A 57,671-nucleotide genomic window follows, 5' to 3' on the forward strand; every position below is an offset into this window, starting at 1 on the left:
GTCGTTTCCCACGCCCGACACCATTTTGTCGGTGTTTGTGGTGCTGAAATTCCCTTCGCTGGAGCTGGTGGAAAAAGTGTACAACTACGGCCCCGTGGATATGCCCTACATGCCCGGTTTCCTCTCTTTCCGCGAGGCGCCCAACGTCATTCACACCTTCGCCAAGCTCCAGAACAAGCCCGATATCATCATGGTCGACGGCCACGGCATCGCGCACCCGCGCCGCATGGGCATTGCCGCCCACCTGGGCGTATTGCTCGACATGCCCACCTTCGGCGTGGCCAAGCAGAAGCTCACCGGCGCTTTTGAGGAACCCGGCATCACGCGCGGCAGCATTACGGAACTGCTCGACACGAAATCGGGCGAGGTCATTGGCGAAGTCATCCGTAGCAAGGACAAGGTGTTGCCGCTGTTCGTCAGCCCCGGCCACCGCTGCGACCAGGCCACTGCCACACGCCTCACGCTGGCCTGCCTGCGCGGCTACAAGCTGCCCGAGCCCACCCGCCTGGCCGACCATTGGGCGGAGGAGTTCAAGAAGGAAGTGCGGTAGCTCTTCGCAACAGGCCCTTAAGCAAGCAAAAAGTGATTCCCTTGATTGAAGGCCTGCTGCAACGAAGCCAACGTTTCTTGCGCATCAACCGGTAGCTTTAGCAACTTAGCTGCCGCCTGGAAAACGGCCCGTTTGCCTTCGTGCTGCGCTAGAATGCCCGCATCAACCGGTAGTTGCTGCGACTTCGACAGCTTCTGCCCTGCTTCGTTTGTGAGCAACGGATGATGGTAGAACTGGATTCGCGCGGCTTTAAAAGCGGAAGTTTCCGAGAGCTGGCTGGCCAGCCACAGCTGCGCGGCGGTACTGGGCTGCAAATCGAGCCCGCGCACGATGAGCGTGGTGCCGAGGCGCAAGTCATCCACCACCGACGCCACTTGATAAGCGGCCACGCCATCCTTTTTGCGAATCACAAAGTCCGGCATCAGTGCGCCGAGCGGCACGGCGGTTTCACCCTGCCAGGCATCCTCAAACCGGATTTCCGTGCCAGCCGGCACGTGCGCCCGCCATGCTGCGCCGGGCGTTTCGAGCGGCACGGCCGCCTCGGGGCCGCCGGTGCGGGTGCGCTGGCTGGCGTGCACCAAGCTGGGCTGCTGCGCCAGCCGACGCAGCACGCGGTTGTATTCGGGCAGACGCAGCAGCTGCGAATGACGACGCAGGAAGTCGTCGGGACCGGTGGGGCCGTGGTCGTAGTCGAGGCCCAGCCAGTCGATGACGCGAAAGATATTATCGAGGTAAGCGGGGCGGAGGCGGGCGCGGTCCAGGTCGTCGATGCGCAGGTGCAACGTGCCGCCGGCCTGGCGCGTGAGCAGCCAGGTGAGCACAAAGTTTACGGCGTTGCCGAGGTGCAGAAAGCCGCTGGGGGTGGGTGCCAGACGCGAAATGACGGGGGACGGAGCAGGCATCGTTGTTCGGTTTAGCTCAGCAGCAGCTCCATTTGCACGTCGGCCCGGGCGTAGGGCGACGGATTGGGCTCAGCCAAGTCCTGAAATCCCAGCTTGCGGTACAGCGCCAGCGCCGGTTTCAAGATGGCGTTGCTTTCCAGGTACACGCGGGTACCGCTGAGGTCGCGCACCCGCTGCACGGCCGCCTGGCCCAGCAGGAAGCCAATCTGCTGGCCCTGCGCGGCGGGCGACACGGCCATTTTGGCCAGTTCGTAGCTGTGGCCGTCCTCCATCTTAATCAAGGCACAGGTGCCCACTACCTGGCCGTTTAACTCGGCCAGCAAAATGCAGCCACCCGGCTCCAGGATGTATTCTTCGGGATGGTCGAGCGCCTTCAGGTCGGCGGGCTCCAGCTTGAAGTAGCGCGAAATCCACTCCTCGTTGAGCTGTCGGAAAACGGGCTGGTCGCCGGGCCGGAAGTCGCGCAGTTGCACCGGCGCGGCCGTGCGCTGGTGGCGGGCGTCGGCTACGCGCTGGCGCAGGCTCTGCTGCTGCAGCTGCAGTTCGAAGCGGTCCAGCGCCTGCCAAAGGTTTACTTCGGCCGCGTCCAGCAAAGCCTGCATGCTACGGCGCACATCGTCGGTTTGGGCGCGCAGCTGCGGCAGCACTTCATGGCCCAGGGGCGTCAGGGCCAGCAGGCGGCGGCGTTGGTCCTGGCGGTCGGGCGTCATGGCCAGCAAGCCATTGCCTACCAGCTCCTTCACAATCTGGCTCACTGAGGCATGCGTGTGCCCAATCTGCTCCGCAATTTCATTACTGGAAATGCCGGGCCGATGCGCAATCAAATAGAACACGGGGTACCAGCGCGGCTGAAAGCTCAAGCCGTAATCGGCGTAGATACTGGTGGCTTCACCCGTAAGGTATTCGCTCAACCGCCGCAAGCGGCTGCCTAACGCCACCGGCCCGAGCTGCTGTAAAAAATCCATAGTAATTTTATGTAAGTACTTACACAAAATTACTACCTGTTTCCATATCCGCAACTACAGCCCTCGAATTACCAGATTACAAGGCCCAGGCGGCTTGCTGCAGCACCACGCGGTAGCCGTCGGGGTCTTCAAACGTGCGACCCTGCTGGTCCCAGTAGGGGTTGTAGGATGGTACCGGCATGAACCCGGTGGCCTCCATGCGCTGCACAGCGGCCTGCCACTCCACTGCATCGGGCAGATAGAAAACCAGCAGATTATCAGCTGTTGGCGCGCGGCCCACTACGTGGCCGGGCTGGTGCGTGAACTCCAAATGATATGGCGCCTGCGGGTGGCCCAGCATGGCGCCATCGAAGCCGTTGTGCGCGGCGAAAGATGTGAGTTTCTGCAGGCCCAGGCCGTCGCAATAGAAGCGCAGCAGAGCGGGTAAATTATCGGTGGGCCGGGCCACGCGCAGGACGGGATGGTTCATATTCTTAAAAGTCGCCGCTGATTGAATCATTCTATACATTTAAACTGGCAGCTGGTCAGCAAGTCTAGGTAAATATTCGATGGTAAAGACCTTTGCACCGATGAAAAAACTAATACTCGCTGGTTGCTGCCTGTTCGGTTTGCTTGCAATTGATAATCCGGTTCAGGCCCAAACTCCAGTACTGTACTTTCCGCCCCTCAGCGGCAGCACCTGGGCCAGCACCACGCCCGCCAGCCTGGGCTGGTGTCAGCCGCAACTCGATTCGCTGCTGGCGTTTGCCGGGCGCAAGGGCAGCAAGTCGCTGCTCATCCTGAAGGACGGCCGCCTGGTGGTGGAGCAGTACTACGGCACCTACACCGCCGATTCGGCCTGGTACTGGGCCTCAGCGGGCAAGTCGCTCACGGCCACATTGGTGGGCCTGGCCCAGCAAGACGGGGTTCTCAGCCTCGGCGACAGCACCTCGCGCTACCTGGGACGCTGGACCAGCGCCACCCGCGCCCAGCAGCGCCTGATTACCATCCGGCACCAGCTCACGATGACCAGTGGGCTCGACGACACCCCGCCCGCGCCCTGCGACAACGAAAGCACCACGCCCGGCTGCCTGCTCTACCTGGCCCCGCCGGCCACGCGCTGGGCCTACCACACCGGCGCCTACCGCACCCTGCAGGACGTGCTGACGCAGGCCAACGGCGCCACCAGCATGACACAATACACCAACCAGCGCCTTGGCAACCGCATTGGCATGACGGGCGTGTGGGTGAACGACGTTTTTTACAGCAAAGCGCGCAGCATGGCCCGCTTTGGCCTATTCATCCTGGCCCGCGGCGCCTGGAACGGCACCCAGATAATGACCGATGCCGCCTACTTCCAGGCCATGACCACGCCCAGCCAGGCGCTGAACCGTAGCTACGGCTACCTCTGGTGGCTCAATGGCCAGGCCAGCTACAAGCTACCCGGTTCGCAGCTGACTTTTTCCGGCCCTTTCACGCCGGCTGCGCCTGCCGACATGATTGCCGCCCTCGGCAAAAACGACCAGAAGATTTTCGTGGTGCCCAGCCTGGGCCTGGTAGTGGTGCGCCAGGGCCAGTCGGCGGGGCCGCGCACGCTGGCCGTTTCGTCGTTCGACAACGAGCTCTGGAAAAAAATAATGGCCGTATTCTGCCGTCCCACGGCTGCGGCGCCGGCTTCCGAAGCCGCTGGCTACGGCGCCTTCCCCAACCCCGCCGCCGAAACGCTCACCCTGCGCCAGCCCGCCTTAGCCGCTGCCAGCGTGCGCCTGCTCGATGCGTTGGGCCGCGTGGTGCGTCAGCAGCCGGCAGCCGGGATGGAGACTTCTGTTTCGGTAGTGACCTTGGCGCCGGGGCTTTACACGGCGCAGTGGCTTGATGCCGGCGGGCGCGTGCTGGCCAGCCGCCGGGTGGCCCGCTAGATGTCGAGCCAGAGGCGCCGGTTTGCGCCTGCAAAACTGGTGTGCGCCACTTTCGCAAGGGCCGCCCCGTTTAGCACGGCAATAGACGAATCGGCCCGTTGCAACTTTAACTCAGGGCGCAACCCGACGCTGCCGGCATTGCCCAATCCGACCCTGGCTTGACGGCGGTTGTTGAGTTCCGGCCGAAAGGCTTGTTTGCCCCACCGGTTGTAAACGCCCAGCCAAACGGTGGCGTGCGCGGGCACCGTGAATTTTATAGTAGCGCCACCGCCACTGCTCACCGCCAACGAATCATGCATTCGGTCAACATTTTTCAACGTGGGCCGCACCAACGTAGGCGCGTATAGCAAGGTGTTGCGGTACCCCCGGCGATACTGCCCCGGTGCGCGAAACACCCCGCCTACGGTTTCCCCGGGCCCGGTTAGCCACACCACGACCGGTCTGGCTTCGGTGTTGCGCAGAAATACGCACGTGTAGGGAGCCGGCTGGCAACTGCCCAACGGCAGCAGCAAGCAGCTGCCGCCCCACCGCAGCAATCGGCACTGGATTTTGCTCATGTGACCCAATTACGCGACATTTCCGCATCGCCCAAACGGTAATGGCCACGCGCCTGCCCCCCTGCCCGTGGGCAGAAGTTCCAAAAATACAGTGCAGCCTTGCGGGTCAATGCGTAAGTTTGCGCTCAATTTGCGGGCCGGTTTCCCGGTGCCGCTGCTGCCCTTCTGCTATTGCCGATGCTGACTGCTGTTCTGCTTTTCCTCCCGTTGGCCGCCGCGCTGCTGCTGCTGCTCACCAAGGGAGCCACCGCCCGAGCCCTCGCGCTGGGTGCCTCACTCATCGAATTTGGCCTCGCGGTGTACACCGCTTTCGCCTTCAAAAGCAGCGGTGCCGCCGCCTTCGACCTCAACTATAGCTGGATTCCTTCGGCCGGCATCAACTTCCACCTCGGCCTCGACGGCCTGAGCCTGCTGCTGGTGCTGCTCACCACCTTCCTGGTCCCGCTCATCCTGCTGAGCGCCTTCAAGCGCAACTTCGACAACCCGACGGCCTTCTACGCCCTCGTGCTGTTCATGCAAACCGGCCTGCTGGGCGTGTTCACCTCGCTCGATGCCTTCCTGTTCTACTTCTTCTGGGAAGTGGCCCTGATTCCGATTTACTTCCTGGCCGGTGCCTGGGGCGGCGAGCGCCGTGTGGCCATCACCCTCAAGTTTTTCCTCTATACCGTAGTGGGTTCGCTGCTGATGCTGGCCGGCTTCGTGTACCTCTACCTGCAAACCGGCCCCGCCGCCGGCTCGCTGGCCGCGCACTCCTCGGAGCTGTCAGCCTTCTACAATCTGAAGCTGAGTGCCGCCGAGCAGTCGTGGCTGTTCTGGCTGATTTTCGCAGCCTTCGCCGTGAAGATGCCCATCTTCCCCTTCCACACCTGGCAGCCCGACACCTACACCGACGCCCCCGCCCCCGCCACTATGCTGCTCTCGGGCATCATGCTGAAAATGGGCATCTACGGCACCATGCGCTGGCTGCTGCCGGTGGTGCCGCTGGGCGTGAGCCAGTGGCAGAAGCCGGTTATCATCCTCTCCGTCATTGGCATCATCTACGGCGCCATCATCGCCATTCGCCAGCGCGACGTGAAGCGCCTCATCGCCTACTCCTCGCTGAGCCACGTGGGCCTGATGGCCGCCGGCGTGTTTTCGCTCACCGCCACCGGCCTGCAGGGCACCGTGGTGCAGATGCTGGCCCACGGCGTGAACGTGGTGGGCATGTTCTTCATTGCTGACGCCATTGAGCGCCGCACCGGCACCCGCTACATCCCCGACCTGGGCGGCCTCACCCGCCGCACGCCGGTGCTGTCGGTGTGCTTCCTGGTGATGCTGCTGAGCACAGTGGCTCTGCCGCTCACCGGCGGTTTCGTGGGCGAGTTCCTGCTGCTGGCCGGCGTGTACCAGTACAACGCCTGGGTGGGCGCCGTGGCCGGCCTCACCATCATTTTCTCGGCCGTGTACCTGCTGCGCATGTTCCAGCGCGTGATGCTCGGTCCCGATTCCGCCTACTCCGAAACCATCACCGACCTCACCGGCGGCGAGCTGCTGGTGCTGGTACCCCTCATCGCGCTGGTGTTCTGGATTGGTTTGTTTCCCAATTCCTTCCTGCACCTGTCGGACCCGGCCGTGACGAACATCCTCACGCTGGCCGGGCGGTAATTTTTACCAGAAGGCGGCCGCCAACGGCTGTCATCCTGAGCGCAGCGAAGGACCCCATCAAGCTCGCGCAAATTTGAAGTAGTTATCCAACGAAGCGGCCGTGCTAAGGTCCTTCGCTCCGCTCAGGATGACAGTTACCAAGCCTGTCCTTCTGCCTTAAGCAAGCCCATGACCTCCATCATTCTCCTCTCCGTCTTCGGCATCGTCAACCTGTTCCTGGGCTTTCTGCGCTCGAACAAGGTGCTGCTGCCCGGCGCCATGCTGCTGCTGCTGGCCGTGTTCGGGGCCAACTACGCCGACTGGAACAGCGAGCCCGCGTCGTATTTCAACCACATGCTGGTGGTCGACCACTACACGGTGGCCTTCACCGGCATCGTGCTGCTCACGGCCATTGTGCTGCTGCCCTTCTCGCGCAGCTACGTGACCTCGGGCGAGCCCAACTTGGCCGAATACTACGCGCTGCTGCTCTTCTCGCTGGTAGGCGCCATTATGATGGTGGGCTACGACCACCTGCTGATGCTGTTTGTGGGCATTGAGATTCTGAGCATCAGCATGTATGTGCTGGCCGGCAGCAGCAAGCGCGACTCGCGCTCCAACGAAGCCGCCCTCAAATACTTCCTGATGGGCGCCTTTGCCACGGGCATCCTGCTCTTCGGCGTGGCACTGCTCTACGGCGCTACGGGCACCTTTGCCCTCTCGCAACTGGCCGCTGCCGTGGCCGCCCCGACCAATGCCTCCCTGCAGCCCATGCTCTACATCGGCATCCTGCTGATGATTATCGGCATCGGCTTCAAGGTGTCGGCCGCGCCGTTCCACTTCTGGACGCCCGACGTGTACGAAGGCACGCCTACTTTCTTCACCGCCTTCATGAGCACGGTGGTGAAGACGGCTGGTTTTGCCGCCTTCCTCAAGCTGCTGGCCGTGGCCCTGCCGGCCGCCCAGGGCTTCTGGATGCCCACCATCCAAGCCATGTGCGCCCTCACGCTGCTGCTCGGCAACGTGGGCGCGGCCGTTCAAACCAGCCCCAAGCGCATGTTGGCATATTCCAGCGTGAGCCACGCCGGATACCTGCTCATTGGCCTCGTGGCCAGCAAAGGCATCATCCTGGGCACCAACGGCACCACGAGCGAAGCGGCCAGCGCCATTTTCTTCTACTCCCTGGCTTACTCCATCGCCACGGTGGCAGCCTTCGGCGTGTTGAAACTGGTTAACGACCACCGCCAGAACGACTCCTACGCCGGCCTCAACGGCTTGGGCCGTACCAACCCGCTGCTGGCTTTTGTGATGACGGTGGCTATGCTCTCGCTGGCGGGCATTCCGCTCACGGGCGGCTTCTTTGGTAAGTTTTTCCTGCTGGCAGCGGCCGTGGGCCAGGGCTACATCGGCCTCGTAGTGTTTGCCGTTATTATGAGCATGGTAGGCTTGTACTACTACCTGCGCCCGCTCATTGCCATGTACCTGCGCCCGGCTGATGACAACGCCACGCCCGTACCGGTAGACGGCATCCAGTCGGCCACGCTGGTGGTGCTGGCGCTTCTCACCATTGTGCTGGGCATTGCGCCTAGCTTCATGAGTGGGCTTTTGTAATTGGTTTTGAAGTATCGAATAATGAGAAGGCAGCCCAGTGGGTTGCCTTCTTTGTTTATTTGGCCATGATAAACCGCTTTCATCGGCGCCTCTGGCTGCTCTGCGTCCTTGGTTTCTTCAGTAGCTGCGCCGCGCAGCCGCCGCGCGAAACCGGCAGCTTCCGCCCTACCGACCTGGTGGAGCTGACCCAGCTCGACCCCACCATCCGATTAGACATCCGCTACGCTACGGCGCAGAATTTCATGGGCCGGGTGCTGTATCCGCAGGCGCGGGCGTTTCTGCAGCGGCCGGCGGCCGAGGCGCTGGCGCAGGTGAATGCGGAACTGAAGCCGCAGGGGTACTGCCTATTAGTGTTCGACGGCTACCGGCCCTGGCGCATCACCAAGCAGATGTGGGACCACACCCCGGCCGATAAAAAGGAATTCGTAGCCGACCCACGCAAGGGCTCGCGCCATAACCGCGGCTGCGCCGTGGACCTGAGCCTTTGGGACATTGCTGCCAACCATGAAGTGCCCATGCCCGGTGAATACGACGAGATGAGCCCCCGCTCCTACGCCGCCTACGCGGGCGGGACCCCGGCCCAACGCGCCGCCCGCGACCTGCTACGCGCCCGCATGGAAGCCCACGGCTTCACAGTGCTGCCGGCCGAGTGGTGGCATTTCGATTTCAAAGACTGGAAGGCGTACCCGATTCAGGACGTACCGTTTGAGAAGCTGTAGAACTAACTGGGCTTGGCTAATATGCACGATATGAGAAGCGTCACAGTAGTTGGGAAAGCCTCTGCATCAGTACTAAGGCACTTGCCACATTTCGTGTCCGCAATAAAAGGCGAGCAAGACATTAGCATTGTCTTCGTCATGCGTCCAGAGCATGATTTTCCAATTGGTACAACTTTCTGCATTTGTCAAGGAACGACGACAAACATTGTTGAACTAACCGCAGCAACCCAGCAATTTGATAAACCAATGGATGCGATTCCTCATGGCTGGAAAACTATTTGTGCTTTTAGGCTACTAGGAAGCGGTGTTTCTATTCTGGCGGGTTTGCCGTTTGCGAATGATTGGTATGGTAATGAAACCGCTCTGGTATTAGAAGAAATCACTGCTCCGGGAGCATCTGCTTAGAAAGCAAAGCGCCCCCGCAACACAGGTTGCGGGGGCGCTTTGCTTTCTAAGCAGCTCTACTAATCACGGATTCGTCGACCACATACCGGCTTCTTTGATGAAGATGCGGCGATTCAGTTTGAGCTGCGACACGATAAACTCGGCCAGGTCTTCGGGCTGCATCACCTTATCGGGGTTGCCATCGGTCAGGTTATTGTTCAAGGCCAAGGGCGTGGCCACGGTGCTCGGCGTGAGGGCCGACACGCGGATGTTGTGCTTACGCACCTCCTGCATAAGGGCTTCGGTGAGGCCCATCACGGCGAATTTGGAGGCGCTGTAGGCGCTGCTGCCGGCGGCGGCACGCAAGCCCGAGGTGGAGGAAATGTTGATAATGTCGCCGGTCTGGCGCTGTATCATGTCGGGCAGCACCGCGCGCGTCACGTAGTAAGTGCCGAACACGTTGACCTGCACGATGTGCTCCCACTGATCGGGCTCCATCTCCAGAAACTTGGCGAAGCTGCCGATGCCGGCGTTGTTAATGAGGATGTCGATGGGGCCCAGTTCCTGGTGAATTTTGGCCACGGCCACGTTCACAGCGGTACGGTCGGCCACGTCGGCCACGGCGGTGGCCACGCTGCCACCGGCAGCAATGATTTCGGCGGCTACTTCTTGCAGGTCGCTATCGGTGCGGGCCAGCAGGCCCACTTGCACGCCTTCGGCAGCCAGGGCGAGGGCCACGGCGCGGCCAATGCCTTTGCCGGCGCCCGTGACGAGGGCAATTTTTCCTTGCAGGGATTCCATAATTTGATTGCTCGGTTTCGGATGTTGAGGAAATAAAACTGAGCTAGCTTAGAAAGGTTGCCTAATACTCGTCATCCTGAACGCAGCGAAGGACCTTCTCACGTTAGAACGAGTTGTTCCGACGTGAGAAGGTCCTTCGCTGCGTTCAGGATGACAGACGATTATTCTGACCTACAGCTAGTGCAGTTTCTTGGTGAAGTCGCCGTACATCACCCAGTCTTCCCAGCGGTGGCGGTAGCCGGCCACTTTGCCGCGCAGGTATTTCTCAATCATCAGGCCGGCGGCGGGGGCGGCGCTGGTGCCCCCGAAACCGCTGTTTTCGATGAACACGGCGATGGCAATTTTCGGGTCGTTTACCGGGGCGAAGGCGGCGAAGGTGGCGTGGTCGAAACCGTGGGGGTTTTGCACGGTGCCGGTTTTGCCGGCCACCGAAATACCCAGCTCGGCCAGCGAAGCCAGGTTGCCGGTGCCGCCGTTGCCGTCCACTACCATCTGCATGCCGGGGATGATGTACTTGAACAGCGCAGTATCGACGGCCGTGTAATGCTTCTGGCGGAACTGCGGCAGCGGGCCGCTGTTGCCCACGCTGCGCACGAAGTGGGGCGTGTAGTACCAGCCGCGGTTGGCAATGGTAGCCAGTACGTTGGCCATCTGCACGCCGGTGATGCCGATTTCGCCCTGCCCGATGCTGAGCGAGTACACGTTGCGGTAGCTCCAGCGGTGCTGCTTGTTGCGCTTTTTATCGAAGAACTTCTTGTCGTAGAACTCCGGCGAGGGAATCAGGCCGCGTTTTTCTTGCAGCATGTCCACGCCCAGCTTTTCGCCCAGGCCAAAGGTTTTCACCATCTTCTGCCACTGGCCCAGGCCGATGTGCGTGTCGTCGTACTTGTTGTTGGCCTGCCCGCGCAGCACCGCCGCCTGCATCACCTGATAGAAATAGGGGTTGCAGCTGTTTTTGATAGCAATGCTCACGTTGGACGGCCGCTCGTGGCGGTGGGTGCAGCGCACCAGCTTCTGGTTGCACTCGAAGCCGGTGCCGGGCTGCACCACGCCCAACTGCAAGGCCACCAACTCGTTCACGAGCTTAAACACCGAGCCGGGCGGGTAGGTGGCCATCAGCGGGCGGTCGAACAGCGGGCGGTCGGGGTTGTTGAGCAGGGCCATGTAGCGGTTGCCCGAGCCCTTGCCCGTCAGCAGCTTGGGGTCGTAGTGCGGGGCCGACACGAAGGCCAGAATCTCGCCCGTCTTGGGCTCGATGGCCACGATGGAGCCGCGCCGGCCCGCCAGCAGCTGCTCACCGTAGGCCTGTAGCTCGGCGTCGATGCTCAAATGCAAATCGCGCCCGGCCACCGAAAGAGTGTCGAACTCGCCGTCGCGGAACTTGCCTTTCTCGACGCCGCGCACGTTTACCATCTTGTACTGCACCCCGCGCCGGCCCATCAGGATGGGCTCGTAGTACGACTCCAGGCCCGAAATACCAATATTCTCACCCGGCTGGTACTTGGCGTATTTCGGTTTTTCGAGCAGCGCTGGCGTAATGGAGCCCACGTAACCCAAGGCGTGGGCCAGGTTGGAGGTGCGGTAGGCCCGCGCCATGCGTGCCTGAATGCGGAAGCCCGGAAAATCCATCAAATTATCCTGAATGACAGCCAGGTCGGGCGTCGACAGGTTCTGCACAATGGGCGAGGGCTTGTTGCGCGAATATTTCTTAGCCGCCAGCAAGCTGCTGCGCAGGTCCTCTATCGGAATCTGCAGCAGCTGGCAGAAGCGGGCCGAATCGAGCTGCTTCACTTCGCGGGGCACCACCATGAGGTCGTACACCGGCTCGTTTTGCACCAGCAGGTGGTCTTTGCGGTCGTAAATCAGGCCACGGTAGGGTATCTGCACCAGCCGTTGCAGCGTGTTTTTGTCGGCCGCCAGCTTGTAGGTACCGTCCATCACCTGCATGAAAAACAAGCGGGTGAGGAAGACGAGTACCACCACCAGGAAGATGCCCTGCACGACGTATTTACGGCCTTCTAAGTATTGCATAATTCACTCTTCTCTGTCATGCTGAGCGCAGCGAAGGACCTTATCACCGAAGAACATTATTCGTTCGCACGTGATAAGGTCCTTCGCTGCGCTCAGCATGACAGGATTTAAATAACCCTAACTCCGCCCCCTTCGCACCGGGAAAAACAAGAGCTGCACAATCAACAACGCCAACCCGGTAAAGAGTGCGCTCACCAGTATTTTTCCCAGCGTGAGGCCGATGTGGCGGAAGCTGCCCAGCTCCAGAATGAAGAAAGCGGCGTGGTGCAGCAGCACCAGCAGCGTGAGGTACACGCTAAACCACTGCCAGCCCATCTGGTGCACGTTCACGGTGTCGGCCGAGTCGTAGCCGTCGCGCGGGGTGAGCAGGCGCAGCACCCACGGCCGCAGGAAGCCCAGCAGCACGGCCGCCGCCGCGTGCAGCCCGCCCGTGTCGTAGAAAATGTCCATCGTCAGCCCCATGGCAAAGCTCAGCAGCAGCTGCACCACGATGGGCGTGCGCAAAGGCAAAAACAGCAAGAAGCCTAGGTAGAAAAAGCACCAGCCCAACTCGAACAGCACCAACCGGCTGATGAGCATCACGTGCAGGCCTGCGTACACGGCAAACCGCAGAATTTGAACCAATATGAACCGCAGGCCACTCATTTGCGCTTCCCTCCTTCCGGCAGCATGCCCGCGCGCGCTTCCACGGTGTCGCGCTCGGCCTTGGGCCGGCTCGTCACCACGTACACGTAGGTCAGGTTGGAGAAATTGACGCCCAGCCGCACCCGAATGGTCCAGAAGTTCTTGTCCGGCTCCTTCACGAACGACTCGATAGTGCCGATGAAAATGCCTTCCGGGAACACCGCGTTGTAGCCCGACGTCACCACCGTGTCGCCCTTCACCAGTTTAGTTTCGCGCAGCACGTTGTCGAGCACGGCGTGGGTGGGGTCGTCGCCCAGCCACTTGATGGTGCCGAAGGTGCCGTCGCGCTTGATTTTGGAGGCAATGGTGGTTTTGGAGTGCAGCAGACTGGCCACGGTGGCATAATGCTCCGTCACGGCCTGCACGCGGCCGGCCACGCCGCCCGCCGCCACCACGCCCAGGCCGCGCTGCACGCCGTTGGCAGTGCCCACGTTCAGGGTGAAAAAGTTATCCACGTTGCTGAGGCGGTTGTTAATAACCCGCGCCGGAATCAGGGGATAACTCGGGTCGCGGGCGGCCAGGCGCTGCAGGCCCAGCAGCAAGGTATCGGGCCGGGTCGCGGGGCGCTGGTAGCGCACGCGCTGCAGCGAATCGGTACGGGCCGGGGGCACAGCCACCGAGTCGGCCTCGCGCCGCACCGTGTCGGGTGGGTAGAGCTGCTGGCGCAGGACGGCATTTTCAGCCACCAGCTGCTTGTTCAATTCGGCCAAGTGGAAATAGTCGGTTATCTGGGTGCGGCGCTCCAGCACCACGCCCGCATAGGCATTGGCCGAATTGAAAAATGCCGCCCGCTGGTACGAATTATTGGTAACGAATAAATAAATGCTAATTATTTCCAGCAAGCCAAATACCAACGCCCCGCGAAAGCGAAATAGGAAAAGAAATAAATTCCGCACGGGTGGTAATTAATTATTTAGAAAAGCAACTGCTAAAAGAACGTCATGCTGAGCGCAGCCGAAGCATCTCGCGGGCACCGATTGTCATGCTGACGAAGGAAACATCTTATCAACGTCGAATTAGTAGTTCTAACTCGATAAGATGTTTCGCTGCGCTCAACATGACAAGCGGCGCGGTAGAGATGCATCGGCTGCGCTCAGCATGACGGGCTGGCATTTTTGGGCTAAGACTACGTCAGCAGCACGCCGCGGAAGGCCTGAATGTCCTTGATGGCCTTGCCGGTGCCGCGCACCACGGCGCGGAGCGGGTCTTCGGCAATGTGGATGGGCAGCTTGGTTTTGGCCGCGAGGCGCTTATCGAGTCCGCGCAGCAAGGCGCCGCCGCCAGTGAGGTGAATGCCGTTTTCGTAAATATCGGCCGACAGTTCGGGCGGCGAAATTTCGAGGGCTTTCAATACAGCTTCCTCGATTTTAGCCACCGATTTATCGAGGGCAATGGCAATTTCCGAGAACGTGACCTTGATAACTTTCGGAATACCAGTCATCAGGTCGCGGCCGCGTACTTCGTGGTCGGCAGGCGGCGAGTCGAGTTCGGTGAGGGCGGCGCCCACTTCAATCTTGATGCGCTCGGCCGAGCGCTCGCCGATGAGCAGGTTGTGCTGCCGGCGCATGTAGTCGAGAATGTCCTGGTTGAAGACGTCGCCAGCGGTTTTTATCGACTGGTCGCACACGATGCCCGACAGCGCGATAACCGCAATTTCGGTGGTGCCGCCGCCAATGTCGATAATCATCGAGCCCACGGGCTGCTCCACGTCGATGCCGATGCCGATGGCGGCAGCCATGGGCTCCTGAATCATCCACACTTCCTTGGCCCCGGCGTGCTCGGCCGAGTCGCGTACGGCGCGCTTCTCCACTTCCGTGATGCCTGAGGGGATGCAGATGACCATGCGGTGCGAGGGCTGAAACAGCCGCGTGCGCGTGTCAATCATCTTAATCATGCCCTTAATCATTTCCTCGGCGGCGTGGAAATCGGCAATCACGCCATCCTTCAGCGGGCGGATGGTGCGGATGTTGTCGTGCGTTTTTTCGTGCATCTGCTGGGCCTGGCGGCCCACGGCGATGACTTTATTAGTGGTGCGGTCTTTGGCGATGATGCTCGGCTCGTCCACCACGATTTTGTCGTTGTGAATGATGAGCGTATTGGCCGTGCCCAGGTCAATGGCGATGTCGCTGGTCAGGAAATTGAAGAAACCCATTGATTAATATGCAATAAGGCGAAGCACCGGCGGGGGCCGAAGCAAAATAATGGGCAAAGGTACGGAAGGTTTGGGCCGGGTTGGTGAACGGGATTATGGGATTCTGCTAAGGAATGTATCGGGGTCGCTGAACGGTTTCCGTCTGTCATTGCGAGTGGAACGCAGCGGAACGCGGCAATCCGTCCTCTATTGCGGCCAGCCCTAAATTGTGATAAAGTCTCCTTCTTTTGTTTTAAAGCAAAAGCCCCGGCGCTCTCGCAGAGCCGGGGCTTTGTCACATTATTAAGTTGGTCGCTGAGAGCAGGACGGATTGCCACGGCCTACGGCCTCGCAATGACAGACGGCTACTCTTAGTGCTTGAAGTGGCGCACGCCCGTGAGGACCATGGCCATGCCCAGGTCGTCGGCGGCTTTAATGCTGTCGGCGTCTTTAATGGAGCCACCGGGCTGCACCACGGCGCGGATGCCAGCCGCGCCGGCAATTTCCACGCAATCGGGGAAGGGGAAGAAGGCATCGGAGGCCATCACGGCCCCTTTCAAGTCAAAACCGAAGCTGCCGGCCTTCTCAATGGCCTGGCGCAGGGCGTCCACGCGCGAGGTCTGGCCTACGCCCGAGGCCAGCAACTGGCCGGCGCGGGCCAGCACAATGGTGTTGCTCTTGGTGTGCTTACAAATTTTGGCGGCGAACACCAGCGCTTCCGTTTCCTCGGCCGTAGGGGCCGACTGCGTGACGGTGCGGAAATCGGCGGCCGTCTCGGTCTGCCGGTCGGCGTCCTGCTCAATGATGCCGTTGAGCAGGGTTTTGATTTGCTTCTTCGGGAATTCCACCGGCTTCTGGCGCAGCAGGATGCGGTTTTTCTTGCTTTGCAGCACGGGCAGCGCCTCAGCGGCAAAGCCAGGTGCAATCAGCACCTCGAAGAACAGTTTGTTCAGCTCCTCGGCGGTGGCCGCGTCCACTTCCTTGTTCACGATGATGACGCCCCCGAAAGCCGAAGTCGGGTCGCAGCTCAGCGCATTCACGTAAGCCTCGCGCAAGCTGGCGGCCTGAGCCACGCCGCAAGCGTTGGTGTGCTTGAGGATGGCGCAGGCCGGTGCGCCGTCGCTGAATTCGGCCATGAGTGCCACAGCAGCGTCTACATCTACTAGGTTGTTGTAGCTAAGCTGCTTGCCGTGCAGCTGGTCGAATAGCGCCGACAAGTCGCCGTAGAAGGTGCCGGCTTGATGGGGGTTCTCGCCGTAGCGCAGGGGCGTGGCGGGCTGGGCGCTCAGGCGCAGGGCGGCACCGGCCACGGCGGTGTCCTGGCTCACGTACTTGAAAATCTCGGTATCGTAGTGCGAGGTGGTGGCGAAGGCGGCGGCGGCGTAGTGGCGGCGGTCTTCGAGGTCGGTGGCGCCGTTTTTCTGCGTCAGCAGCTCGGTCACGGCCTCGTACTGCTCGCGGCTGCTGATTACCAGCACATCGCGGAAGTTTTTGGCGGCGGCGCGCAGCAGCGAGATGCCGCCGATGTCAATTTTTTCAATAACCTCCTGCTCGGCGGCGCCGCTGGCCACGGTTTCCTCGAAGGGATATAGGTCGACCACCACCAGGTCGATGGGCGGAATGCCGTGCTGCTCGGCTTGGGCCAGGTCGCCATCTTCGTGGCGGCGGTACAGGATGCCCCCGAACACCTTGGGGTGTAGTGTTTTCACCCGCCCGCCGAATACCTCCGGGAAACCCGTCAGGTCTTCAACGGCGGTTACTTCGGCGCCTTCTTCCTCCAGAAATTTCTGGGTGCCGCCCGTTGAATACAGCTGCACGCCGTGCTGCCGCAGCACCTGCACCAAAGGCGCCAGCCGGTCTTTGTGGTACACAGAAAGCAGAGCGGCGCGAATGGGGCGAGACGACATAAACGAATTGTTTTTGCAGGGAAAGAGCGTAGCACTATTGCCAGCGCAAAGGTACTGCGGGCGTACGCCGCGCTCCCGGTCCCAATGTTACCGAATTGTTATCCACTCGCAGCCCGGCCGTAACTCAGGGGCAGGCTGAACAATAGGAGGTTTTTTACGGTATAGCTTATTCCTTCCTCTCCCTATCCGTAAGTGTATGTCAGCCGTTTTTATACCTGGGCCTAGCGCCGAGCCGGACACCGCCGCTATCGAAACGGGTTCCTCGGCTCCCACGGCAGCCTTTTCCTCCCGACTGGCGACACCCGCACAGGCCGAAACTGCCGCGGCTCAAATAGCGCCCCGGCTATTTGCGCAAGCTGGCGCCACCGACGAGGTAGGCGCATTTCCGGTTCAGGAATTTGCCTGGCTGCAGGCGGCGGGACTGCTCACGGCTGCGCTTCCCGCCACCCTGGGCGGCGCCGGGCTGCACGCCCCGGCGGCTACGCTGCCGCTGCTGCACACGTTGCAGCACATTGGGCGCGGCAATCTGGCCGTGGGCCGCATCTACGAAGGCCACCTCAATGCACTACTGCTCATTCAGCAGCTGGGCACGGCCGCGCAGGTGGCGCGCTACGCCGCTGATGCCCGCGCCGGAAAGCTGTTCGGGGTGTGGAATACCGAAATTCCGGCCGATGGGGTGCGGCTGGAGGCCCTGCCCAACGGCCGCTACCGCCTGCGCGGGGCCAAGACATTTGCTTCGGGCGCGGGGCACCTGGCGCGGCCGCTCATCACCGGCGCGCTGCCTGGCGGGCAGGGTTGGCAGCTGTTTGTGCTGCCGGCCGACAGCCAGCCGCCGACGCTGGACCGCTCCTTCTGGCGGCCGCTGGGAATGCGGGCCACGGCCAGCTTCCGGGCCGATTTGACTGGGCTGGAAATCGGGCCCGAAGACCTTACCGGGCCGCCCGATGCCTACTACCGGCAGCCGGGCTTTAGTGGCGGGGCCATTCGGTTTGCGGCGGTGCAACTGGGCGGGGCCGAAGCGGTATTTGAGGAAACCCGTCGCTTCCTGCAGGGCCTGGGCCGCATCGACGACCCCTACCAGCGGCAGCGTTTGGGCGAAATGAGCATTGCCCTGGAAAGCGGCCGCCACTGGCTGCGCGGCGCCGCCGAACACGCCGCCCGCCCCGGCGCCCCCGCCGACGCCGAAGCCACCGTGGCCTACGCCAACATGGTGCGCACCGCCATTGAAACTATTTGCCTCGACATGCTGCAGCTGGCCGAGCGCTGCGTGGGCGCCCGCGGCCTGCTCGAGCCCCTTCCTTTCGAACGGCTGCACCGCGACCTCACCCACTACCTGCGCCAGCCCGCCCCCGACGGAGCCCTGGCCGATGTGGGCCGCTTCGTACTTGAAGGCAAAAGCTTCGTAAGCTAGCTTTTCCGCCTCTGCAACATTCCCTTGCCCGACAACACCCTTCCCTTCGAGAATTATCCCTTGCGGCCGGCCGCTTTTGCTGCCTCGCTGGGCACCACTGTAGTGGTAGTGCCGCATCCCGACGACGAAGCCCTGGGTTGCGGCGGCCTGCTGGCGCTTCTGCGGCAGGCGGGCCTGCCCGTGGCGGCGGTGCTGGTGAGCGACGGGACGATGTCGCACCCCAATTCCCGGCTGTTCTCACCCGAAGCCCGGCGGGCGGTGCGCGAGACCGAGTTCCGGCACGCCCTCACCCTCTTGGGAATTGACGAAGCCGAGCCGCTGCTGCTGCACCTGCCCGACAGCCGCGTGCCCGGCTCCCCCGCCGAACCAGGCTTTACCGCTGCAGCCTCGCAACTGCGGGAGTTTCTGCAGCAGCACGCCGCAGCCACGGTGCTGGTGCCCTGGCGGCGCGACCCTCACCCCGACCACCGCGCCACCAGCCAGCTGGTGGCGGCCGCTTTGGCCGAAATGCCGTACCCGCCGCGCCGACTCGAATACGTGGTGTGGGCCTGGGAGCGCGCCGCTTCCGACGACGTTCCCACCGGGGCCGACCAAGTGCAGGGCTTCCGCGTGAACATTGAAGCGGCCGTGGCGCAGAAGCAGCGGGCCATTGCGGCGCACCGCTCGCAGGTGGCGCCGGGCGTATTTACCGACGATGCCGCGGGTTTTTTATTGTCCGAGGAAATGCTGGCGCACTTCGCGGTGCCGTATGAAGTCTTTTTTGAAGCTGTAGCACCATGAACGAGAACCAGCCCAACACCCTGCCGCCGGAATATTTCGACCACGTGTACCAGGCCAACCGCGACCCGTGGAATTTTGAAACCAGCCCCTACGAGCGCGAGAAGTACGCCGCCACGCTGGCCGCGCTGCCGCGCACGCACTACGCCGAAGTTTTTGAAGTGGGCTGTTCGCTGGGCGTGCTCACGGCGCAGCTGGCCCCGCGCTGCGGCCACCTGCTGGCCGTGGATGTGAGCGAGGCCGCGCTGGCCCAGGCCCGCGCCCGCTGCGCGGCACTGCCGCAGGTCGAAATCCGCCAGATGCAGGTGCCGGACGAATTTCCCAGCCAGAGCTTCGACCTGATTTTATTGTCAGAAGTCGGTTACTACTGGTCGCCGGCCGACCTGGCCCGGGCGGCCGAAAAATTCATTGCCGCCCTGCAGCCCGGCGGCCAGCTACTGCTGGTGCACTGGACGCCGCCGGTGCACGATTACCCGCTGACGGGCGACGACGTGCACGCGTTTTTTCTAGCAAAAACCGTGGAGGGTGGCCCCTTGCGGCACCTCACCGGCCAACGGCACGAGCAGTACCGGCTCGACCTGCTGGAGAAACGCTAGCCGGCCGCCACGCCAACTCCTGCGGCCACCAAATGGCTTTGAATGAGGCGCGGCAGCAGCAGCAAAGCCTGCGACAGCGGCACCGATGCCACGGCCAAGGCCGGGCTATTTGCCAGTGCCCATTCCCAAAGCACGCCGAAGGTGGCAGCCTGTCGCAGTTGTTTCAGCACCAGCATTTTAGGCAAACCCAGACGGGTAACCAGCGCGGCGGTTTCGGCGCCGGGGCAGTTGCGCCAGCAGGCGTGCAGCTGGCGGCGCAGCTGCCAGCGCCGGGCCAGCTGCACGGGGTTTTCTACCTGCGGCTCGCGCTGCTGCCGGCTCAGGTGCAGCCATTCGCGCAGCTGCCACGAGAGCCCTACTTCCACCCGGCCCTGCCGGCGGGCCGACGTTAGCACCTGCACGGCGGGGCTGTGGCGCAGCTTCAAATCGTGCCGCCGCAGGGCCTGGCACAGGGCTTCATCTTCCAGGTAGCGTACTTCGGGCAAGCCACCCACTAGCCGGTAGGCGTGGGCGGTGAGGGCCAGGCTGGCGCCAAAATGCTGGTGATGGCGCGGCCAGGGGTCGGCCGGGGCGGGGTCGAGCAGGCCTTCGAGCCGGGCGCAGAGCAAGCGGTAGGCCGCGTCGGCCGTTTGGATGCGGCGGAGCGGGCGCAGCGCCGGACCGCGCATCTCGGTGAGGATGCGGCCGCCCACGGCATCGGCCCCGGCGGCTATTTCGGCCTCGATGGCGGCCAGCCAGGTGGGGGCCACGCGCGTATCGGCGTCGGTGCTGGCAATGATGCCGTGGCGGCGGCCCAGCAGCTCTAGCCGGGCGCAGGCCTCGTCCATGAGCAGGCGACGGGCCCGGCCCACGTGGGCTTTGGCGGTGGGCAGGCACAGCTCGGCCACGTGCAGCACCAGCGTGGGAAAGCGCCGGGCCTGCTCCCGCACCAGGTCGGCGGTATGGTCGGTACAGTTGTTGGCCAGTACAATCACCTCGAAGCTGCCCGCTGGCCAGGGCCGGCCGTGCAAATCAGTCTGCGCCGCCAGCGCCGCCAGGGTGGCCGGTAGGTTGGCCACTTCGTCTTTGGCTGGGATGATGACGCTCATGCGCAGCGCAGGGTGCGGCGGCGGCAACTGCTGATGCAGCAAGCGCGCGCTGCGCCCCCGGCGCAGCAGCGGCATTAGCCGGTCGGCTGCTTGGGGGGCGGGGGCAGTAGCGGTAGCCTCATTAGCAGCCAGAAAACGAGCGGGCGTAGCGTGGTTCATCGAGCCGGTGTACGCCAGCCTTCAGCATAAGGATAGGGCTCAGCTTAACAGCCTTTATCAACGGTTCAGCTATTCTCCCGATTGCGGCGTTCGCTATGATAGGTTTAACTAATTAAAGATGTAGCATTTACATGCGTGTTTTTTTCCTTCGGTAAAACGCAAGCCTACTCCGCCGTAAAGCAGCCTGTTGTTTTTAAGTATAAATGCATGAAAAAAGTACGTATAAATGGCTAGAAAAAAGGCCTTGCTCCGGTTGAAGCAAGGCCTTGGCAATGGTTGGCTCGACGCGCTAGAATGCTTCGCCAATGGCGAAAAGAATACCCGGCGAGCTGCCGGTACCACCGGCATAGTCGAGGCGCAGGTTCACCCGGTCGCGCCGGATGAAGTTGAAGCGGATACCGGCGCCGCCGGCATACTTGGTGTCTTTCAGGGCAAACTTGTCGATGTAGTTGTTTACGTTGCCGACGCCGCCAAAAACGGCCGCATCAAAACGGCTTAGCACTTTGCCGCCATTGGGAAATAGCTTCTGCCGGATTTCGGCCTGGAACATAATCATCTGCCGGTCGCGGAAGCGCTGCTCGTAGATGCCGCGCAGCAGGTTGGCGTTGTTGTAGAGCGTACCGCCCAGGTTGGCGCCGATGCCGGCCAGCTCGCGGAAGGGCACGTCGCCGGTGTGGAACTGCCCGAGGAACTGCGCGGCTAGAATGGTCCGGTTGGAGCCCAAGGGCTGGAAGTGGCGGGCGTCGAGCTGGTAACGCACAAAGCGGTAGTCAGACCCCAGGCCCGTGCCGTTGAAAGTGACGCCAAAGTCCAGCAAATTGCCCTTGAAGGCGGCCAGGGGCACGTCGCGCGTGTCATAGGAAATGACCGGGCCGAGGCCCGAAACGCGGGTATTCTGGCGCTCGCGCTCGGTCATGCGCGGCTCGGTGTAGAAGATATTGGGCCGGTTATTGTCCAGGTTATTGCCCGGCACGTCGAGCTTCGAGATGGAGGTGAAGCGGTACTGAGCGCCGAAAAACAACTTGGGCGCAATCTGCTTCTGCAGGCGCTGGTTGATGATGAACAGGTTGTAGTTGGTTTCCGACTCATCGGCGCTGAGCGAGTTCGGCCCCTTGCCGTAGTAGTACAGCAAAATGTCGTAGGCGCTGATTTCGCCGTTGAGGTAAAACTTCTCGCCGGGCGTGTACACGGAGTGCACCAGCTGCAGCAGCGACTGGCCCTTCTGAGTGGTCCAGTACTGCAGGCGGGCGTTGGACGGGCGCGTGAGGGTGTCGTCGGAGAAGCGGCCGCTGAGCAGGGCGCCCAAACCGTAGCCGAAGCCCGTTTCGGCCTGATAGAACAGCACCGGAATGGGCAGCAAGCTCAGGCGGCCGCTTTTGCCCAGCTGGCCAAACGACTTGCTGCCCTGCGCTTGCGCCGCGGCGCGGGTGGCCAGCGGCACCAGCCCGGTGCGGGGGGCGGTATTAACAGAATCGGTATCGGAAGGGGCCGCCGGCTGGGCGGCAGCGGAGAAAGCCAGCCCGGTCAGAAGCAGGGCTGCGAGGGGAAAGCGCATGGGAGCGACGAATGAGTAACGGATGAATTGTGCTATCAACGGATTACAGCGCGCTACGGTTGGAGGTGGCCCCAATGATGAGCTTATCCTTCTACGCGCAGCCGCTTCAGCACCTTGCCCCGGCCCACATGCTCGGTCACCAGCTCGGCGGCATCGGCGGGGCGCACGTTGCCATACACGGTGCCTTCGGGGTAGGCGATAAGGGCGGCGCCGGGGCCCTTTTTGCAGTTGCGGCACAGGTCGAGGCAGTCGCAGGTTTGCACCTGGGTGCGGAGCTTTTGGCCGTCAACGACCTGCTTTTTCAGCCCCTGGTGCTTGAGTTCTTTTTTCAGGGCTTTGGCCACGTCCTCCCCCACTCCGGACTTTTGGTGAGTGCACACAAAGAGGCGGCGGGAGGTGCTCATGGGAAGGGGTATGAGGGCGGGCGGGTATGGGGGTAACAGTTGACAGAACGCGGACTGACAGCATAAGAGCCAAGAAATGCAGCGCTTTCCTTCCTGCCTCTTTACCCTCCTACCCTAATTCGGCCCGTGCCAATGCCGGTTCTGCAGCTTATACGCGGCCAACTCGCGGTTCGACCACAGGGTTTGGTATATCTGCTGGTCGCGCAGCAGCTGCGGGTCTTTTTCCATGAAGCCAAGCAACTCTTGCAGCAGCTCGGCCGCCTCTTCCTTCAAGAAGTAGTACATCCAGTTGTCGAGCCGGCGCACGTTCACCAAACCTGCATTCTTCAAGTACGATAATTGCCGGCTGGTTTTGGTCTGGGTGAAGTCGAGCACCTGTTCCAAATCGGCCACCACCATTTCCTTGTTGCGCCACAGCAAATGCAGGATGCGCACGCGGCTTTCGTCGCCCAACGATTTAAAAAGTTGCTGCCCAAAAGCAACCGTGAAATGTTTCAAGCGCATCTGCTGTCTGGTGGTGAGGAACGGCTGCCTCAACGGCTACCGGCCAAAGTTACCATCGGCCCTGGCCCCCAAGCCGTATATTTGTTTACTTGACTTTTGAACATGCCTGATTTCTTGCGCTTTCGTCGCTTCTCCTTCTTTTTTGCCGTAGCCCTGCTGGGCACGCTGCTGCTGGCGGCCCCCTCGGCGCACGCGCAAGGCAAGCGCAAAATCGTGCAGTTCACGGGCATTGTGGCCAGCGGCGACAGTCTGCTGGGCGTGCCCGGCGCCAGCATCTACGTGCCCCGGGCCGGGCGCGGCACTTCCTCCAACGCCTACGGCTACTTCTCCATGGCTGTGCTGGCCGGCGACAGCATCGTCATCCGCTCGCTGGGCTACGCCAACCAAACCATCATCATTCCGGCCGACTACCAGCGCCTGAGCTACTCCGTGGTGGTGCAGCTGGTGGAGGACGCCACCGTGCTACCCGAGGTGCGCGTGTTCCCCTACACCACCGAGCGCGACTTCAAGAAGGCCTTTCTGGCCCTGCGCCTGCCCACCGAGAAAGGCAGCGCCGCCGCCGACAACCTCAACGAGGAGCTGATGAACCGCATTTTCCGCACCCAGCCCATGGGCGCGGTGGCCAACTTCCGGCAGACGATGCAGAACCAGCAGTACAACCAGGACGTGCGCGCTGGCTTCGGGCCCAGCGTGTATGCCAACAACCCGCTCATCAACCCCTTCAGCTGGCTGAAGCTGGTGCAGCAGGTGAAAAACGGCGAGTTCAAGAAGAAATACAACGACGATTAATACCTCGTCGGTAGCCCATTGCGGGCATTTTGGGGCAACTTCTGCTCCGGTTTTGGGGTAAAGCTAGGGTTTGCACGCTGCTTTACTCCTAGCTTATGGATACGAATCTTCCCGCTTCGGCGCACCCCCGCGTGGTCATTATCGGCTGCGGCTTTGGGGGCCTGCGCCTAGCCAAGGCGCTGCGCAAGGCGCCGGTTCAGGTCGTGGTTATCGACCGCAACAACTACCACAACTTTCAGCCGCTGCTCTACCAGGTAGCCACCGGCGCCCTGGAGGCCGACAGCATCGCCTACCCCATCCGGAAGATTTTCGCGGGCCAGAAAAACTTCTTCTACCGCATGGCCGACGTGCACAGCGTTGAGCCAGCCAGCAATACCGTGGTGACCAGCGTGGGCGATATTCGCTACGACTACCTGGTGCTGGCCACGGGCTCGCTCACCAACTTCTTCGGGCTGGAAAGCATTGAGCGCAATGCCATGCAAATCAAGAGCATCCCGAATGCCCTGAACCTGCGCAGCTTCATTTTCCAGAACTTTGAGAAAGCCCTGCTCACTGAAAACCCGGAGGAGCGGCAGGCCCTGCTCAATATCGTGGTGGTGGGCGGCGGACCCACGGGCGTGGAAATCAGCGGCTCGCTGGCCGAGATGCGCAAGCACGTGCTGCCCAAAGACTACCCGGAGCTGGACCTGCAGCACATGCAGATTTTCCTGGTGGAAGCCGGGCCGGCGCTGCTCGGCCCTATGTCGCCGGCCTCGCAGGCCGATGCCAAGCGCTACCTCGACGAGCTAGGCGTGAAGGTGCTGTTGAACACGTCTATCAAGAAATTTGAGAACTGCCGGGCCTACCACACCGATACTGACTTCATCCCGACCGAAAACCTGGTGTGGGCCGCCGGCGTGAACGGCGCCGAAGTGCCCGGCCTGCCCGCCGAAGTGGTGACCCGCAACAAGCGCATCAACGTGAACCTGTGGAACCAGGTGCCGGGCCTGACCAACGTCTTCGCCATCGGCGACGTGGCCAACATGGTGACCGAGGACATGCCCCGCGGCCTGCCCATGCTGGCGCCCGTGGCCCAACAGCACGCCGACCACTTGGCCAAGAACCTGCAGCGCATCTTGCGCGGCGAAACGCCCACGGATTTTGTGTATAACAACAAGGGCTCAATGGCCATTGTGAGCCGCAACAAGGCCGTGGTCGACTTGCCCAAAAACGTGCACTTCAACGGCTTTTTCGGCTGGTTTACCTGGCTGTTTGTGCACTTGATGACGCTGGTGGGCTTCCGCAACAAGGTGGTGGCCTTCATCGACTGGGCCTTCAGCTACTTCAGCACCGACCAGGCCCTGCGCCTCATCATCCGTCCCTTCAGCCGGCGCGACGTGAAAGATGACAAGGGCAAGAAAAGCGCCGAGCACCGCACTGCTACCCCTGATTACAATCCGACGCCACCGGCGATTCAGACACCTGTGTCGGGCTAATAAAGCCCATCAGCTCTTACCCCGAAGAGCCTCAAGTGCCCCTTAGCTCCGGCTAAAAGGACACTTGAGGCTCTTTCCATTTCAGATAAGTTGGACCATTATGAATAAAGAAATAAAAGAATAAATAAAAAAAGGGCTGGATAGGCAAAGTGTAATTTTTTATCAGGAATATTTCATCTATTTTTGCAATACTTTAATTTATTAGGGATTTTGTTGTCCATTAGTAAGCTTGCTCATCTCAAGCAGGATTGCTCATTCCATTTCTGATTTCGCCACTTTTTGCCCGTTTAAACCTTTTTCAAACCCACCGTATGCAACAAATTTTACTTTTTGCAACGCGAGCTAAGCATTATAGGGCCTTCGGGGTCTTATTGGTGTTGCTCATGAGCCTAATCGGTTCCATAGGAACGCTGCATGCTCAAGTAAATAGCGGTACTGCAACCGTTAGTACCGATATGGCAGACTATCTGCCAGGAGATATAGTCGTGATAGAAGGGGATGGGTGGCAACCTGGCGAACAGGTTCGCCTTGAAATTGACCACTCCAAGGTGACACACGGTAACACTGTGCTATATGCAACTGCTGATGGGACAGGACACATCTATAACAATCAGTTTGTGATTCAACCCATCCACTTGGGAGAGTCATTTACGCTAACGGCTACGGGAGCTAGTTCAGGGCAGACAGCTAACACAACATTTACGGATGGTAATGTTGTTGGTAGCATCTCTATTAGTACTCAATCAAATAATGTCAACACCCCATCCACCTTTACATACACTGTAAGTATAACAGGAAAACAAAGCACGCCGGCAAATTCTACTGTTGCTCTGTCCGCTACTGGACTTCCAACCGGTGTAACGGCATCTTTCAGCCCATCAAGTGTTGGAGTACCGCAAAATTCAACAACACCTGTAACCTCAACACTTACATTAAACACTACTAATTCAACTTTTCAGGGTACAAGTAATTTCACTGTATCCGCCGATGGAAGCAATGCTACCGGCACATTAACAGTTTCATCAATTAAGATTGCAACCGCACTTGTAGTAGATGCGGCGTCTGGCACTTATGGAGGAACAACAAATCTCAGGGCTGCTCTGACTCCAGCATTAAGTGGTAAAACCATTAGCTTCACCCTTAATGGGACTGCGGCTGGAACGGCTACAACGGATGCTTCGGGTGTTGCGACTATATCCAATGTTATTTTGAGCGGTATCACGGCAGGAACTTATGCTTCTGGAGTGGCTGCCAGCTTTGCTGGTGATGCTTCGTACACCTTGAGCAATGCCACCAACAGCCTCAACATAAGCCCAAAGCCGGTGACGGTAACCTCCACCGCCGGCCAGAGCAAAGTCTACGGGCAGAACGACCCGACTGCCTTCGCTTACACCACCACCGCTTTGGTGGGCACAGAAACGCTCTCTGGCAGCCTTACCCGCGTGGCCGGTTCGAACGTAGGCACCTACGCCATCAACCAAGGTACGGTGACCAACGCTAACAACACCAACTATGACATTACGTTTGTACCGGCTTCCTTTGCCATAACGGCTAAGACCCTGACGCCCGCTATTGTGGCCGCCAGCAAAGCCTACGACGGCACCGCCACGGCCACGCTAAATAGCCAGACAGTGACGGGCATGGTCAACAACGAGCAAGTGGGCCTGGCCGTGACGGCCGCCACCTTCGACACCAAAAATGTGGGCACAGGGAAGACCGTAACGGCCACCGGCCTGTCCCTGACGGGAGCAGCCGCCAGCAACTACGTACTGGCGGCCAACGCCACGGCCACCTCACTGGCCGACATCACGGCCAAGTCGGTAACGGTAACCGCGGATGCCAATCAGAGCAAGGTCTACGGTCAAACCGACCCGACCTACACCTACTCGGGCACGCTGCTCGGCACCGACACCTTCACCGGCGCCCTGAGCCGCGTGGCCGGCTCCAACGTGGGCTCGTACGCTTACACCCTGGGCACGCTCTCGGCCGGTAGCAATTACTCGCTGAGCTTGGCCTCCGGCAGCACCTTCGCCATCACCAAGGCCACGCCGACGGTGTTAGCTACGGGAGGCAGCTTCACCTACGACGCCAACGCGCACGCCGGCAGCTACATGGCCACGGGCGTGGGTACGCCGGCCGAGAACCTGACGGCGAGCCTCAGCTACGCCGGCGTGAGTCCGACGGTATACCCTGCTAGCGCTACAGCTCCGACCAACGCCGGGACCTATACAGTTACGGCCACCTACACGGCCTCGGCCAACTACAACGGTGCCTCAGACAGTAAGGCCCTAACCATCAACAGAGCTAATCCGAGCCTGACAGCCACGGCCGCCACCAACCTTACCTATAACGCCACGGCCAAGGACGGCTCATACACGCTCATCGGCGTGGGAACCGACTTATCTTCGGCCACGGCCACGCTCAGCTACAGCGGTACGGGCTCAACCACCTACGGTCCTTCAGCCACGGCCCCTGCTAACGCAGGTACCTACTCGGTGACCGCCTCGTTTGCCGGCAATACTAACTACAATGCCGCTACCACCGCCGCCACAGCCTTTGCTATCGGCAAAGCTACCCCAACGGTAATTGTTGTGGTAGGCGGCCCTTACACTTACTCCAATACAGCCAAGGCCGTGAGCAACGCCACGGTGACGGGCGTGGATGGTGCTTCGCTGGGCAATGCCACCGTGGTTTACCAGCAAAACGGCTCGGCCGTGAGCCCGGTGAATGCCGGTGCTTACGACGTGTATGCTTCCTACGCCGGTAATGCCAACTACAATTCGGCTTCGGATAACAGCAAGCAACTCGTCATTGGCAAGGCCGCCCTGTCGGTGACGGCCGACGACAAGAGCAGGACCTACGGCGATGCCAATCCGGCTTTCACCGCTTCCTACTCGGGCTTCGTGAATGGCGAAACGCTTGCCACCAGCGGCGTGAGCGGCGCTCCTGCGGTGAGCACCACCGCGACCACCGCCAGTTCGGTGGGCGCTTATCCCATCACCGCCAGTGCGGGCACGTTGGCAGCCGCCAACTATAGCTTCACATACACCAATGGCACCTTGACTATTAACAAGGCTACGCCCGTTGTGACGTGGAACAATCCGGCCAACATTACCTACGGCACGGCCCTCTCGGCCACCCAGCTCAATGCCACTGCTACTGTTGCTGGCACGTTTACCTATACACCAGCAGCTGACACCAAGCTCCCGGCCGGGGCCGGGCAAAACCTTTCGGCAAGCTTTGTACCGATGGACCGGACCAACTACACTTCGCCTATCGGAACTTCCACCGTTATCAACGTGGACAAAGCGGTGCTGACCATCACGGCCGACAACAAGATCAAGAACTACGATGGTCTAGTATACTCGGGCTTCACCTACACGCCCTCAGGCTTCGTGAATGGTGATAACAGCAACGTGATTGGCGGCTCGATTTCCTACGCCGGCGCGGCCACTACGGCTACCAACGCCAGCACCACTCCCTATCTGCTCTCGCCAGTGGTAACGGCCCTGACGGCCGCTAACTACAGCTTCGCCCCGGCTGATGGTTCACTCACCATTAACAAGGCCTCAGCTACCATTACGCTGAGCAACCTGACCCAAACCTACGACGGCTCGGCTAAAACCGTAACTGCTACCACCAACCCGGTCGGCCTCACGGGCGTCGCCCTCACTTACGACGCCGCTTCTACAGCACCTACCAACGCTGGCAGCTATGCTGTGCTAGCTGCGCTGACTGATGCAAACTACCAGGCCAGCGATGCCACCGGCACACTGGTCATCAACAAAGCCGACCAAACCATTACGGTTGGCACGCCCGCTCCGGCCTCGGCTACTTACAACACTACCTTCACAGTAGCGGCCACGGCCAGCTCGGGCTTGCCGGTGAGCTATGGGAGCACGACTCCTCTGAGCAACGCGGCAGCTTCCTACCGCATGAACAGCGGCACAGGCACCGGCACGGTCACGTACTCGCAAGCCGGCGACAACAACTACAATGCCGCCCCCGATGTGACGGTTAACGTCAGCGCCACGAAGGCCAATGCGACCATAAATGTGCCAGACTACAGCGTGACGTATGACGGCCAGGTACACGCCGCCAGCGGCCAGGCCTCGGGCATCAACAGCGCCACCCAAGCCTCCGTTGACCTGAGCAACCTGCTCTCCTACGGCGCGGGGGTTACCAACGTACCCGGCGGCAGCGCCACCTGGAGCTTTGCCGGCGACAACAACTACAACAGCGCCAGCGGCAGCGCCACCGTCGGCATCACCCAAGCCACGCCTACCATTGCATTGACTGTGGGCGGCCCCTATCTGTACGACGGCAACCAGCACGGCGTGAGCAGCGCCACGGTGACGGGCGTGGGCGGCGCTTCGCTGGGCAATGCCTCCGTGGCCTACCAGCAGAACAACGCCCTGGCAACGCCGCTTAATGCGGGATTGTATGATGTGACGGCTTCTTTTGCAGGGAACAGTAACTATGCTGCCGCCGCGCCACAAACCGGCACGCTGACCATTAACAAAGCCGACGCTACAGTTAATATTACCCCCTACTCGGGTACGTATGACGGCGCAGCCCACAGCCTGACGGGCACGGCCACCGGCGTGAGCGGCGAAAGCTTGAACAACAGCCTTTCGTTTGGCACCAGCTTCACCAACGTACCCGGCGGTACCGCTACCTGGACCTTCACCGGTGGCACCAACTACAAGGACAAGACCAGCACGGCTGCTGTGGCCATCAGCAAGGCCACGCCTACGGTGGCCCTGAACCTGGCGCCTTCTTACACTTACACGGGCTCAGCACAGCCGGTGACCGGCACCGTGACGGGCGTGCAAAATACCAGCCTGGGCGCCGCTAATGTCACGTACAAAGCAGCTGGTGCGAGCAGCTTCGGTACCACTGCTCCCGTAACGGTGGGTATTTATGACGTGAAAGGTGCTTTCGACGGCGACGGCAACTACAACCCGGCTGAAACCCAGGGCAGCATGAGCATCGGGAAAGCCGTGGCCACCGTTACCCTCGGCAGCCTGAACCCGACCTACGATGGTTTGGCTAAGGCGGCTACTGCCACGACCAGTGCCACGGGTACCAGCACCTACACGTTCACATACGACGGTTCGACCACGGCTCCGACCAACGCAGGCTCCTATGCCGTGGTAGCCACGCTGAACAACGACAACTTCTCGGGCTCGGCCAACGGCACGCTGGTTATAGCCCAAGCATCCAACGCCATCACCTTCGGTCCACTGGGCGACAAAACGTTCGGCGATGCCTCGTTCAACCTGACGGCCAGCGCTACTTCAGGTGATAATGTGGTGTTTACGGTGGCTGGCGGCCCGGCTACCATCAGTGGCAACACGCTCACTATTACCGGCGCGGGCAACGTGACGGTGACGGCCTCGGAAGCCGGCAATGCCAACTATGTGGCGGCTGCTCCGGTGCAGCAAACCTTCACGGTGGCGCCGGCTACGCCCATCGTTACTTGGGCCCCGCTCAGCGCCATCAACTACGGCACCAGCCTGGCCGGTCTGCTCAACGCCACGGCCACGTTTGCAGGTTCACCGGTGCAGGGCAGCTTCGAGTACAAGCAAGATGCTACCGTTGTTACCGATGCCACCGTGCTGGATGCCAACTCCTCGGCTTACCCGCTGCGTGTAACCTTCACTCCGAGCAGCAGCAATTATGGCAGTGCCGGCATGGACAACGCACTGACTGTGCGCAAAGTCGACCAGCACATCTCGTGGTCGGCTCCGACGGCCATCACCTACGGCGCGGCATTGTCGGGCACGCAGCTCAACGCCACCGTAACGGGCGTGAATGGCGGCTCGGCTCCGGGTACCCTAACCTATACCCCGGCAGCAGCCACCGTGTTGCGCGCCGGCACCCACACCCTGAGCGTGACCGCCGCCGCTACTACCAACTACAACGAGGCAACCACCACGGTTGACTTGCAGGTGATGCCGGCCGCGCAAACCATTACGTTTACGGCGCTGGGCAACAAAACTTATGGCGACGCTGACTTCACGGTAAGCGCCTCTACCACGTCTCCGCTGCCCATCACCTTCTCGGCTACCGGCGCCGCTACCGTTAGCGGCAATACTGTGCAAATCACGGGCGCCGGCCAGGCTACCATCACGGCCACACAGGCCGGCGATAACGACTACCAGGCCGCAACCTCGGTTAGCCAATCCTTTACCATTGACAAGGCCGTGGCGCAACTCAACATCACGGGCCTGACCCATGTGTTCAACGGCACTGCAAAAGGCGCCACGGTTACCACGGTGCCTACGGGCCTGAGCACGGTGAACGTTACGTATAATGGCTCCGCAACCCTGCCCATCAACGCCGGGTCGTACACGGTGGATGCTAGCCTGACCAACGACAACTACGTGGGCTCGGCTACCGCTAAGCTGGAAATTGCCAAGGCTTCACAAACGATTACCGTTGTGACGCCCGCGCCGAACACGGCTGTGTACAACACGAACTTTACCGTAGCAGCTAGTGCAAGCTCAGGCCTACCCGTAAGCTACGGCAGCACCGGCAAGCTGACTAATACTGGCGCCACCTACACCATGACCAGCGGCACGGGCTCCGGCAAGGTGACCTACAGCCAAGGCGGCGACGACAACTACGAACCTGCCACTATGGTTGAAGCTACGGTCGCGGCGACGAAGGCATCCGCTACGCTGGCTTTGGTGCAAGACGACTTGCAGCAGACCTATAACGGCTCAGCCAGAACAGTTGGGACTACCACCAATCCGGACGGCCTGAGTGGCGTGAGCGTGAACTATTCGCCCGTGGCCAGCCCCACCGATGCCGGCACGTACCAAGTAACCGCCTCGCTATCCAATGATGATTACGCCGCTACCGATGCCACGGGCACACTCCACATCGACCAAGCTGGCGTGACCGTAACTGTTAGCGGCTTCAGCGGCGCTTACAATGGCTTGCCGCACGGCGCAACAGCCTACTCTGCTATTGGCGCCACCGGCCTCAAACTGATGTCGGCAGTGACGCTGGACTACACCGGCACGCCCAATGGCACAGCCCCCAACAGCTACCACTCGACGGTGGCTCCCACGGACGCAGGCGACTATATCGTGACTGCTACCTACCCGGGCAGCACCAACTACGCCACGGCGAACAACTCTGCTAACATTACCATTGGCAAAGCCAACCAGGCAATTACGTGGACGGACCCCGCGGCCATCTTCTATGGCACGGCTTTGTCGGGCAGACAGCTCAACGCCCGCACCAGCGGCGATGGCGCCCTGACGTATTCGCCTGTAGCCGGCACGGTGCTGAGCGCTGGCCCCCAGTCGCTGAGCGTGAATGCCGCTGCTACCAACAACTATAACGCCGCCAATGCTTCCGTTCACCTCACGGTGAACCACGCTCAGCTGGTAATAACGGCTAATTCGCGCTCCAAGATTTATGGCGACGATGTAACTTTTACGGGCACGGAGTTCACCAGCTCAGGTCTGGTGAATGGAAATAGCGTGACCAGTGTGACGCTTACGAGCACCGGTGCACCGGCTTCCGCAGCCTACAGCGCCACGGGCTATGCCATTGTCCCATCGGCTGCCGTTGGCACTGGGCTAGAAAACTACGACATCGCCTATGCAGATGGGCTGCTGTCCATGCATCAGAAGAGCCTGACTATTGCGGCAACCAACCGCAGCAAGGTGTACGGCACGGCCTATCCCTTGGGCGCCACCATCACCGCGGCCGATTTCACGGCGACGGGCCTGGTCAACGGCAACACGGTGACAGGCGTCACGCTGGCCAGCGCCGGCGAAGCCGCCGCAGCCGGCGTGAACACGCCCGGATATGCCATCACCCCGAGCATGGCCGTTGGTTCCGGGCTCGACAACTACGACATCGCCTACCAGGCCAGCGGCAAGCTGGAAGTGACCAAGGCCGCGCTCAGCGTGGTGGCGGCCGACAAGGCGAAGACCTACGGTCAGCCCAACCCGACCCTGACCGGCACCCTCACCGGCGTGATGAACAACGACCTCATCACCGAAGCCTACTCGACAAGCGCAACGGCTACGTCGGGCGTAGGCCCTTACGCCATCGTGGCCGATGTCAACGCTACTTCGGACGTGCTGGCCAACTACACCCTAACCAAGACTAACGCCACGCTCACCATCAACAAAGCTCTGCTGACGTATGCTGCCACGGCTGTAACGCGCACCTACGGCACAACGAACCCGGCCCTTGCGGGCACTGTAACCGGCTTTGTAGCTAACGACACGCAGGCTTCGGCTACCACTGGTACGTTGGCATTCACCACCACAGCTACCAGCGCCAGCAATGTGGGCTCGTACGCCATTACCGGCTCGGGACTGAGTGCTGCCAACTACAATTTCTGCCAAGCTCCGCACAACGCCACTGCGTTCACCATCACCAAGGCTACCCCGGTTCTGACGTGGAACAACCCGGCTGACATTACGTATGGCACGGCCTTGAGCGCAACGCAGCTTAACGCCACGGCTGCTAACGCTTCGACTCCTGTTGTTGGTGTATTCACTTACTCGCCCGCAGCAGGTGCTAAGCTCTCAGCCGGCGCTGGACAAACCATGTCGGTAAATTTCTTACCGACGGACCTGGCCAACTACAACACGCCCGCTACGGCTTATGCTACCATCAACGTGAATAAAGCCACGCTGACTGTAACGGCCGGCAACCGCATGAAGACTTACGGTGATGTGTTGACGCTCGGCACTTCCGCCTTCACGACCTCCGGCTTAGTGTATAACGATGCTGTTAACAGCGTTGTGCTCACTAGTACAGGTGCTGCCGTCACGGCAGCCGTGGGCAGTTACGACGTTGAGCCATCGGCCGCATCTGGCACGGGATTGAGCAACTACACCGTTAACTACGTGAACGGCACGCTAGCCGTTGGTCGGAAGGGCTTAACCATTACGGCTAGCAACCGCACCAAGACTTACGGCGACGCTGTCACCTTTGCTGGCACCGAGTTCACCACGCCCGTAGGTGCGCTCGTCAACGGCGACGTGATTAGCAACGTCACGCTGGCTAGCGCTGGCGCTGCCGCTACCGTTTCAGTAGGAACCTCACCCATTATGGCTTCGGCCGCAATAGGCACCGGTTTGGACAACTACATCATCAACTACGTTGACGGCACGCTTACTATCGGCCAGAAAGGTTTGACTATCACGGCAGGCAACCGCACCAAGATATATGGTGATGCGTTGACGCTTGGCAATTCGGCTTTTATTCCGGTGGGTCTGGTCAATGGCGACGTAGTTGCTAGCGTAGCTTTGACCAGCGTAGGAACTATAAACACGGCCTCGGTTGGCAGCTACGACATCGCCCCGAGTACCGCTGTTGCGGGAACGAACACCATAACCAGACTTGCTACATCGTTGGGCAACTACGCCATCACCTACGTAACCACTGGTTCTGACGCAGGTAAGTTGACAGTGACCCCGGCTATGCTAACGGTGGCTAACACCAACCGCAGCAAGACCTACGGTCAGACTTTGGCTAACGCCGATTACGCCGGCACGCTGGTGGGTGTGCTCAACAACGATGGCATCACCGTCACCCGCTCTAGCACGGGCTCATTAGCAACCTCGAACGTAGGTACTTACGATATTATCGGCGCCTTGGTGGACCCTAACAACAAGCTCGGCAACTATACGGCAAGTAACCCCGTTGGCACGCTAACGGTGAACAAGGCCCAACTAACCATCACTGCCGACAACAAGAGCAAAACCTACGACGGGAAGGTATACACTGCCTTTACTTACACGCCCTCGGGCTTTGTGAATAACGAAACCGCCAGCGTGATTAGCGGCGCGGTGACCTACACCGGCGCGGCCACCACGGCCATAGACGCCAGCGCCACTTCTTACACGCTCACACCGGTAGTAACTGCTTTGACGGCCACGAACTACAGCTTCGCCCCCGCCAACGGTACGCTGACCATCGGCAAGGCCCCCTTGACGGTGAGTGCCGACGATAAGGGGAAGTTATACGGCCAAGCCAACCCGACCTTCACCGGCACGCTGACCGGCGTGATGAACGGCGATAACATCACCAAGGCGTACTCGACCACCGCCACAGTTACCACGGGCGTAGGCACCTACGCCATCGTGGCCGATGTGACGGCAACTCCGGCCGTGCTGGCCAACTATAACCTGACCAAGACCAACGGCACCCTGACCATTTCTCGCCAAACGGCCGAGCTGACGTACACGGGGCTTGAAAGCGTGGCTACTTCCTGCACCACTTGCGGCGCGGCTGTGCTCACGCTCAGCGCCACCCTGCGGGATGTGGCGGCGGCTTCGAGCGGCAACATCACCACAGCTAAAATTCGCTTCCTGCTCGACGGCCTCCCCGTAGTAAATACCTCCAGTTCGAACGGCGCCATCACCGACCCCCAAGGTTGGACTACGGTTGGCCTCGTAAACAGCACCGATACCAAAACCGGCACGGTGCTGGTGAAGAAGAATGTTGACATCGGCGCCGCCGACGCCAGTAACTATACGCTGAGCATCGAAGTGGGCGGCTCCACCGCTGGCAGTGGCAACTACACCGTTGCCTCAACTGCTGATGAAGCAAGCACAGTAATTAACGTGTACAAGCCGCTCAACGACTTCATCACCGGTGGTGGCTACGTGGCCCCAACGGCTTCGTCGGGCAGCTATGCTTCCGATGCCGGCCGGCGGACCAACTTCGGTTTCAACGTTCGGTACAACAAGTCGGGCAAGAGCCTTCAGGGTACTATCAATATCATTTTCAGAAGAACTGAAACCGATGCCGTGACGGGCGTGCGGACTCTGCACACCTATCAGATTAAGGGCAATGCCATGACGTCGCTGACAGTGAACAGCCAAAACGCTCTCGCCAAAACTGCTGTTTTCAACGGCAAGGCTAACATGCAGGATGTTACCAACCCACTGCAGGCTGTGTCAGTGGTGGGCAATATGACCCTCCAGGTGACCATGACTGACCGCGGAACCCCCGGCACCAACGACCAGATTGGCGTGACGGTGTTTGATAACAGCGGTGGCATTTTCTACTCGAGCAACTGGGCCACTACCAGCACCAGCGAGTTGTACTTGCAGGGTGGCAACTTGGTAGTGAATAGCGGCACGCTCGCGGCAAGAAATGCTATTACAACGGACAGTTCTTCGACTTCTTCGCCTTCCAACACGACGGGTAACAGCATCACGCAAACCATCAGCGAAGCCGCTGCAGATGCTAACACCACGAAGCTTGGCAACGGCACCTTGCTAGAGCTCTACCCGAACCCAATGGCTGCACAGGGCACCGTGCACTTCCACACCGAGAAGGGTGGCAAAGCCCAGGTGTACCTCTACAACCAACTCGGGGCTCTGGTGGCCACGCTCTACAACGCCGAGGTGCAAAGCGGCCAGGAGTATTACGTGCCGGTACAAACCGAAAAGTTGGCTGCTGGGGTGTATCTCTGCCGCCTCATCTCAAACGGCAAGGTGGAAAACCAGCGCATCAACGTGGTGAAGTAAATCCTCATTCACGCACATCACCCCAAACGAAAAGAGCCGGGAGTTTCCCGGCTCTTTTTTTATGCCCATTGCCGATGCTAACGCGACAACACAACTATTCCCAGTGCTGTCTATAAAGCTGGTCCAGCCACCACGGCCTGCATGGTTTCCGGCGCCAGGTACTGCTGCGCCAAAGCCCGCAGCGTTTCGGCATCGGTCGCTTCGGTTTGGCTCACGTATTCGGTATAATAATCAGCGGGCAGCCCCAGGAAAACCAGGTTTTTGTATTTATCGCACTGCTCAAATACCGTGGACAGTTCATTGGCGAACTTGCCCAGCATATAGCTTTTCACTGTTTCCAGCTCGTCGGCCGGAATTAATTCTTCCTGTAGCCGGCGCAGCTCCATTTCAATCTCGCTCACGGCGTAGTCGGCGCTTTCGCCCTTCACGTCGGTGCCAATAACCAGCGACGTTGCCGCCTCGCGTGGGGCCACGCTGGAGTAGATGCCGTACGTCAGGCCCTTGTCTTCGCGGATGTTGCGCATCAGGCGCGAGCCGAAGTAGCCGCCCAGCACGTTCACCAGCAGCTTCAGCCGGTGGGTATCCGGGTGAGTGGGACTGGGCCACAGCCGCCCCATGCGGATAGAGGCCTGCAGGCTGCCCGCCACGGGCACTCGGCTGGGCCCGCTTAGCGCCGTAGCGTCATCCGTAGCTGGAGCGGCGACTAGCGCAACGCCTGCGGGCAGCGCTTCGAATGCCTCGGCTACCAGCTGCTGCTCGGCGGCCACATCGCCGCACAGAAAAAGCTCGGCGTTGGCCCCAGCATAGGCCGTTTGGTGAAACGCCCGCGCTTCGTCGGCCGTCAGGGCCTGGTAGGCCTCGGCGTCGAAGGCACGGCCGTAAGGCGTTTCGGCTCCGAACAACAGCTCATTGAAACGCTCGGAAGCCAGAAAACTGGTTTTCTGCCGCTCCACGCGCACGTTCTGGATGGTGCGGGTTTTAAGCTGCTGCAGCTCCGACTCCGGAAAAGCAGGGTTGGTGAGTACATCCAGCACCAGCGGCAGCAAGGCCGGCAGGTGACGCGTGAGGCAATACAAAGTGAGCGTGGAACGGTCGAAGCCGGCGTCGCACTCCAGCGAAGCGCCGTAGAAGGCCACCTCGTCGGCAATTTGGCGGGCTGTGCGGGTGGTAGTGCCCTCCAGCAGCATACGGGCCGTGAGGGTGGCCAGGCCGGGCTTGGGCTCGGCCAGCTTGCCGGCCCGGAACACGGCCTGCAGGCGCACCACCGGCTGGGCGTCGTTGGCCAACACGTGCAGACGGGCGCCGTTGGGCAGCGCCATGAGGGCAGCTGCGGGCAGCGCCACACGGGCCAGGGGTTGAATGGGAGGCGCTATGGTACGGTCAAGCATTCTGGATTCAAAAAAGTATAAGAGGAAAAGCAAAACGTCATGCCGGGCAGAGCCACAGCATGACGTCTAAAAGAGGCTGAACCCCTCGGAAGTTTAGTTCGACGGTACTTCGCCGCTGGTGCCGCCAGCGCCGTTTTCATCGAAAGCGTCGGCCAGCTTGTTTAGGTTGAAGTGCAGCGACACCCGGATGGTTTGGGCCAGGGGGTTGTTTTGCGAGTTGTTGCCGGTGGGCACCAAGTAGGTACCATCGATGCCGAACACTTGGTAGCGCACGCCCAGGCCCAGGCTCACGTACTGACGGTCGCCCTTGTCGGGCGCTTCGTAGAAATAGCCGCCGCGCGCATACAACAGGTCGTTGTAGTTGTACTCGAGGCCCGTCGAAAGATTGATTTCGCGCAGCTCTTCTTTGAAGCCACCCCGCGCATCGCTAAACGATGAGAAGATGGCGCCGATAATGGGCTGGTTGTTACGCTCCGTGTTCAGGGCTTTGATGCGCGGGTCGTTCTGGCTCACGCCATCCTCGTAGTACGGCGAGGGCACCAGCAGCTTGGTGGCATCAAATGCCAGGGTGATTTTGTTGTATTGGTCGATTTCGCGGGTGATGGCCGTGCCCAGCTTCAGTTGCGTGGGCAAAAAGCTCGGATTTTGGGGGTCCGAGTAGGTCATCTTGTTGCCGATGTTCGAAATCGTGCCCCCGAAGGCCAGATTGTACAGGCCCGTGCCAATGGTCACGTCCTTGGAGTAGTAGGCGCCCAGGTCGACGGCCACCGACTGGCCGGGCTTGGCGTCGCTGCTGCCGATGGCCCCGATAAGGTTGGAGCGGATGTAGCGGGCCGAAGCGCCGATGCCGAAGTTATCGGTCAGCTGCAGGCCATACGACACCGTCAGGGCGTATTCCTTGGGGTTGAAGTTGCCGTTGGGCAGGTTCTGGCCGTCGCGGTAGTCGATGTTGCCCAGGTCAAAATACATCAGCGAGGCCCCGAAGGCCGAACGCTGGCCCACCTTGGCGTAGCCCGACAGGTACGACAGACTCATGTCGTCGGTGATGTTGCGCAGCCAGGGCGAGTACGACAGCGAAGCCCCGTACTTATACTGCTGAAAGCCCAGCTTGCCCGGGTTGAAATAAGCCGAGTTGGCATCGGGCGAAGTGGCCACGCCGGCCTCGCCCATGCCCGAGGCCCGGGCGTCGGGGCTGAGGGTGAGAATGGGCACGGCCGTGGTGATGGCGTGGGGGTCGAGCTGGGCGTGGGCCGTGCCGGCCGATGCCAGCAAGCCGGCAACCAGGGCCAGGCGCGAACGCGAAACGAGTGACTGCATACTGGTGGGAGAAAAGGCCATTGGCGGCCCGGGCGCAAATAAAAGCGGATTGGATTAATTAAGAATGACGAGTTTTTCGAATTTCGACGCCGTGCCGTTGTTGGCAGAACGCACGCTGAGGCGGTAAACGTACACGCCGCGGGCTAGTTGGTCGTTGAAATCGTCGCGGCCGTTCCAGGTGATGCCGTCCTGGTGCGCCTTTGAGCTGGGCAACGTGGCCGTGAGCGTGCGCACCAGCCGGCCCGCCACCGTGAAAATCTGCACCTGCACGTCGAGCATGCCATCGCCGCCACCCGCTTGGTTGTGGTCGAACATGAACGTAGTGGAGTTGGCAAACGGATTGGGGTAATTGAGCACGTGGTCGAGGGCTATTTTCTCATTGGTGGCCACCACAAACTCAATTTCCTTCTCGGCAGAGTTGTTATACGTATCCCAGGCCTTGAGGCGCAGCGAGTGCGGGCCATTAGCCAGGCCCTTGAACAAGTTGGTAACCTTGCCCGAGCGGTAGTCGCCCAGGTTGGACACGTAGCTGTCGTTTAGCACTAGCTGTTTGTTCACGTCGTTGTCGATGGTGGCCGTGATGTCGTGGCCGATGCCGGCGCCCGTGGTGTTGATGCCGTTGTCGTCGGTCAGAAAAGCCAGCAGCGTGGTGTTGGGTGCCGTCAGGCCGCCGAAGGCAAAAGATTCATCGTCCATGAACAGCCGGATTTCCGGGGGCGTGTCATCGGCGGGCGCGAGGCTATTGGCGCCGCCCACCCGGTGCAGCTGGTAGCCGTTGGCGTCTACTCGGCGCGTGGGGTCGTAGGCGTAAAGGCTGGCCTTGCCCAGGCCCACGTTGTAGTTGATGTCCTTCGGCACCACAAACGACAGGTTGAACATACCATTCACCACATTGGCCTGGCCGCTGTAAATCACGCTTTCCTGCACCACGATGGGCTTGGGCCCGTCGGCCGCTCCGAGCGGGCCGTTGATTTCGTCGCCCAAGGTCATCACCGTGGCGGGTTTGTCGTAAATCGTGACCTGTGCCTGGCCAGTGAAATTCGTATTCAGCGCGCCGCCGTTCAGCACCTTGCCGTGTACCCGCACGCGGGCCAGAGCCTGGAGCGTATCGGCCTGCTGCCACTGGCCCCGCACCCGCTGCCGCACGCTGTCGAGCACCACGGTTTGCTCGGGGTAAGCCAGTGTCATGCTGGGGTCGGCCAGCAGGGTGTAGTTGCGGTCGTTGAGGTCATACGTTGCAACCGAACCGTGGTGGTCGTTTTTGCTCATCATCACGATGGCGCCAATGCTGGGCATCTTGCCGTTGATGGGCTGCAGCACGCGGTTGAAATACGCCTGGTTGAGGGTGGCGTTCTTGCCAGCATCTACCACGCGCGTAGTCGTGAACAAGCCAATGGCGCCGCCGGTGGCGTTGTCGGTCAGGGCCTTCTCGCCGCCCGAGGTAAAGTCGGGGTTATCGAAATAGCTAAAGTCGCAGGTGCCTGTGGTAAAGAACGTGAGGTTGTTGGGATTGTGCAGGACGCTCACCGACGCATCGGTCAGAATCTGCTCATCGGCCCAGCCCTTGGGACCGCCGTGGCCCAGGTAGTTCACAATCAGCGACCCCTGCTCCACCGCCTGGTTGATGGCCCGCTCGCAGTTGGGCGAACGTTGACCCGCCGACAAAGCCACCTGCGGGTACAGGTCGAGGTACACTTTGTGCACGTTGTAAACCGGGTAGTTGCGCTGCAGGCTAGTGGCCACAATCTCCGAGCCCGCGCCCACGAACAGGTCGCCTTCTCCATCGTCCGACACCAGCGTGATGCGGTTGCGCCACTTGCCGTACGACTGCGGCGAGTCGTAGGAAATAATCTTGTCGACCACCTCACGGGCCTGCGTCACGTCGGTCAATTGGCCTTTGGGCATCCGCACGGGCAGGCGGCCCACGCCCATGTCCAGCAGCTCGCCGCTGTTGCCTTCTGGCCACTCGCCCTCGTCGTCGTCGAGCAGCACGTAGAAGTCGTCGGAGGCGTAGCTCACGCCGTCGTAAAACGGCCCGAACGACTCGCGCGACTCGTAGGTGGGCACATAGTTCTGATTGAACTTGTCAAAATCGGCGTCGTTGCGGAAGGGCACCCGGTTCCGCCACCAGGCGGGCCACACCGCTTCGGTCTTTTCCGGATTGTAAGGGTCCGATTTGTAATCGTACGATGCGTCGCCGAACAGCAGCAGCTCCATCTGCTTGCCAGCCGGCGACCGGTCGTAAATCTGCTTCACGAAGTCGCGAATGGCCGTCACGTCCTGCCCGCCCGAGCCGTACTCGTTGTAAATCTGCGGCGTGGTCACCACCACCGTCTGCAGGTTGTCGTGGGTGCGGCGGTGGTCGGCCAGGCGCTGGGCTTGGCCCAGAAACGTCGGGTAGGTCACGATAATCAAATCGGCCGACGTGTAGGCGTGCAGGTCCTGGTTGGGCACGCGGCCAAACTTGCGGGGTTTCTTGGTCAGGTTGCCGTTGGGCAAGAACGCCACGAACTCGCGCAACGTATCGGCCGGGGCCAAAAAGCTGCCGCCGGTCAGCGTGTAAGAGGCCGGCCGGCGCGGGTTGGTGACGTCCCACACCACGGCCCCGGTGCTGTTGCTGAGCATGTACTGGTTGAGGGCGTTCGGACCAATGTTGTTCAGCGAGCGGAACTCCAGCTGCGCATCGCTGAGGCGGAGCTGGCGCTGTGCGTTGATTTCGAGGTAGTCGAGGTAGGCGGTGGCGCTGCCATCGCCGCTGCTATAAGTCAGGCCCACGTTGAGGTCAGTGCCGGGGTTGGGCAGGGCCAGCTGCCAAGTGGTGACGGCCTGCCGGGCAATGGCGGTAAAGGATTGGGTGCTCAATTCCCGCAGCGTCTCCGTGCCCAACGTTGCCCCATTTAGCGTGAGCCGAAAAGAACTGGGGGAAAAGCTACTCGCCACCAACGAGCTGGTGACCTTTACCGGCGCATTGGCTACCAAATCAGGAATACCGCTGAACGAGAACTGATTCGTGCCGTTGGGCCGGAACCCCTCGCCCACCCAGGTGCGCCCCGAGTGCAGCAGGTTGACCAAGTCGTGCTCCAAAAAGTCGCGGTAGGTGAAGGTGGTGATATTGGCGGGCGTGGCGCCGGCTGCTGGCGTCGGGGCCGGGGCCACGCGCCGGCCGGGCGTGTTGTTCACCGTTACGAAGTAGTAGGCCGTGTCGGTATAGATGTTGTTGCGATGCCGAAACACGCCGCCCTGCGCTTCCCAGGTGTGGGGGCCCGGCGAATAAAACAGGAAAAACTCATTGTTATCAAGCACGCCATCCCCGTTGTCGTTTACGAGCAAAACGTTGTTCTCTGCCAGGTCGTCGGGGCGCCGCACCGAGCTGGCCTGGGGCAAAATGCCCATGGCGTTGCCGTAGATGTGCAGGTTCCGGGGGTTGAGCGTTTGCGTGTTCAGGCCCAGGTCAGCCAGGGCCGCTTTGTCGAGCTTGTAGATGCCGCTTTCGCCCACACCCATCTTGTACCAGTCGCCGTTTTGCAGCACCGAGTGGCTGGCGTAGGTGTGAAAACCGGTGCTGCGTGCCGCGGCATTTTTGCCATCGGGTACGTACTGGTAATCGAACGACACGAGGCGCTCGGGCTGGCCGGTTTGGGGGTTACGGCGGGCTGCACGCAGGCTCAGGCGCGTCACGGGGCGCTTCATTTCGGTGCCGGTGCTCAGGCGCGGGTCGGGGCCGGTGGGCAGCCGGCTGGCGTCGAACATCTTGGCGTCGGCGGCAGAGAAGGGCTCATACACCAAGTTCGCCAGTTCGCCCTGGCTCACGGCGCCGCCCGCCAGGCGCAAAGTGAACCAGCCCACCTGCTCGTCCATGCCGTGGTTGGCTTCGCTGAAGGTGGGCACCTTTTGCTTGCGGGTGCTGCGGCTCGGCACCTCAGTATAGCCACCCCAGCTAATGGTGCCGTGCGTGGTGGTGAGGGCTCCGGACTGGGCCCGCGCCGGGGCAGCGGCCCCTACCATCATTCCCGCAACTGCAACGAAGAGAAAAAAAAGACGCATACACACTACGTTAAAATACCTGCCTGACGTCCGGCCGCCTCCCTGGCCCGGCAACAGCACGGCCGGGCTTCAGGTTCACCCGGGAGTGCTATCATAACAATCAAATAGTCTATTTATTGCGCCGGCCGCTACGAACCGCTACGGGCCGCCGTCTTCGGCACCGACAGCAACACGTAGAGCAGCACCACCAAGGGCACAGCCGCAGCCCGCAGCGCTAGCAATAACCCTGCCGCCAGCAGCAGAAAAATAAACCGGCGCCGGTTATCGGCCCAGCGCAGGGTTTTAAACTTCAGCGCAAACAGCGGCAATTCGGCCACCAGCAGGCCCGAGAGCAGCACCGTGAGGCCTAATAGCACCAAGGGGTTCAGCACCACGCCATGCAGCCCAAACTGGTCGTAGGCCAAAATGAGCGGCAACGAAGCCACTACCAGCGTGCAGGCCGGCGTAGGCAGGCCAATAAAGGAAGTCGTCTGCCGGGTGTCGTTGTTGAATTTGGCCAAGCGCAAGGCCGAGAAGATGCTGACGAGAAAACCGACGTAGGGTACGTAGCCAGCCAATCCCACCAAGGTGTGAAAGCCGGGCTCGGGCGAAACCATCGATTTGTAGAGCAGGTGAAAAAGGATAGCGCCCGGCACCACGCCAAACGACACCATATCAGCTAACGAATCCAGGTCTTTGCCGATGGCGGACGATACGCGCAACGCCCGGGCCACCAGCCCGTCGGCAAAATCGGCCGCCGCCGCTGCGGCCACAAACCAGGCCCCCGTGGCCAGGTCGCCGGCAAAAATATTAGTCAGCGCCAAGCAGCCGCACAGCAGGTTGAGGCAGGTAATGGCGTTGGGCAGGTGACGTTTCAAAGGGCAGTTATCAGTGAACAGTGAACAGGGAGCAGCTATGGTTAGCAGAGACGCAGCACACGGATGAGCTACTGTTCACTGCTAACTGATAATTGCTCACTGCAAAAATGGGTTGTACCGGCGCTCGTCGCCGATGGTGGTGGCCGGGCCGTGGCCGGGGTACACCACCGTGTCGTCGGGCAGGGTCAGTAGCTCGGTTTCGATGCTATGAATCAGCTCGGCGTGGTTGCCGCCCGGCAGGTCGGTGCGCCCGATGCTGCGCTGAAACAGCACGTCGCCGCCAATAACGGTGGCCGTGGGCGCATGATAGAACACCACGTGGCCCGGCGCGTGGCCCGGCGTGAAGCGCACCTCCAATTCAGTTTCGCCAAAGCGCACGGGCTGGCCGGCCACCAGTTCGCCGGTGGGCTCGGCCGGCCGGTACTGCGGAAAGCCGTAGTTGGCGGCGTAGGTGGGCACGGCGCGCAGCGTGGGCAGGTCGAGGCGGTGTACCAGGAACGGGGTGTCGGGCCAGGTATCGAGCACGAATTGGGCCCCCAGCACGTGGTCGATGTGCGAGTGCGTGTTCAGCAGCAGGGCTACCTGCAGCTGCTGGGTTTCGATGTAGCTGCGCAGGGCCTGCTGCTCGGCCGGGGTGTAGCAGCCGGCATCCACGATGGCGCACTGCCGGGTGGCCTCGTCAATCAGCAGGTAGGTGTTTTCGGAGAAAGGATTGAAGGCAAAGCCGGCAACGGTCATACAGCACGGGGTTTCGAAGCAATGCGGAAAGGTACGGCGCGATGGGGAAAGGCCGTTGGGTTTGGGTTTCGGGCGTTGAGGCACCTGCGATTAGTCACTTGCGCCTAACGCCACATGCCATAAAATTCATATCCTTGTAATAAACGCAACATCCTTACCTTGCCGGCCATGACGGACTATGATTTTCTGGTAGTGGGCCACGGCATTGCGGGCGCCACGCTGGCCTACGTGCTGCGCCAGCGGGGCCACCGCGTGCTGGTGTTCGACCCCGGCCAAACCAACTCCGCCTCCAACGTGGCGGCCGGCCTGATGAACCCGGTGGCGGGCAAGCGCTTCGCCCTCTCGTGGCGTGCGGCCGAGCTACTGCCGTTTGCGGGCGCGTTTTACCGCGAACTGGAACAGCGCTACGGCCAGAAATTCTTCTACGAAACCCCCATCTTCAAGCTCTTCAATTCCCTCGAAGAGCAGAACGCCGTGCTGGCCCGCAGCGCCGACCGGCCCTGGGGCAACTTCATGGCTGACCTGACGACCGCCGACCCCGGCCTGCCCGGCGTGCACGTCCCCTTTGGTGGGGCCTGGCTGCGCGGCGGCGGGCACGTGGCCGTGCGCGAGCTGCTGGCCTCCCTGGCCGCCGAGGGCCACGACGCGGGCTGGCTCCGGGCCGAGCCTTTCGACTGGCATCAACTACAAACCGGTGCCGACGGCGCCACCTACGCCGGGCAGGTACGGGCCCGCCACGTCATTTGCTGCGAGGGCGCGGCGGCGGTGCGCAACCCCTATTTCGACTGGCTACCCCTTACGCCCAACCAGGGCGAAGTGCTGGACGTGGAATGCGTGGGGCTGAGCGACGCGCAAGTGCTCAACCGCGGCGCCTACGTGGTGCCCATGGGCGCGGGGCGGTTCCGGGTGGGCGCCACCTACCGCTGGCCGCCGTTTAGCGAGGGCATCACGGCGGTGGGGCGCGAGGAGCTGGCGGCCCGCCTGAGCGTGATTACTGACCTGCCGTTTGCGGTGCTGGGGCAGCGGGCGGGCGTGCGGCCCGCCGTGCGCGACCGCCGGCCCCTGCTGGGCCCCCACCCTACCGTGCCCGCGCTGAGCTTCTGCGGTGGCTACGGCTCGAAGGGCGTGATGCTGGCCCCGCGCCTGGCCTCGCTGCTGGCTGACTGCCTGGAAGGCCGCGCCGAAATATGGCCTGATGCCAGCTTGCAACGCTACAACGCCCTGCGTCCGGTGGGCGTAATTTGAACAGTATGGAAGCAACGGCGGAAAGTCCCGATATTCCCGGCGCGGAAGTGGAACAATTTCGGGCTAAATGCCTTTACTTCAACGGACCCGCCCGGCAGTGTAGACGGGCGGAACCTTTCGCCGGCTCCGCCAACTTCTAAGCGTTACCGCGGACTAAAATCTGCTTTTGCTCGTTGTCTACTTTATGACCATTCCATTATCCGCCAAGCGCACGCTGGGAGCTCTGGCGCTGCTGCTGCCCCTGCTTCATAGCCCCGCGGCCCGGGCCCAGACGGCGCAGGAGCCTTTCGGACGGGTGCGCATCCAATACAAGCAGTTCAACTGGCAGCAGCTCAGCACCCAGAACTTCAATGTGATGTACTACGATGGCGGCGAGGCCAGCGCCCGCCGCGCCGCCGAGTACGCCGAGAAGGAGTTGCAGCGCATCACGGCCCTTATCGGCTATTACCCTTACTCAAAGACCACCCTGCTGTTTTACAATTCGGTGGGCGACCTGCGGCAGAGCAACATCGGCCTTACGGCTACGCTGCAGCAGATTAACGGCGGCGAAACCCCGCTGGCCCGCATGAGCAAGGTGCAAATTGCCTTCGAGGGCCAGGAAACCGAGTTCAAGCGCGAGCTGAGCACCCAGATAACCCAGGTGCTGCTCAACGACATGATGTACGGCGGCTCCTTGAAGGAAGTGCTGCAAAGCAGCTACCTGCTGCAGCTGCCCGACTGGTTTATCGGCGGGGCGTCGGCCTACGCGGCCGAAGGCTGGAGCGTGGACATGGACGGCTACATGCGCGACATGGTGAAGCAGTACCCCACCGGCAACCGCACGGCGCCGTTTTTCCTGCGCAACTCCACGCTGGCCGGCCAGAGCATCTGGAACTACGTGGCCGAGCGCTACGGCTACACCACCATTCAAAACATCCTGAACCTGACGCGCATCACGCGCGACATTGAGGTGGGCATCAGTTCTTCGCTGAACGTGCCATTTAAGGTGTTTCTGAAAGACTGGCTGGCGTATTACCGCGAGCAGAACGGCGCGGCAGTGGCTTCGTTGACGGAACCCGACAAGAAATTCCGCCTCGGGGGCCGCAACCGCCATGCCGACGTATTCTCGCAGCCCGTGGTGAGCCCCAACGGCCAACTCGTGGCCTACGCCCAGAACGAGCAGGGCCGCTATCGCGTGGTGGTGATGAACCGCGACGGCTCGCATCGCCGCACCCTGAGCCGCGGCGGCTACAAAACCCCCGACCAGCAAATTGAAACCCGCCTGCCCGTGATAGCCTGGCGCGGCAACGCGCAGGTGGCCGTGGCCGAAATGAGCCGGGGCAAAATGACCCTGCGCCTGCGCGATGCTGATGGCCGCGGCCTGGTGCGCCGCGTGGCCGAATCCATTCGCTTCTCGCGGCCTACTTCGCTGTTCGAGCCCTACGACCAGGTGCTAAGCATGAGCTACTCACCCGACGGCAAAGCCTTGGCGTTTAGCGCCGTGCGCAACGGGCAGAATGACATTTATGTGCTGCGTGCTGGCAGCCGCCAAGCCGAGCAGCTCACCAACGACCTGTTCGACGACGTGCAGCCCGTGTTCTTGCCCAGCGGGCAGGGCATCGTGTTCAGTTCAAACCGCTACCTCGACTCGGCGGGGCGGGCCCGGCCGGCCACCTTCCAGAACGTGGTGAACAACTACGACCTGTTTGAATATCACCTCGACGGCCGCGCCATTCCGGTGGAAACGCTGGTGAGCACCATCTCGAACGAGACGCGGCCCCGCGCCATTTCCGACGACGAGATTTTGTACCTGGGCGAAGAAAGCGGCGTGCGGGCCATCTACCGCTACTCGCTTAAAACCAAGGAGCGCGGCATTCTCACCAGCTGGCTGCCCAACACGCAGGATTTTGACTACAGCGCCGTGACAAAGGCCCTGGTGTTTGTGGCGCCCGCGCAGTCGCGCGACATCCTGTACCTCTACCCCGAATACGCGCTGCCTCCCACGGCTCTGCCCCTCACCAAAACCAGCCGCCAGCAAACGCTGGAAGACCGTTCGGCCCCGCCGCGCACCTTGGCACCGCCCAAACCTGCGCCTGCGCCTGCACCTGCGCCAGCGACAACGTCTGTAGCCGCCGCTGCTGCCGATTCGACCAGTGCGCCCGCCAAGGCGCCGGCTAATACGAAATCGACCGGCCAGGTAAACACCAGCGACTACCAGTTTGAGGAAGACGAGCCGGCCCAGACGGCAGCGACCAAACGGCGGCGCCTGACGCCCACAGCGGCTTCGACGGCCGCGGCCGCACAAACACAAGCTCAGATTGACAATCCGCTGACGGGGCCTTTCCGGTACGACACGCGCTTCATGGCCGATAATGTGTCGACGGCGCTGTACGTGGACCCGCTGCTGGGCCTGGGCCTGCAGTTTAAGGCAGCGCTGACCGATGTGCTGGAAAACCAGCGCATCGACGCCAGCATCTTTGGCTTGTTCGACCTGCGCACCAGCAACATCCGCGTGGGCTACACCAACCTGACCAAGCGCTACGATTGGGGCGTGGCTTATCAGAAGCAGGCTTACTTCTTCGGCATCGGCTCCTACAACTACCGCTACGGCCGCCACGAAGTAGCGCCCACCATTGCCTACCCGCTTACCCACAACCTGAGCGTGCGCGGCGGGCCCCGCTTCGTGAATATCTCCAGCACGCAGCTCGGCGATGTGTCGACGGCCAACGACCAGAGCACCAATTATATTGGCTACAAAGGCGAGTTGGTGTTCGACAACAGCATCAACACCGGCGTGAACATGGTGGTGGGCACGCGCCTGAAAGCCAGCCTGCAAAGCCTGAATAGCCTGGGCGACAAGAGCCTTAGCTTCAGCAAGTTTGTAATTGACTTGCGGCATTACCAGAAAATCAGCCGCTCCATCGTGTGGGCCAACCGGGCCAGCTACGGGCAGTTCTTTGGCCCGCGGGCCCAAGTGTTCCGCATCGGCGGCATGGACGACTGGTTGATTAACGCCGACTACACGCAGGCACGTTTCCTGCCCGGCTACTCGGCTGCCGACCAGGTTATGAACCAGGATTTTGTGACCAACCTGCGCGGCTTCAACTACAGCGCCCGCAGTGGCCCGCGCTACGTGTTGTTCAACAGTGAGCTGCGCATCCCCATTGTGCAGTACTTCGCGCACCGGCCCATCTATTCGGGCTTCTTCCGCAACCTGCAGCTCACGGGCTTTGCCGATGCCGGCACGGCTTACTCGGGTACCAATCCCTTCGGCGTCGACAACTCGGCCAATACCGTGAAGGCGGGCGGCAACGGCAACTACTTCACGGCCACGGTTATCAACTTCCGCAACCCGCTGCTGATTGGCTATGGCGTGGGCGCGCGCACTACGCTGCTCGGCTTCTATGGCAAAGTAGACGTGGCCTGGGGCCAGGAAGACTACGTGACCCACGGCCCGAAATTCTACTTCACCCTGGGCTACGACTTTTAGTAGTTAGCCCTTATTCTACAACAGCTTATAAAAGGCTCCCGGCTTCCTGGCCGGGAGCCTTTTTGTATATTGCACCGGCCCCATAAGCCCCTATTTTCGTTCTTCCCGCCCATCAGCCAAGCCCTTTCTGCTATGAAAAAGCTGTTACTTTCCGCGTTGCTCTCGCTGGCTGCATCCAGCGCTTTTGCGCAGTACCAAACGCCCGGCACGGGCGTGCGCTGGACGCTGGCCCAACTGGCGGCCGCCACCGGCTCCAACGTGGTGCTCACCAGCCCGGGCACCTACGCCGTGAACGGCAACCTGCGCCTCAGCCCCACCGATACGCTCGTCATCGGCACCAACGCGACCCTGCGCGTGGCCGCAGCGGCTCTGGTGACGGTGGACGGTGTGCTGCTAGTGAACCCGCGCGACTCGGTGAAGATAACGGCCCAGACCAGCACGGCGCCGTTTAGCGGGCTCACGTTTTCGGCCACCAGCCAAGGCTCGCGGCTGCGCAAAACCATTGTGGAGTACGGCGGCGGCATCCGGGTACTGGACAATGACTTGCTGCTCGACAGCTGCGTGGTGCGCTACCAGGTGTCGCGCATTGGCACTACCTCAACCAATAGCGGGGCTATCAGTCCCTCGGGTGGGGCGCCGCGCATTCTCAACTGCCGCATATATGCCAATGCGCGCTCCGGTGTGCTGAGCCCGGCCAACCGCAACACCTCACCGGTGATTCAGAACTGCGTGTTCCGCAATAACGACACCGAGAATGGCAACTACCCGCAGATTAACCTGGGCATTGGCGGCGCTACGCCCATCGTGATAGAACGCTGCCAGGTGATTGGTGGCCCTTACAACATGGCCGGCGGCGTGTCGGTATCGAACCTGCTCGGCACCAGTGGCACCACCACGGTGCGCATCCGGCAGAACCGCATTGCCAATAACCGCTACGGCCTGGCCCTGTTGGGCGCGGGCATCACGGCCACCGTGACGCGCAACATCATCGAGAACAATAATATCAACCCCAACGCCCTCACCGGCGGCAGCGGCATCAACCTGCAGGGCAGTGCCACCATTACGGGCGTGGCCAGCCGCAACGTGCTGCGCGGCAACCTCTGGGGCGTAACGGTGCTGCGCACCTCGACCACCAGCACCACACCCGGCCCTACCATGAGCTTCGGCGACGTGAGCAGCAGCGACAGCCTGAACGTGGGCCTCAACCAACTCTACAACAACGGCAACGGCGGCCAGGTGTACGACTTCTACCTGAACATGCCCGACAATATGCTGGCCCAGAACAACGACTGGGGCACCAATTCGGCCGCCGTGGCCGAAAGCCACATCGTGCATCAGGTAGACCAGGCGGCACTGGGCTTGCTCAACTTCATGCCCATGCGCACCACCAGCGTGCTGGCTGCCCGCCCGGCCGCAGCGGCGCTGGAGCTGGCCGCCTACCCCAATCCCGTGCGTGAGGCGCTTATGCTGCGCTTGCCCGCCAGCGCGCTGGCCAGTGTGAGCCTGCATAATGCGTTGGGGCAAGCGGTGTACGTGGCCGAAACCACGCCCGTCAACGCCCAGCTTGCGGTGCCTGTGGGCCAGTTGGCCCCGGGACTGTACGTGCTGACGGTGAGCCAGCAAGGACGGACGGTCACGGCAAAAGTGCGGGTGGGGGAATAATTCGGGGCAGGTCGGGCGTATCTTTGCGGCCCGAACCGTAGCCTTCGACTGTGCCCCTGCTCCGCGAAATTTCCACCCTGCTAGCCAAAGACTTCCGCCTGGAATGGCGGCAGCGGGCGGCGCTGGGTGGGCTGCTGCTCTACGTGGGCAGCACGGTGTTTGTGTGCTTCCTGAGCTTCAGCCTGCGCGGCGGCACGCCCCCGCCCCCGGCCTGGAACGCCCTGCTGTGGGTGATTCTGCTGTTTGCGGCCATCAACGCCGTGGCCAAAGGCTTCATGCAGGAAAGCCCCGGCCAGCGACTGTACTACTACACGCTGGTGCGTCCCCAAGCGGTTATCTTGGCCAAAATCATTTACAACGCCTTGCTGCTCACGGCAGTGGCGCTGCTAGGCTTATTTCTCTACACGGTGTTTCTGGGCAACCCTATTCAGGACCCGGCGCTGTTTGTGGTGAACTTGCTGCTGGGGGCCGTGGGTTTTGCCACCACACTCACGCTGGTATCGGGCATTGCGGCCAAGGCGGGCGGCAGCGGCGCTACGCTCATGGCCATTCTGGGCTTCCCGCTGATGATACCCATGCTGCTGCTGCTCATCAAGGTGAGTAAGAATGCGCTGGACGGGCTCGACCGCGGCGTGAGCCAGCAGTCGCTGCTGACGCTGCTGGCGCTGAACATGATAGTAGGCGCGGCGTCGTACGTGTTGTTTCCTTTTTTATGGCGGGGCTAGCCCCGCTGCAAGCAGTTGAAGTAGTATGACCACGGCAAAAATCATTGGCAGTATTGTGGGCCTTGCCTTCACGGTGGGGGGCATCTGGGGCGGCCAGAAGTTGATTGAGCAGCGAAGCGCCGGCACCGGCTGGAAAGTGCTGACGGCCGTGCTGCTGCTGGCCGGCTCGGTGGCCGGGCTGCTGATTCCGGTGCCGCGCCTGCCCATCGTGAATGAGAGCATCCGCAACCTGTTTTTCCACGTGCCGATGTGGTTTTCCATGTTCATGGTGCTCATGGTGTCGGTGTGGTACTCCATTTTATACCTGCGCAATCCGTCGACGCGCCTAGACGTGTTGGCCCACGAAGCCGTGAAAAGCGGCATCGTGCTGGGCGTGCTGGGATTGATGACGGGCAGCCTGTGGGCCCGCTTCACCTGGGGTTCGTGGTGGGTGAAGGAAGACCCACGCCTCAACGGAGCGGCCGTGGCCCTGCTCATCTACGGTGCCTACCTGATACTGCGCGGCTCGTTCCGCGACGAGCAGCAGCGGGCACGGGTGTCGGCCATCTACAACATTTTCGCCTTCGCGGCGGCCATTCCGCTGCTGTTTGTGCTGCCGCGGGTGTCGGGCAACAGCCTGCACCCCGGCCAGACCGGCAACCCTGGCTTCAATCAATACGACCTCGACAGCACCATGCGGCCCGTGTTTTACACCGCCGTGATTGGGTGGATACTTTTTGCCTTCTGGCTGACCCAAATCAGCAGCCGGCTGGAATTCCTGAAAATTCGCAACGATGAAAAATAGCGTTTTGCGCCTGTGCGCCCTCCTGGTTTTGTTGTTCCAATTTGCCCAACGGGCGGCGGCGCAGGCCCCCGCAGCCGACGGCGTGGACATGGCCGATACCCTGCGTCAGAACGGCAAGATTTACGTGGTGGTGGCCGTTGTAGTCATCATCGTGACCGGCCTGCTGGTGTACTTGTTTTCGCTCGACCGGAAGGTGAGCAAGCTGGAAAAAGAAGCTAATTCCTGATTTTTTCGACGCCGGGCGGCACCACCGGCGCCTTAAACCTGTTGCTGATTCACAATGAAAAAGTCTAGCCTGTTTATCATTGCCATCATTGCGGTGGCTGCTGCCATCATCCTCAGCACTACGGCCGACGCCAGCATGTACGTGGGCTTCGGCGAAGCCCGCGCCCGCGCCGCCGAGGGCAACACCACCAAGGTGCACGTAGTGGGCCGCCTGCCCCGCGATGCACAGAAGCGCCCCGTCGGCCTGGAATACGACCCGCTGAAGGACCCCAACTACTTCGCCTTCACGCTCGTGGACAGCACTCAGATAGCCCAGCGCGTGGTGTACAACAACCCCAAGCCCCAGGACTTCGATGCTTCGGAGCAGGTTGTCATCACCGGCGCCATGAAAGGCGACGTGTTCATGGCCGACCAAATTCTGCTGAAGTGCCCCAGCAAATACGTGAAGAAGGATTTGGAAGGCGCCACGGCTTCGGTTCAGTAGTAGTTGGCCCGCCCGCAAGCACTCAGGCACCCGGTTTCCGAAACGATACGTCGCTTCGGAAACCGGGTGCTTTTTTCATTGGGGCTAGTGGTTTGCTTCTTTGCTGCCGCTGTGGCCCAGGTGCCCAACGACAACATTGAAAACCGGCGCGTGCTGCGCCTGGAGGAAACCATCACTTCTAGCACCACCGGCTGCACCGTGCAGCGCAACTGCGTGGACGAGCGCCTGACCGGCAAGTGCATTGAGTATCACAACGACCAGTGGTTTGAGTTCACACCCAAAACGGCGGGGCGCTACTTCATCAATATCGGCGGGCAGAAGTGCCGCGATGTGCGCGGCGTGCAGCTGGTGGTGCTCACGGGCACGCCCTGCCAGCCGGCCACCTACCGCATCCTGAGCTGCACCTCCCTCGGCACGCAGGACGACGTGTTTGTGACGCTGGACTCGCTGCGCGCCGGTCAGCCTTACCTGCTCGATGTGGACGGCTATCTGAAAGACTTCTGCCAGTTCACCCTACAAGTGAGCCAAACGGCCAGCGGCATGCCCGTGAGCTATTTTCCGCCCAGCCCCACCCGCCTGCTGCCCACCGCCAGCCGCGTGGTGGAGCTGAGCTGGACCATCCCCGATTCGCTGGCCAGCACGCCCGGCTGCCGGGTGATGCGCCGCGAAATCCACCAGTACCGCAGCACCGAGGTGCGCTACGTGCCCGTGCGCCGCGATACCTACGGCCACCCCGAAACCAGCTACGCCGTGGCCGACACGCTGCCTGGCCCCGGCATCTACGACTACCAAGTGGTGACCACCCGCGCCGACGCCGGCCCGGCCGCTGCCCGCCTGCGCCAGTGGTGGTACGCCTACAACACGGCCGCCACCATGCCCCTACCTGGCATCGCCCCGCGCCCCGACGTGGTGACGCTGCCCCTGCGCAAATACCCTATCAAAGCCCGCCTGTCGGTCATCATCACCGACCCGGGCACCGGGCGGGTGCTGCTGGCCCGCCAGCTCGTCAACCAACCCGGCGATGTGCGCCAGGCCGAGGTGCCCGTGCGCAAATGGCAGGACGCAGGCCTGGAAAAAATTGCCGTTGAAATCACCTGCCACCCGCCGCGGGGCGCCTTTTTTACCGACCGGTTGTTGTTGAATCTCCCGGCTCCGGCGGCGCGGCTGTAAATTTGCCGGATATTCTTTAGCTTATGAACTTATTAGTAGGACAAATCGGCCACCTGAGCGTCATCGTGGCGTTTGCGGCGGCTTTGGTGGCCGCGTACGGCTACTTCCAGGCTTCGCAGGGCCGGGCGCTGGGCGAGGAAGACGCCAGTTGGCGGCGGCTGGCGCGGGGCGCGTTTTTCGTGCACGGCGTAGCCATTTTCGTGGTCATCGGGTGCTTGTTTAACATCATTCACGCCCACCGCTACGAGTACTACTACGCCTGGAGCCACAGTTCCAACCACCTGCCGGTGGAGTACATGATTTCCTGTTTCTGGGAAGGGCAGGAGGGCTCGTTTCTGCTCTGGATATTCTGGCAGGTGCTGCTGGGCTTCGGCATCATGAAATTTAACCGCCGTTGGGAGGCGCCGGTGATGGCCGTATTCAGTGGCGTGCAGCTGTTTTTGGTGAGCATGATTCTGGGCGTGGTGCTGGGCGGCGTGAAGGTGGGCTCCTCCCCCTTCATCCTGCTGCGCGAGTTCCTCACCGACCTGCCGGTGTGGAAGATGAACCCCGACTTTGTGCCCAAAGACGGCACCGGCCTCAACGCCCTGCTGCAGAACTACTGGATGGTGATTCACCCGCCCACGCTGTTTCTGGGCTTTGCGCTTACGCTAGTGCCCTTCGCCTTCGCCATTGCCGCTCTCTGGAAGCGCGAGCTGACCGCCTGGGTGAAGCCGGCCCTGCCCTGGACACTGGTGGGCGGCGGCGTGCTGGGCGTGGGCGTGGTAATGGGCGCCTATTGGGCCTACGAAACCCTGAACTTCGGCGGCTACTGGAACTGGGACCCCGTCGAAAACGCCGTGTACATTCCCTGGCTGGTACTGGTGGCCTCGCTGCACGCGCTGGTACTGTGGCAGAAGCGCCGCACCGGCCTGCGCACTGCCTTTGCGCTGGTGGTGGCCACGTTTGTACTCATTCTCTACGCCACCTTCCTCACCCGCTCGGGCGTGTTGGGCAATGCCTCGGTGCACTCCTTCACCGATTTGGGTTTGAGCGGGCAGTTGTTCATTTACCTGGCAGCCTTCGCGGTGCTGGCGGTGGCGCTGCTGATTTCGCGCTGGAAGGAGATTCCGGTGTCGCCCAAAGAGCTGACGGCTTACAACCCCGAGCTGTGGGTATTTGTAGGCGCTACAGTGCTATGTCTGGGGGCATTCCAGGTGCTGTTTACCACCAGCATTCCGGTGTATAACTCCTTTATGGGGCTGATTGGCATCAAAACCAACGTGGCCCTGCCCGCCGACCAGATTGCCCACTACTCCAAGCTGCAGCTCTGGATGGGCGTGGGCGTGGCCCTGCTCTCGGGCGTGGCCCAGATTATGTGGTGGCAGCGCAACAACCGCGAAACCGTCATCAACTCCCTCACGGCGCCCACCCTGCTGGCGCTGCTGGGCACGGCGCTGGTGGTGCTGCTGGTGCGCTACAACGGCCTCACCATCTCGGCGCCTTACGTGGTGCTCACGCTGGCGGGCCTGTTTGGGGTGCTAGCCAACTTCGGGATGATTTTCACGCTGCTGCGGCGTGGCATCCGCCTCTCGGGCGGGGCGGTGGCCCACTTGGGCATTGCCCTGATGCTGCTGGGCATCCTGGCTTCAGCGGGCTATTCCAACATCATTTCGCGAAACGTATCGGGCCTGCTGTACTCGCGGGAGTTCAGTGAGGATTTGAACCGCGACAACGTGCTGTTGTGGCGCAACGAAACCACGCCCATGCACGGCTACCAGCTTACCTACACCGGCCAGTTCTTCGAGGTGCCCGGCGTGCCCGGCTACGTAGATAAGCAGTTCCTCTACCGCACCGACGACGAGTACAAGGCCCTGGCCCGCGCGCCCATCACGGTGGACGGCAAGACGTACTACAAAACCGGCGACACGGTGAACATCCTGCCCGAAAACACTTACTACCGCATCAATTACAAGGATGCGAAGTCGGGTGAGCAGTTTGCGCTCTACCCGCGCGCGCAGGTAAACGACGAGATGGGCGGCGGCGAAGGCGGCGGCCTGCTGGCCTCGCCGGCCATCAAGAAGTTCTGGGGCCACGACATCTACACCCACGTGAGTTCGGTGCTCGACCCGCGCAAAGAGAAGCCGTGGAGCGAGGCCACCGAACACGTGCTGGCCGTGGGCGACACCATTTTCCTCAACGACTACTTCGCCGTGTTCCGGGCCATTGAGCCGGCCCACGAAACCGCCGGCCTCAACCTGCAAAAGGGCGACCTGGCCCTGCAGGCCGACATGATTGTGACCGGCGAGAAGCGCCAGTACCACGCCCACCCCGTGTTTGTGGTGCGCAACTGCATGGTGGGCCGCGTGCCCGACGAGGTGGAAGACCTCGGCGTGCGCCTTACCCTCAACGCCATCGACCCCACGGCCGGCAAGTTCACCTTCGGCGTGAGCACCACCCAGAAGGACTACGTCATCCTCAAGGCCATGGAGAAGCCCTTCATCAACCTGCTCTGGAGCGGCACCCTGCTCATGGCCCTGGGCTTTG

Annotated in this window: 40 protein-coding genes (2 of these 40 cut by a window edge); 21 read left to right on the plus strand and 19 right to left on the minus strand. The window is 61.4% G+C overall.

What is annotated here, in order from left to right; genetic code table 11:
- Positions 1-550, plus strand: the 3' portion of a protein-coding gene (nfi, locus tag I2I01_RS19240; RefSeq protein ID WP_196288122.1) for a deoxyribonuclease V. The gene continues 140 nt to the left of window position 1, outside the view; only the last 550 of its 690 coding nucleotides appear in the window; its start codon lies beyond the left edge, outside the window; its stop codon occupies positions 548-550.
- Positions 551-567: 17 nt separating this feature from the next.
- Here the strand turns inward: nfi and I2I01_RS19245 are convergent, their stop codons facing one another.
- The 3 genes from I2I01_RS19245 to I2I01_RS19255 form a co-directional block, all read right to left on the minus strand.
- The gene (locus tag I2I01_RS19245) at positions 568-1,452 is read right to left on the minus strand and encodes a glutamate--tRNA ligase family protein (protein WP_196288123.1); all 885 of its coding nucleotides are present in this window, start codon (positions 1,450-1,452) and stop codon (positions 568-570) included.
- An 11-nt stretch (positions 1,453-1,463) separates the two neighbouring features.
- The gene (locus I2I01_RS19250) at positions 1,464-2,417 is read right to left on the minus strand and encodes a bifunctional helix-turn-helix transcriptional regulator/GNAT family N-acetyltransferase (RefSeq protein ID WP_196288124.1); all 954 of its coding nucleotides are present in this window, start codon (positions 2,415-2,417) and stop codon (positions 1,464-1,466) included.
- Positions 2,418-2,493: 76 nt separating this feature from the next.
- The gene (locus tag I2I01_RS19255; RefSeq protein WP_196288125.1) at positions 2,494-2,886 is read right to left on the minus strand and encodes a VOC family protein; all 393 of its coding nucleotides are present in this window, start codon (positions 2,884-2,886) and stop codon (positions 2,494-2,496) included.
- A gap of 100 nt (positions 2,887-2,986) precedes the next feature.
- Between I2I01_RS19255 and I2I01_RS19260 the strand changes: the two genes are divergently transcribed.
- Positions 2,987-4,315: a serine hydrolase gene (locus tag I2I01_RS19260; RefSeq protein WP_196288126.1), complete on the plus strand. Its 1,329-nt coding sequence runs from the start codon at positions 2,987-2,989 to the stop codon at positions 4,313-4,315.
- Here the strand turns inward: I2I01_RS19260 and I2I01_RS19265 are convergent.
- Positions 4,312-4,872, minus strand: coding sequence for a hypothetical protein (locus I2I01_RS19265; protein WP_196288127.1), 561 nt, complete (start codon positions 4,870-4,872; stop codon positions 4,312-4,314). The genes I2I01_RS19260 and I2I01_RS19265 overlap by 4 nt on opposite strands.
- A gap of 177 nt (positions 4,873-5,049) precedes the next feature.
- Here I2I01_RS19265 and I2I01_RS19270 point away from each other — a divergent pair, with 177 nt between their 5' ends.
- The 4 genes from I2I01_RS19270 (at position 5,050) to I2I01_RS19285 (ending at position 9,227) form a co-directional block, all read left to right on the plus strand.
- Entirely contained in the window at positions 5,050-6,516 is a 1,467-nt protein-coding gene (locus I2I01_RS19270; RefSeq protein ID WP_196288128.1) for a complex I subunit 4 family protein, read from the plus strand.
- Positions 6,517-6,684: 168 nt separating this feature from the next.
- Complete coding sequence (locus tag I2I01_RS19275; protein WP_196288129.1) at positions 6,685-8,103, plus strand: NADH-quinone oxidoreductase subunit N; 1,419 nt, start codon at positions 6,685-6,687, stop codon at positions 8,101-8,103.
- Between the two features lie 65 nt (positions 8,104-8,168).
- Entirely contained in the window at positions 8,169-8,822 is a 654-nt protein-coding gene (locus I2I01_RS19280; protein WP_196288130.1) for a M15 family metallopeptidase, read from the plus strand.
- Positions 8,823-8,915: 93 nt separating this feature from the next.
- The gene (locus I2I01_RS19285; protein ID WP_196288131.1) at positions 8,916-9,227 is read left to right on the plus strand and encodes a hypothetical protein; all 312 of its coding nucleotides are present in this window, start codon (positions 8,916-8,918) and stop codon (positions 9,225-9,227) included.
- Positions 9,228-9,290: 63 nt separating this feature from the next.
- Here the strand turns inward: I2I01_RS19285 and I2I01_RS19290 are convergent, their stop codons facing one another.
- The 6 genes from I2I01_RS19290 to purH form a co-directional block, all read right to left on the minus strand.
- Positions 9,291-10,007, minus strand: coding sequence for a 3-ketoacyl-ACP reductase (locus I2I01_RS19290; RefSeq protein WP_196288132.1), 717 nt, complete (start codon positions 10,005-10,007; stop codon positions 9,291-9,293).
- A gap of 177 nt (positions 10,008-10,184) precedes the next feature.
- Positions 10,185-12,038, minus strand: a complete 1,854-nt coding sequence (gene mrdA / locus I2I01_RS19295; RefSeq protein ID WP_196288133.1) for a penicillin-binding protein 2 — start codon at positions 12,036-12,038, stop codon at positions 10,185-10,187.
- Positions 12,039-12,155: 117 nt separating this feature from the next.
- Positions 12,156-12,662, minus strand: a complete 507-nt coding sequence (locus I2I01_RS19300; protein ID WP_211538045.1) for a hypothetical protein — start codon at positions 12,660-12,662, stop codon at positions 12,156-12,158.
- Positions 12,663-12,679: 17 nt separating this feature from the next.
- The gene (gene mreC, locus I2I01_RS19305; protein ID WP_196288135.1) at positions 12,680-13,618 is read right to left on the minus strand and encodes a rod shape-determining protein MreC; all 939 of its coding nucleotides are present in this window, start codon (positions 13,616-13,618) and stop codon (positions 12,680-12,682) included.
- A 230-nt stretch (positions 13,619-13,848) separates the two neighbouring features.
- On the minus strand, positions 13,849-14,874 hold the full coding sequence (locus I2I01_RS19310) for a rod shape-determining protein (protein WP_196288136.1): 1,026 nt from the start codon (positions 14,872-14,874) through the stop codon (positions 13,849-13,851).
- Between the two features lie 350 nt (positions 14,875-15,224).
- Entirely contained in the window at positions 15,225-16,760 is a 1,536-nt protein-coding gene (gene purH / locus I2I01_RS19315) for a bifunctional phosphoribosylaminoimidazolecarboxamide formyltransferase/IMP cyclohydrolase (protein WP_196288137.1), read from the minus strand.
- Positions 16,761-16,956: 196 nt separating this feature from the next.
- Here purH and I2I01_RS19320 point away from each other — a divergent pair, with 196 nt between their 5' ends.
- Genes I2I01_RS19320 through I2I01_RS19330 form a run of 3 tightly spaced genes read left to right on the plus strand, consistent with a single transcriptional unit; the run spans position 16,957 to position 19,544 of the window.
- Complete coding sequence (locus tag I2I01_RS19320) at positions 16,957-18,171, plus strand: acyl-CoA dehydrogenase family protein (protein ID WP_196288138.1); 1,215 nt, start codon at positions 16,957-16,959, stop codon at positions 18,169-18,171.
- Positions 18,172-18,195: 24 nt separating this feature from the next.
- Positions 18,196-18,951, plus strand: coding sequence for a PIG-L deacetylase family protein (locus I2I01_RS19325; RefSeq protein WP_211538046.1), 756 nt, complete (start codon positions 18,196-18,198; stop codon positions 18,949-18,951).
- Entirely contained in the window at positions 18,948-19,544 is a 597-nt protein-coding gene (locus tag I2I01_RS19330; RefSeq protein ID WP_196288139.1) for a class I SAM-dependent DNA methyltransferase, read from the plus strand. The genes I2I01_RS19325 and I2I01_RS19330 overlap by 4 nt, the downstream gene beginning before the upstream one ends.
- Here the strand turns inward: I2I01_RS19330 and I2I01_RS19335 are convergent.
- From I2I01_RS19335 to I2I01_RS19350, 4 genes are all read right to left on the minus strand, one after another.
- Positions 19,541-20,791, minus strand: coding sequence for a glycosyltransferase (locus I2I01_RS19335; RefSeq protein WP_196288140.1), 1,251 nt, complete (start codon positions 20,789-20,791; stop codon positions 19,541-19,543). The genes I2I01_RS19330 and I2I01_RS19335 overlap by 4 nt on opposite strands.
- Positions 20,792-21,080: 289 nt before the next feature.
- Positions 21,081-22,346, minus strand: a complete 1,266-nt coding sequence (locus I2I01_RS19340) for a BamA/TamA family outer membrane protein (protein WP_196288141.1) — start codon at positions 22,344-22,346, stop codon at positions 21,081-21,083.
- A gap of 83 nt (positions 22,347-22,429) precedes the next feature.
- The gene (locus I2I01_RS19345; RefSeq protein ID WP_196288142.1) at positions 22,430-22,750 is read right to left on the minus strand and encodes a (2Fe-2S) ferredoxin domain-containing protein; all 321 of its coding nucleotides are present in this window, start codon (positions 22,748-22,750) and stop codon (positions 22,430-22,432) included.
- Between the two features lie 114 nt (positions 22,751-22,864).
- A complete protein-coding gene (locus I2I01_RS19350) occupies positions 22,865-23,254 on the minus strand; it encodes an ArsR/SmtB family transcription factor (protein ID WP_196288143.1) in 390 nt (129 codons plus the stop codon).
- Positions 23,255-23,356: 102 nt separating this feature from the next.
- Here I2I01_RS19350 and I2I01_RS19355 point away from each other — a divergent pair, with 102 nt between their 5' ends.
- The 3 genes from I2I01_RS19355 (at position 23,357) to I2I01_RS19365 (ending at position 37,037) form a co-directional block, all read left to right on the plus strand.
- Entirely contained in the window at positions 23,357-24,043 is a 687-nt protein-coding gene (locus I2I01_RS19355) for a carboxypeptidase-like regulatory domain-containing protein (protein WP_196288144.1), read from the plus strand.
- A 95-nt stretch (positions 24,044-24,138) separates the two neighbouring features.
- Positions 24,139-25,518, plus strand: a complete 1,380-nt coding sequence (locus I2I01_RS19360) for an NAD(P)/FAD-dependent oxidoreductase (protein WP_196288145.1) — start codon at positions 24,139-24,141, stop codon at positions 25,516-25,518.
- A gap of 1,244 nt (positions 25,519-26,762) precedes the next feature.
- Positions 26,763-37,037: an MBG domain-containing protein gene (locus I2I01_RS19365; protein ID WP_196288146.1), complete on the plus strand. Its 10,275-nt coding sequence runs from the start codon at positions 26,763-26,765 to the stop codon at positions 37,035-37,037.
- A 110-nt stretch (positions 37,038-37,147) separates the two neighbouring features.
- On the opposite strand, the gene I2I01_RS19370 is transcribed toward I2I01_RS19365, so the two are convergent.
- The 5 genes from I2I01_RS19370 to I2I01_RS19390 all read right to left on the minus strand — a co-directional run bounded on the left by I2I01_RS19370 (position 37,148) and on the right by I2I01_RS19390 (position 45,381).
- Positions 37,148-38,425 carry a M16 family metallopeptidase gene (locus I2I01_RS19370; protein WP_196288147.1) on the minus strand — a complete coding sequence of 426 codons (1,278 nt, stop codon included), beginning with the start codon at positions 38,423-38,425 and terminating at the stop codon, positions 37,148-37,150.
- Between the two features lie 93 nt (positions 38,426-38,518).
- Positions 38,519-39,742, minus strand: coding sequence for a type IX secretion system outer membrane channel protein PorV (gene porV / locus I2I01_RS19375; RefSeq protein ID WP_196288148.1), 1,224 nt, complete (start codon positions 39,740-39,742; stop codon positions 38,519-38,521).
- A 54-nt stretch (positions 39,743-39,796) separates the two neighbouring features.
- On the minus strand, positions 39,797-43,786 hold the full coding sequence (gene porU / locus I2I01_RS19380) for a type IX secretion system sortase PorU (protein WP_196288149.1): 3,990 nt from the start codon (positions 43,784-43,786) through the stop codon (positions 39,797-39,799).
- A 128-nt stretch (positions 43,787-43,914) separates the two neighbouring features.
- A complete protein-coding gene (locus I2I01_RS19385) occupies positions 43,915-44,643 on the minus strand; it encodes a CDP-alcohol phosphatidyltransferase family protein (RefSeq protein WP_196288150.1) in 729 nt (242 codons plus the stop codon).
- A 96-nt stretch (positions 44,644-44,739) separates the two neighbouring features.
- On the minus strand, positions 44,740-45,381 hold the full coding sequence (locus I2I01_RS19390; protein ID WP_196288151.1) for an MBL fold metallo-hydrolase: 642 nt from the start codon (positions 45,379-45,381) through the stop codon (positions 44,740-44,742).
- A 168-nt stretch (positions 45,382-45,549) separates the two neighbouring features.
- Between I2I01_RS19390 and I2I01_RS19395 the strand changes: the two genes are divergently transcribed.
- From I2I01_RS19395 to ccsA (I2I01_RS19435), 9 genes are all read left to right on the plus strand, one after another.
- Positions 45,550-46,626, plus strand: coding sequence for an NAD(P)/FAD-dependent oxidoreductase (locus I2I01_RS19395; protein ID WP_196288152.1), 1,077 nt, complete (start codon positions 45,550-45,552; stop codon positions 46,624-46,626).
- 184 nt (positions 46,627-46,810) lie between these two features.
- Complete coding sequence (locus I2I01_RS19400) at positions 46,811-50,095, plus strand: PD40 domain-containing protein (RefSeq protein ID WP_196288153.1); 3,285 nt, start codon at positions 46,811-46,813, stop codon at positions 50,093-50,095.
- A 132-nt stretch (positions 50,096-50,227) separates the two neighbouring features.
- Positions 50,228-51,757 carry a T9SS type A sorting domain-containing protein gene (locus I2I01_RS19405; RefSeq protein WP_196288154.1) on the plus strand — a complete coding sequence of 510 codons (1,530 nt, stop codon included), beginning with the start codon at positions 50,228-50,230 and terminating at the stop codon, positions 51,755-51,757.
- A gap of 56 nt (positions 51,758-51,813) precedes the next feature.
- Positions 51,814-52,482 (plus strand): heme exporter protein CcmB, encoded by a 669-nt coding sequence (locus tag I2I01_RS19410; protein WP_196288233.1) that lies wholly within the window; start codon positions 51,814-51,816, stop codon positions 52,480-52,482.
- Between the two features lie 25 nt (positions 52,483-52,507).
- Positions 52,508-53,266: a cytochrome c biogenesis protein CcsA gene (gene ccsA / locus I2I01_RS19415; protein WP_196288155.1), complete on the plus strand. Its 759-nt coding sequence runs from the start codon at positions 52,508-52,510 to the stop codon at positions 53,264-53,266.
- Entirely contained in the window at positions 53,256-53,492 is a 237-nt protein-coding gene (locus tag I2I01_RS19420) for a CcmD family protein (RefSeq protein WP_196288156.1), read from the plus strand. The genes ccsA (I2I01_RS19415) and I2I01_RS19420 overlap by 11 nt, the downstream gene beginning before the upstream one ends.
- Before the next feature lie 54 nt (positions 53,493-53,546).
- Positions 53,547-53,975 (plus strand): cytochrome c maturation protein CcmE domain-containing protein, encoded by a 429-nt coding sequence (locus tag I2I01_RS19425; protein ID WP_196288157.1) that lies wholly within the window; start codon positions 53,547-53,549, stop codon positions 53,973-53,975.
- A gap of 87 nt (positions 53,976-54,062) precedes the next feature.
- Positions 54,063-55,145: a hypothetical protein gene (locus I2I01_RS19430; RefSeq protein ID WP_196288158.1), complete on the plus strand. Its 1,083-nt coding sequence runs from the start codon at positions 54,063-54,065 to the stop codon at positions 55,143-55,145.
- A 23-nt stretch (positions 55,146-55,168) separates the two neighbouring features.
- On the plus strand, positions 55,169-57,671 hold the 5' portion of the coding sequence (ccsA, locus tag I2I01_RS19435) for a cytochrome c biogenesis protein CcsA (RefSeq protein ID WP_196288159.1). Its footprint extends 113 nt past the window's final position; the window shows 2,503 of its 2,616 coding nt (coding positions 1-2,503); its start codon is at positions 55,169-55,171; its stop codon lies off the right edge, out of view.

The organism is Hymenobacter properus (genome assembly GCF_015694735.1).
In the GTDB taxonomy this organism is placed as follows: Bacteria; Bacteroidota; Bacteroidia; order Cytophagales; family Hymenobacteraceae; genus Hymenobacter; species Hymenobacter properus.

Excerpts from the sequence above, each read along its gene's own strand:
- I2I01_RS19245 (WP_196288123.1), bottom strand. The coding sequence starts at position 1,452 with ATGCCTGCTCCGTCCCCCGTCATTTCGCGTCTGGCACCCACCCCCAGC.
- I2I01_RS19250 (WP_196288124.1), bottom strand. The coding sequence starts at position 2,417 with ATGGATTTTTTACAGCAGCTCGGGCCGGTGGCGTTAGGCAGCCGCTTG.
- I2I01_RS19255 (WP_196288125.1), bottom strand. The coding sequence starts at position 2,886 with ATGAACCATCCCGTCCTGCGCGTGGCCCGGCCCACCGATAATTTACCC.
- I2I01_RS19260 (WP_196288126.1), top strand. The coding sequence starts at position 2,987 with ATGAAAAAACTAATACTCGCTGGTTGCTGCCTGTTCGGTTTGCTTGCA.
- I2I01_RS19265 (WP_196288127.1), bottom strand. The coding sequence starts at position 4,872 with ATGAGCAAAATCCAGTGCCGATTGCTGCGGTGGGGCGGCAGCTGCTTG.
- I2I01_RS19270 (WP_196288128.1), top strand. The coding sequence starts at position 5,050 with ATGCTGACTGCTGTTCTGCTTTTCCTCCCGTTGGCCGCCGCGCTGCTG.
- I2I01_RS19275 (WP_196288129.1), top strand. The coding sequence starts at position 6,685 with ATGACCTCCATCATTCTCCTCTCCGTCTTCGGCATCGTCAACCTGTTC.
- I2I01_RS19280 (WP_196288130.1), top strand. The coding sequence starts at position 8,169 with ATGATAAACCGCTTTCATCGGCGCCTCTGGCTGCTCTGCGTCCTTGGT.
- I2I01_RS19290 (WP_196288132.1), bottom strand. The coding sequence starts at position 10,007 with ATGGAATCCCTGCAAGGAAAAATTGCCCTCGTCACGGGCGCCGGCAAA.
- mrdA (WP_196288133.1), bottom strand. The coding sequence starts at position 12,038 with ATGCAATACTTAGAAGGCCGTAAATACGTCGTGCAGGGCATCTTCCTG.
- I2I01_RS19310 (WP_196288136.1), bottom strand. The coding sequence starts at position 14,874 with ATGGGTTTCTTCAATTTCCTGACCAGCGACATCGCCATTGACCTGGGC.
- purH (WP_196288137.1), bottom strand. The coding sequence starts at position 16,760 with ATGTCGTCTCGCCCCATTCGCGCCGCTCTGCTTTCTGTGTACCACAAA.
- I2I01_RS19320 (WP_196288138.1), top strand. The coding sequence starts at position 16,957 with ATGTCAGCCGTTTTTATACCTGGGCCTAGCGCCGAGCCGGACACCGCC.
- I2I01_RS19330 (WP_196288139.1), top strand. The coding sequence starts at position 18,948 with ATGAACGAGAACCAGCCCAACACCCTGCCGCCGGAATATTTCGACCAC.
- I2I01_RS19335 (WP_196288140.1), bottom strand. The coding sequence starts at position 20,791 with ATGAACCACGCTACGCCCGCTCGTTTTCTGGCTGCTAATGAGGCTACC.
- I2I01_RS19340 (WP_196288141.1), bottom strand. The coding sequence starts at position 22,346 with ATGCGCTTTCCCCTCGCAGCCCTGCTTCTGACCGGGCTGGCTTTCTCC.
- I2I01_RS19345 (WP_196288142.1), bottom strand. The coding sequence starts at position 22,750 with ATGAGCACCTCCCGCCGCCTCTTTGTGTGCACTCACCAAAAGTCCGGA.
- I2I01_RS19350 (WP_196288143.1), bottom strand. The coding sequence starts at position 23,254 with ATGCGCTTGAAACATTTCACGGTTGCTTTTGGGCAGCAACTTTTTAAA.
- I2I01_RS19355 (WP_196288144.1), top strand. The coding sequence starts at position 23,357 with ATGCCTGATTTCTTGCGCTTTCGTCGCTTCTCCTTCTTTTTTGCCGTA.
- I2I01_RS19360 (WP_196288145.1), top strand. The coding sequence starts at position 24,139 with ATGGATACGAATCTTCCCGCTTCGGCGCACCCCCGCGTGGTCATTATC.
- I2I01_RS19370 (WP_196288147.1), bottom strand. The coding sequence starts at position 38,425 with ATGCTTGACCGTACCATAGCGCCTCCCATTCAACCCCTGGCCCGTGTG.
- porV (WP_196288148.1), bottom strand. The coding sequence starts at position 39,742 with ATGCAGTCACTCGTTTCGCGTTCGCGCCTGGCCCTGGTTGCCGGCTTG.
- porU (WP_196288149.1), bottom strand. The coding sequence starts at position 43,786 with ATGCGTCTTTTTTTTCTCTTCGTTGCAGTTGCGGGAATGATGGTAGGG.
- I2I01_RS19390 (WP_196288151.1), bottom strand. The coding sequence starts at position 45,381 with ATGACCGTTGCCGGCTTTGCCTTCAATCCTTTCTCCGAAAACACCTAC.
- I2I01_RS19395 (WP_196288152.1), top strand. The coding sequence starts at position 45,550 with ATGACGGACTATGATTTTCTGGTAGTGGGCCACGGCATTGCGGGCGCC.
- I2I01_RS19400 (WP_196288153.1), top strand. The coding sequence starts at position 46,811 with ATGACCATTCCATTATCCGCCAAGCGCACGCTGGGAGCTCTGGCGCTG.
- I2I01_RS19405 (WP_196288154.1), top strand. The coding sequence starts at position 50,228 with ATGAAAAAGCTGTTACTTTCCGCGTTGCTCTCGCTGGCTGCATCCAGC.
- ccsA (WP_196288155.1), top strand. The coding sequence starts at position 52,508 with ATGACCACGGCAAAAATCATTGGCAGTATTGTGGGCCTTGCCTTCACG.
- I2I01_RS19420 (WP_196288156.1), top strand. The coding sequence starts at position 53,256 with ATGAAAAATAGCGTTTTGCGCCTGTGCGCCCTCCTGGTTTTGTTGTTC.
- I2I01_RS19425 (WP_196288157.1), top strand. The coding sequence starts at position 53,547 with ATGAAAAAGTCTAGCCTGTTTATCATTGCCATCATTGCGGTGGCTGCT.